This is a genomic window from Shewanella sp. SG41-4, assembly GCF_014164505.1.
Taxonomy (GTDB): domain Bacteria; phylum Pseudomonadota; class Gammaproteobacteria; order Enterobacterales; family Shewanellaceae; genus Shewanella.
The window spans coordinates 1-41317 of the sequence record NZ_JACJFI010000008.1; the positions used below are offsets into that span (position 1 = coordinate 1).

32 protein-coding genes and 1 pseudogene are annotated in these 41317 nt (G+C 42.5%); 13 read left to right on the top strand and 20 right to left on the bottom strand.

The window, feature by feature from the left end:
- Nucleotides 1-410 precede the first annotated feature (410 nt).
- Nucleotides 411-1067 (top strand): thiol:disulfide interchange protein DsbA/DsbL, encoded by a 657-nt coding sequence (locus tag H5202_RS01815; RefSeq protein WP_182770420.1) that lies wholly within the window; start codon nt 411-413, stop codon nt 1065-1067.
- A gap of 60 nt (nt 1068-1127) precedes the next feature.
- Here H5202_RS01815 and H5202_RS01820 read toward each other — a convergent pair whose 3' ends face one another.
- Together H5202_RS01820 and H5202_RS01825 are read right to left on the bottom strand one after the other, a co-directional pair.
- Nucleotides 1128-2927, bottom strand: a complete 1800-nt coding sequence (locus tag H5202_RS01820) for an alpha-amylase family glycosyl hydrolase (protein ID WP_182770422.1) — start codon at nt 2925-2927, stop codon at nt 1128-1130.
- Nucleotides 2928-3000: 73 nt separating this feature from the next.
- Nucleotides 3001-3972, bottom strand: a complete 972-nt coding sequence (locus tag H5202_RS01825; protein ID WP_182770424.1) for an aldo/keto reductase — start codon at nt 3970-3972, stop codon at nt 3001-3003.
- Between the two features lie 144 nt (nt 3973-4116).
- On the opposite strand from H5202_RS01825, the gene H5202_RS01830 reads away from it, so the two are divergent.
- Complete coding sequence (locus H5202_RS01830) at nt 4117-5004, top strand: LysR family transcriptional regulator (RefSeq protein WP_182770425.1); 888 nt, start codon at nt 4117-4119, stop codon at nt 5002-5004.
- A 77-nt stretch (nt 5005-5081) separates the two neighbouring features.
- Here the strand turns inward: H5202_RS01830 and H5202_RS01835 are convergent, their stop codons facing one another.
- The 5 genes from H5202_RS01835 to H5202_RS01855 form a co-directional block, all read right to left on the bottom strand.
- Nucleotides 5082-5597 carry a cytochrome b/b6 domain-containing protein gene (locus H5202_RS01835; protein ID WP_182770427.1) on the bottom strand — a complete coding sequence of 172 codons (516 nt, stop codon included), beginning with the start codon at nt 5595-5597 and terminating at the stop codon, nt 5082-5084.
- A gap of 3 nt (nt 5598-5600) precedes the next feature.
- Nucleotides 5601-6122: a menaquinone-dependent protoporphyrinogen IX dehydrogenase gene (hemG, locus tag H5202_RS01840; RefSeq protein ID WP_182770430.1), complete on the bottom strand. Its 522-nt coding sequence runs from the start codon at nt 6120-6122 to the stop codon at nt 5601-5603.
- Between the two features lie 192 nt (nt 6123-6314).
- A complete protein-coding gene (locus H5202_RS01845) occupies nt 6315-7943 on the bottom strand; it encodes a di-heme oxidoredictase family protein (protein WP_182770432.1) in 1629 nt (542 codons plus the stop codon).
- Nucleotides 7944-8086: 143 nt separating this feature from the next.
- Nucleotides 8087-9250 (bottom strand): imelysin family protein, encoded by a 1164-nt coding sequence (locus tag H5202_RS01850; protein ID WP_182770434.1) that lies wholly within the window; start codon nt 9248-9250, stop codon nt 8087-8089.
- Nucleotides 9251-9305: 55 nt separating this feature from the next.
- Complete coding sequence (locus H5202_RS01855) at nt 9306-10709, bottom strand: hypothetical protein (protein ID WP_182770436.1); 1404 nt, start codon at nt 10707-10709, stop codon at nt 9306-9308.
- 281 nt (nt 10710-10990) lie between these two features.
- Between H5202_RS01855 and H5202_RS01860 the strand changes: the two genes are divergently transcribed.
- Complete coding sequence (locus H5202_RS01860) at nt 10991-12130, top strand: MFS transporter (RefSeq protein ID WP_443019299.1); 1140 nt, start codon at nt 10991-10993, stop codon at nt 12128-12130.
- A gap of 66 nt (nt 12131-12196) precedes the next feature.
- Nucleotides 12197-13030, top strand: coding sequence for a TIGR03899 family protein (locus H5202_RS01865; RefSeq protein ID WP_182770486.1), 834 nt, complete (start codon nt 12197-12199; stop codon nt 13028-13030).
- Here H5202_RS01865 and H5202_RS01870 read toward each other — a convergent pair.
- The 4 genes from H5202_RS01870 to H5202_RS01885 all read right to left on the bottom strand — a co-directional run bounded on the left by H5202_RS01870 (nt 13020) and on the right by H5202_RS01885 (nt 16334).
- Nucleotides 13020-13619: a hypothetical protein gene (locus H5202_RS01870; protein ID WP_182770440.1), complete on the bottom strand. Its 600-nt coding sequence runs from the start codon at nt 13617-13619 to the stop codon at nt 13020-13022. The two genes, H5202_RS01865 and H5202_RS01870, sit on opposite strands and share 11 nt — an antisense overlap.
- A 220-nt stretch (nt 13620-13839) precedes the next feature.
- Nucleotides 13840-14460: a glutathione S-transferase family protein gene (locus H5202_RS01875; RefSeq protein WP_182770442.1), complete on the bottom strand. Its 621-nt coding sequence runs from the start codon at nt 14458-14460 to the stop codon at nt 13840-13842.
- Between the two features lie 124 nt (nt 14461-14584).
- Nucleotides 14585-15262: a type 1 glutamine amidotransferase domain-containing protein gene (locus H5202_RS01880; protein ID WP_182770443.1), complete on the bottom strand. Its 678-nt coding sequence runs from the start codon at nt 15260-15262 to the stop codon at nt 14585-14587.
- A gap of 43 nt (nt 15263-15305) precedes the next feature.
- Nucleotides 15306-16334 carry an NADP-dependent oxidoreductase gene (locus tag H5202_RS01885; RefSeq protein ID WP_182770446.1) on the bottom strand — a complete coding sequence of 343 codons (1029 nt, stop codon included), beginning with the start codon at nt 16332-16334 and terminating at the stop codon, nt 15306-15308.
- A 205-nt stretch (nt 16335-16539) separates the two neighbouring features.
- On the opposite strand from H5202_RS01885, the gene H5202_RS01890 reads away from it, so the two are divergent.
- Nucleotides 16540-16986 (top strand): MarR family winged helix-turn-helix transcriptional regulator, encoded by a 447-nt coding sequence (locus H5202_RS01890; RefSeq protein ID WP_182770447.1) that lies wholly within the window; start codon nt 16540-16542, stop codon nt 16984-16986.
- Between the two features lie 224 nt (nt 16987-17210).
- On the opposite strand, the gene H5202_RS01895 is transcribed toward H5202_RS01890, so the two are convergent.
- Entirely contained in the window at nt 17211-18176 is a 966-nt protein-coding gene (locus tag H5202_RS01895; protein WP_182770449.1) for a sensor domain-containing diguanylate cyclase, read from the bottom strand.
- A gap of 387 nt (nt 18177-18563) precedes the next feature.
- A complete protein-coding gene (locus tag H5202_RS01900) occupies nt 18564-19877 on the bottom strand; it encodes a metal-dependent hydrolase family protein (RefSeq protein ID WP_182770451.1) in 1314 nt (437 codons plus the stop codon).
- 140 nt (nt 19878-20017) lie between these two features.
- On the opposite strand from H5202_RS01900, the gene H5202_RS01905 reads away from it, so the two are divergent.
- From H5202_RS01905 to H5202_RS01920, 4 genes are all read left to right on the top strand, one after another.
- A complete protein-coding gene (locus H5202_RS01905) occupies nt 20018-20983 on the top strand; it encodes a 2-dehydropantoate 2-reductase (protein WP_182770453.1) in 966 nt (321 codons plus the stop codon).
- Between the two features lie 204 nt (nt 20984-21187).
- Nucleotides 21188-24496: an nSTAND1 domain-containing NTPase gene (locus tag H5202_RS01910; RefSeq protein WP_182770455.1), complete on the top strand. Its 3309-nt coding sequence runs from the start codon at nt 21188-21190 to the stop codon at nt 24494-24496.
- Nucleotides 24497-24517: 21 nt separating this feature from the next.
- The gene (locus H5202_RS01915) at nt 24518-24889 is read left to right on the top strand and encodes a DP-EP family protein (protein ID WP_182770457.1); all 372 of its coding nucleotides are present in this window, start codon (nt 24518-24520) and stop codon (nt 24887-24889) included.
- Between the two features lie 533 nt (nt 24890-25422).
- The gene (locus tag H5202_RS01920) at nt 25423-26568 is read left to right on the top strand and encodes a sensor domain-containing diguanylate cyclase (RefSeq protein WP_182770467.1); all 1146 of its coding nucleotides are present in this window, start codon (nt 25423-25425) and stop codon (nt 26566-26568) included.
- A 36-nt stretch (nt 26569-26604) separates the two neighbouring features.
- Here H5202_RS01920 and H5202_RS01925 read toward each other — a convergent pair whose 3' ends face one another.
- Nucleotides 26605-27762: an alkane 1-monooxygenase gene (locus tag H5202_RS01925; RefSeq protein WP_182770469.1), complete on the bottom strand. Its 1158-nt coding sequence runs from the start codon at nt 27760-27762 to the stop codon at nt 26605-26607.
- Between the two features lie 10 nt (nt 27763-27772).
- Entirely contained in the window at nt 27773-28102 is a 330-nt protein-coding gene (locus tag H5202_RS01930) for a 2Fe-2S iron-sulfur cluster-binding protein (RefSeq protein WP_182770471.1), read from the bottom strand.
- Between the two features lie 141 nt (nt 28103-28243).
- Here H5202_RS01930 and H5202_RS01935 point away from each other — a divergent pair, with 141 nt between their 5' ends.
- Nucleotides 28244-29248 (top strand): AraC family transcriptional regulator, encoded by a 1005-nt coding sequence (locus tag H5202_RS01935; RefSeq protein WP_182770473.1) that lies wholly within the window; start codon nt 28244-28246, stop codon nt 29246-29248.
- Between the two features lie 181 nt (nt 29249-29429).
- Here the strand turns inward: H5202_RS01935 and H5202_RS01940 are convergent, their stop codons facing one another.
- Together H5202_RS01940 and H5202_RS01945 are read right to left on the bottom strand one after the other, a co-directional pair.
- Entirely contained in the window at nt 29430-30308 is an 879-nt protein-coding gene (locus H5202_RS01940) for a bile acid:sodium symporter family protein (protein ID WP_182770475.1), read from the bottom strand.
- Between the two features lie 136 nt (nt 30309-30444).
- The gene (locus H5202_RS01945; RefSeq protein ID WP_443019300.1) at nt 30445-31251 is read right to left on the bottom strand and encodes a class II aldolase/adducin family protein; all 807 of its coding nucleotides are present in this window, start codon (nt 31249-31251) and stop codon (nt 30445-30447) included.
- 100 nt (nt 31252-31351) lie between these two features.
- Here H5202_RS01945 and H5202_RS01950 point away from each other — a divergent pair, with 100 nt between their 5' ends.
- The 3 genes from H5202_RS01950 to fdhF all read left to right on the top strand — a co-directional run bounded on the left by H5202_RS01950 (nt 31352) and on the right by fdhF (nt 37774).
- Complete coding sequence (locus tag H5202_RS01950; RefSeq protein WP_182770479.1) at nt 31352-32257, top strand: LysR family transcriptional regulator; 906 nt, start codon at nt 31352-31354, stop codon at nt 32255-32257.
- Nucleotides 32258-32421: 164 nt separating this feature from the next.
- Nucleotides 32422-33138 (top strand): oxidative stress defense protein, encoded by a 717-nt coding sequence (locus tag H5202_RS01955; protein WP_182770481.1) that lies wholly within the window; start codon nt 32422-32424, stop codon nt 33136-33138.
- A 406-nt stretch (nt 33139-33544) separates the two neighbouring features.
- Nucleotides 33545-37774 carry a formate dehydrogenase subunit alpha gene (fdhF, locus tag H5202_RS01960; protein WP_182770483.1) on the top strand — a complete coding sequence of 1410 codons (4230 nt, stop codon included), beginning with the start codon at nt 33545-33547 and terminating at the stop codon, nt 37772-37774.
- A gap of 241 nt (nt 37775-38015) precedes the next feature.
- Here fdhF and H5202_RS01965 read toward each other — a convergent pair whose 3' ends face one another.
- The 3 genes and pseudogenes from H5202_RS01965 to H5202_RS01975 all read right to left on the bottom strand — a co-directional run.
- Nucleotides 38016-38873 (bottom strand): universal stress protein, encoded by an 858-nt coding sequence (locus H5202_RS01965; protein ID WP_259397158.1) that lies wholly within the window; start codon nt 38871-38873, stop codon nt 38016-38018.
- 29 nt (nt 38874-38902) lie between these two features.
- Nucleotides 38903-40393, bottom strand: a complete 1491-nt coding sequence (locus tag H5202_RS01970; protein ID WP_182770484.1) for a SulP family inorganic anion transporter — start codon at nt 40391-40393, stop codon at nt 38903-38905.
- Between the two features lie 684 nt (nt 40394-41077).
- A pseudogene (locus tag H5202_RS01975) lies at nt 41078-41317 on the bottom strand (primosomal protein N'); the annotation flags it as partial.

The following is a 41317-nucleotide window of genomic DNA, read 5'->3' on the forward strand; positions in this document are numbered from 1 at the left end:
AACATTAACTATCAGCATTAACTATCAGCATTAGTCATCGGGGGTTAGCCGTCATCATTAAGCAGCACTCCCCTATCTTCATTAATCCCTCGACATTAATCCCGCAAAATCAACCCCTACTTATTAGCCACCAGCAATGAACAACCCATTGTCACTTAATGGTGACATTGGAAGAGATCATTAAACTCACATCAATATTTGGCCTTTATTAAGGAGTTATCCTCATAAAGCACGCCTCGGTCACGAAAATAGCACCTTTTTAATTGATGATTTAAGCCATAATTCAGCTAACAAACTTACCCTAATTAGCGCAAGCAGATTAATCGAATCCTAGTGACTATTTACTATCAACTATTAACATCGATTGGCTAATAACATTGACTAGCCATTAACATAGATTTGAGGTTTACATGATTAAATATTTCGCCATTGTACTGACGCTCATCACGGCCTCGTTTAGCACATTTGCTACGCCATTTGTTGAAGGCAAACATTACACCCAAATATCTAACAACATGGTTCCAAGTGAACCTAAAGTCACTGAATTCTTCTCGTTCTATTGCCATAACTGTTTCAATATGGAAAGCCAGTACTTACCTGAAATCAAGGCGGGTTTAGACAAAAAAATCACCTTCGACAGTAAACATGTCGACTTTATGAATAGCGACTTAGGTACAGAAGTCATGCGCGCATTAGCGGTTATTCATGAACTCGATAATAAAGAAGCGTTAAAAATAGCCATGTTTGGCGCAATCCAGGGCAAAGATAATACTGGCGGGCACGACCACGCTGCAGCAGGACATGAGCACAAATCACAGATTAATAACCGTGATGATATTAAAAATGTTTTTGCTCAGTTTGGTGTCGATGCAAAGCAATATGACACGGTAGCAGACAGTGCAGACACCAATAAAAAGTTAACCATGTGGCGTCAACAGCAAGTGACGTATGCAGTGCAAAGTGTACCGGCATTTATTGTTAACGATAAATACGCTATCAATTTAAATGAAATGCGCAGTTTGGACGACATCATTGGGGTCATTAACTACTTAGCATTAAAACAGTAGTGTTGCCAACCGATACAAAAATGGCTATCCACTGGATAGCCATTTTTGTATCTCTATTGCTTAACTTGCAGTGGTATAAATTGCATAACTTAATCGCGGTAAAGTCACCGTTAATTCTGCTAATGCGGCCTGTGTGGCATCTTCAATTGATGGCACGACAACATCTGGCCATGTGGTCATTAAGCGATAACGCTTACCCTCTTGAGTGACATTAATCGTCTGCGCTTGCTCACCGCTATTAAACACCATCAAAAATTCTGCCCCTGTTTCAGGGTCTACCCTAGCGAATGCAAACATGTCTTTGTCTGCTTGGTAAAAGCGGTCTTGATATTGGCCGCGACGCAAAATAGGATATTGCTTACGCAGTTCACTCAGTTGCGCTATCGCTTGATACAAAGGGTGTTTAGGGTCAAAGTTATCATCAGCCGTTGTCGCGTTCGTGCCCAATAAAATATTGTCATTGTAGCTAGCAACGTGAGATGCAAACATATCTTCTCGCGCAGCAATGTCATTACCATCACCTGTGAACCCTTGCTCATCACCATAATAAATCACTGGAATACCACGAGATAAAAACATAAACGCATGAGACAAAATACTGCGTTGCAGTTTATCGGCTGAGCTCACATCAGGATTGGCTTGATTGATGAAATAACCAGTGCGGCCCATGTCATGATTACCTAAAAAAGTCATCAATAAATCAGCCTGACTGTCGTCATCTTTATATAACGAATCTTGGGCAAATAATTGCTGGGCTAATACAGGACTCTTACCGCGATAAAAAATATCTGCCGCCGTTTGTTGAAACGCAAAGTCCAATACCGAAGGTAACTTGCCTTGGGTGGTAAAAACACTGAGGTTGTTAGGGTTGGTATCGTACACTTCACCAAACACATGAAACTGAGGAATGCCTTGCGCCTTGGCAAAGTTAACGATTTCAGGGCTAAACGTTTGCCAAAATGACAAGTCCACATGTTTAACCGTGTCGATCCTAAATCCATCTGGCTTAAATTCTTTAATCAGATTTTGGTAAATATCAACCATGCCAGATACCACTTGAGGATCTGCGGTATTAAGATCATCTAAGCCACTAAAGTCGCCATTTAATGAGCTCTCACCTTTAAATGTGCTATCACCTTGGTTGTGATAAAAACGTGGGTCATTTAACCAATCAGGCACTTTTACACTCGCTTGATCTTGCGGCAAAAACGGCGTGTAACTGTCGCCATTTTCAACTTGAGATAACGACTTGTATTCACAATGGGTTTGCGGCGCAATAAACTCACCCGACGCTTGATGACACTCTTGGTACTTGATGACATCGGCCGTGTGGTTAGTAATAATATCAAAAAAGACTTTTATACCGCGTTGATGTGCAGAGTCTATAAGCTGCTTTAAGTCTGCGTTAGAGCCAAAATGCGGGTCTATTTCGGTAAAGTCGACAATCCAATAACCATGATGCGCAATGCCATCTGATTGAATGGCTTTATTTCGCAATAATGGCGTCATCCAAATCGCGGTAATACCAAGGTTTTGTAGATAATCTAACTTTTGTTCAATACCTAAAATATCACCACCATGAAAACCTCGACTGCTGCTAGTATCAAAACCACCAGCTGAAATGGGCTTGGTTGCTGAGCCGTTGTCATTACTGCTATCGCCGTTATAAAAACGGTCTGGCAATACAAAATAGAAAATATCGTCCCGAACATCACGATGTAAGTAATCTTGGTATATATCAGCTTGTACGCTTGGTTGTGGCAAAGGCTGAACCGCCGACGCGACCACTTCTGTTTCTGCCTGCTGACATCCACTTAACACCAATGCTGCACTCAATAGTGCCCATGTTGTCTTGTTCATATTGTCTTAGAATCCTGTAATTGAATGGCATCGATAAATGCTCGGGTATTGATCAAACATGTTGTCGTAATGTTTAAGGTAACTCATGCCCTTTAGCGCTAACATACAATGCATACCACTGCTCACGGCTTAACGAAACGCTAGTGGCTTTTGCACAAGCCTTAATACGCTCTAGGTTGGTGGTGCCAATAACAGGTTGAATTTGGCTAGGATGCTGCATTAACCAACTTAATAAAATGGCTTCTGGGCTAGTGTGATATTCAGCGGCTAACGTAGCAACAAGCTGGCTAGTTTGCTGCACGGCTGTAGACTGTCCAGCTGTTGCGATGCCACTGTAAACCCCTTGGCATAAGCTGCCCCACGCCTGAATTTGCATATTATGTTGATTGCAGTACTCGAGCGTACCAGGGGTAAAGTTAATGTCTTTGCCGTCTTGATTACCCGCATAAACGGTTTCGTCTACCCAAGCATGTTTTTGCAGACTCATTTCAATTTGATTAACCACTAATGGCTCACCAAGCATACGCTGCAGCGCGCTAATCTGATGTTGCTGCATATTCGAAACACCCAGAAAACGTACCTTACCAGCAGCTTTGAGCTGTTGAAATGTTTCGGCAATTTCTGCTGGTTGCATTAACGGATCGGGGCGATGAAGCACTAATACATCAAGGTATTCGGCATTGAGTTGCTTGAGACTGTTATCAACAGAATACTTAATCCACTCTGCTGATAAGTCGTAACGTTTGGGACCTTTGCTGTCTTCAAATCGAATACCGCACTTGGTTTGCAGGTACATGTTTTCACGCAACTCAGGGCGCTGAGCCAATACTTTGCCAAAAACTGATTCAGCTTTACCAAAAGTATAAATATCTGCGTGATCAAAATAGTTTATTTGGTTATCCAGCGCAGTATCAATAACTTCATGGGCTTGCTGAATATCCGCTCGAGTAATGGCATTGTTATTCCAACCGCCACCCAGCCCCATACAGCCATACACGATAGGGCTAACATTTGGTAAAAATTCTGTTAAGGGTAAAGCTGTCATATTGATACTCTTTTTATAATTATGATGAATATGAGTGTATGGGATTCCGCGTAAAAATGAACCGCAAAAACCAAAATCATTATTTGGTATATCTACCAATAACAGATTACAGTTCTCTATAAAATATTATAGAAGGTCATAATCATGAGCCGCGAACATAAAAAATTTGAGCGATTATTCTTATTCAGTGAAGTCGCCAAACAACTTAGTTTTACCGAAGCGGCTGCCTCGTTAGGGATATCAAGAGGCTATTTATCTGAGCAGATTAGACAACTTGAAAAAGAAGTAGGCCGGCCATTGCTTATTCGCACAACACGCAGTGTAAGGCTAACCCCTCAAGGTGAGATGATTTTATCGAGCATGGGACAAGTGAAAGCCGACTTACTCATGCTAGACAAAAGAATTCGTCACGACAACAAAGACATTTCAGGACGGATCCGCATTACAGCGCCTAGCCAACTAACGCAACGGCATTTACTTAATATTTGCCATGAGTTTACGCAATTGCATCCGCAGGTACATTTTAGTATTGATTGCAGCTATACCCTGTACGACTTAACCCGTAACGATTTTGATCTCGCATTTAGGGCAACTGCAACACCACCGCAAAACATGGTCGCTAAAAAACTATTTGATTATCAGCAAATCTGTTGTGCGGCCCCTGCATATCTTCAACAACACGGCACACCCAATTCGATTGAGGATTTGCAACATCACCAATGCCTAACGGCAACAGAACAAACTCACTGGACCTTCAATGCTCAGCCGATATTAATCAATAGCTGCTTGAGTGTTAACGATAATCATATGCTTAAACAGTTGGCATTATTGGGTCGAGGGATTATTGTCGGGCCAGAGTATTTAGTCGATAACGAAATACAAGCAGGCACATTACAAGCAATCTTAACCACAGAAACCATGAACGCATCGACCGCCTATTTAATTCACCCACAGTTGGTACAACAATCCGCAAGGCTAAGCAGTTTTATTCAGTTTACGTTAAATTGGTTTCAGCAATTGAATACCCAATAATGAGTCAATTTGAACTAAACCATTCTGCCGGTGATTATGCTGATGAAAATGCCGGTTTGCCAGCGACTCAGGCACAGTTAATTAAAAAAATCGCGAAGATGTAAAAGAGCCAATAAACAATGAAGCACAATAAAGCCAATAAAACCCTGAGCAAACACAATATGATAACCGCGCCATGCTAAAGCATTACTAGGATCTGCTATGTACCAACCAGCTCCGCTACACACCACCAGCAGTAACAAAATAACCCCAATGCCTTCAATCACACTGATTAAACCTTTACCCCCAGAATGTGGCAATTGACCGTGCACCAACCCTCGCACATCTGCAAGCAATGGCGTTAACTCAAAGGTAAGCCAAGGAAAAAACTGCCGCCACTGCCCGGCCGCACACACTTTATAAGCAAACATCAATGCTAACAGTGCGGTAAACAAGCCACCGTAAACATGAAATACATCCCAAACACTGGCGCGAGGACTTAATTGACGTCCAATGAATATCCATGGGCTGGTGCAAATTAATAACAACGACATCAATATCATCAATGGATGCAATACTGCCTCAATACGCTGCCATAACAGCTTTAATGCCATTAATTAAGCCTCTATTATTTGCTGAGCAAACTCATCAACTTTCTGCCAATCGGTAAACTCTACTTTGGTATTAGGGTCTGTTGGCCCTTTGGTTAGCCACATAATAAACCGAATAATATTCCGGTCCATAGCACCATAACCTTGGTAATCTAAATTACCGCCAAACACCTGTAATAACTTGGGCTGCCAAGGGCTTTGACTTAAAAACTGTTGCATATAGCTGTTAGTTTGCGGCGTATTCTTATTGGGTTTGCGCGCCACTAAACTCACCGAGAAAAAACCACTGGGTTTATTGTCCAATTCCGCACGATGATCTTCAATAAATTGATACAGGGCTGGGCGATGTTTGCCATGACGAATGCTGGCGCCAATGTACACTTTATCAAATAGAGCCAAATCTGGGGCTTCCGCTAAGGATGCTACCGTGACCAGTTCGCCTTGCTCAATTAGTTGACGCTGTAAATATTCACATATTTTTTGAGTGTAACCATGGACACTTGAATGGATCAGTAAAATTTGGCTCATGCTGACCTCGAATGAAATCATTTAAAAGTAATACAGTATCTTAGACCACTGGCGCGAAAATTTACATGAAACAGATCACGTCATCATCATCCATAATTACCGCAATATGAACTACCGTAATGCAATGTGAACTACCGCGCAAAAAAATACCCTAGCCATAAATAGCTAGGGTCTATTGAGCTCTACAGCAATTTATAACGACTGTAAAAAGGCGATAACTTGATCACGCTCTGCTTGCGTTAAGGCCATAAAGTCTTGCTTAGACGTTTTAGATTCTCCGTCATGCCACAAAATGGCTTCTTCCAAGGTTGCTGCGCGGCCGTCATGTAAAAATCCGGCTTGTGGATTAACCGTTTGGGTTAAGCCTATGCCCCACAATGGTCGAGTACGCCATTCGTTACCGTCGGCTAAAAAGTCTGGACGACCATCTGCCAGTCCTTCACCCATATCGTGCAACAACAGGTCACTAAATGGATAAATAGTTTGGCCTTTTAAGCTGTCGCTCATCGGTAATCCGCCAATATCACCTGAGGTTTTGGTCACAAACGACGGCGTATGACAACTGCTGCAATTAAGTTGCTCAAATAACCGAGCGCCTTCACGCACTGCAGTTTTATCAACGTTACGTCTGGCTGGCACCGCTAAAGTTTCGGCATAAAATACCACTGAGTCACTGAATTCTGCGCTCGCCTCAGGCGCGCCATTAACATCTTCACCAGTATCAACAAACCCAGTTCGTGTTAAATATGAATCATGTAAACTGGTACCAACAATACTTTCATCAGGAAATAACGAGTTAGTAATACCAATATCACCACGTAATGCACCTAACGATTGTACCCGCACACTTGGAGTGTTGGCTTTCCAACCAAAGCGACCTAAAGACAAGGGTGTACTGTCACCATTTTGTGCTTTTATGGCATCAAATACCCAATTAGCCCGTCCAGAAATATCATCCTTATTGCTGTCATCAGCATCAACATTGGCGAGAATACTTGCCTCAGGTATTGCTTCTAGCAACCCTAAACCAAACACAGGCATGCCGTTACGCCAACCCATTAACACATCATCTTGTAATAGATTTGAAGTTACATTGGTACTTTGTTTGGTTTCGCCTGGTGCATCATATGGATTTTCGACCGCAAAAATAGGCTTCTTCAAACTAATGGTGCGTCCATCGGCATACACTTCATCATGTCGCTCATAAGACAAATACACATCTGCTTGACCAACAAATGCATTGTCTTGCCAATCAGGGCGCGCTTTTAACACTCCGCGATGAAATAGCTGGTCACCAAAATCTGGCACTTTAATCGGCGCACAGTAATTATTATCTGCAGTTCCTACAGTACAAGGTTCAGCAGGAGCTTTGCTGATACGTAAGAAAATACCCGCTGCCGAACCCAGTTTTACCCGAGTTTCATCTGCGGCCAAAAAGGGAGTGGAATTTCGACCATCGCGTTGATGGCAAGAATTACAGTCAGCGTTATTAAATACAGGGCCTAAACCATCAAGCTCAGGGTGTTGATCATTCGGGGCTGTAGTAAACGAGACTTCAAAGTTGGTATCACCTCGTAAATGTAACGCGAGTTCATCTGCCGTTAAATTTAACGATGGCGTTGAAAAGCCATGGCCAGAGTTACTGGCATCGAATGTCGTGGTGTCACCACCTAAAGCAACAATTGAGGTATAGCTAGGATAAGTCACTACCGGATCAATGGGATCTGGCGAGGTTTCATCATCGCCGCTGCCACCACAAGCACTAAGGCTAAGCCCCAGTAATGCTACAAACCAATATGGTTGTCGTAATAATTTGTTCATCTTTGTCTCGCACATTCACACTAAAAATTGAGTTTATTTGGCAGTAATGCGACCTTGTTATGAGTTGAGTCTCTATTTTTTTGGTCACACTTACCCTCTCAATAAGGTCGTTCCATGGCCTTATTGAGACGGTAACAGCTAAATTATGAGTTCCAATCAGATAATAAAGGCAGCACATCTGACTGCAGCGTCGCTTGTAACTTTGTTAATGCATCCACGGCGACTTGGGTTCTAGCACGGCCATCAGCATCGAGAATCGCTTGGCGGAACGGCATGCTAGTGCTACCCGAAATGGCTTGAATTTTTAAAATGGCATCATCAATTTCGCTGGCGACTCGCGTAGCTAAAGTCGCATCAGCTGCTGTTACAAAATCAATTAAGCCTTGCTTATCGGCACCACCCGTAAACTCGCCTTGATAAACGTTACGCACACCAATGATGTTATTTGAAAAGTCGGTTAGTGAGTTCCACGAATACTGCGACTCCACCTTAGAGGTGTCTGCCGTGGTTAATGACTCTCCGAATGGATCGGCAATTTTACCGTTACCCACTTCATCGACAATACCAATCATGCCGTTGATCAATTCTTCAATAACCGCCAGCTGTGAAGAGTAGATAGTGTTAGTGGCATCGCCAGGAGTTTTAAGCAGCTCGGCATAAGGTTTGGCGTTAGCATCTTGTGGGTTATGGCTCACTTGCCAAGCATTGTCTAATTGCGCGGTGTAATCGCGGAACACTTCCGCTAAGGCGATTAAATACTCACGCTCTTTGGTGCTAAGATCTGCAATCAACTTTGTGTTGCTGTTAACACCATCGCCAAACAACAGATATTCCATGGTATGAAAACCTTGAACGTCATCATTCCAACCTTTAATGGTGTCGGCATCAAAACCATTACTGTTGGCTAACTGGGTTTGTAAGTCAGTGGTGTTTAACGGCCAGCTGTCTAAATGCGGGTCGATACTCAATGAGTCTACTGGGCCAAAGATATGCGACTCCCCTTGCTCCCAAGGTTGACGAGCAGACTTCCACGCATTTTGTGCAGCCACTAAATCGGCTTGTACCGTTGAAGTAAGTAAAGTTTGGGTTGCCAATAATAAGGCATCACCTTTTGCCGCTAAATCAGCATAACCAGCCACAATCACATCATCGGTTAAGTTAGTGATCATTTCTGTCGCGACAAAACTAAAACCGGTTGTAGGTGTTGTTGGGGTTGTCGGGGTGCTAGTGTCATCCGAGCCCGAACCGCCACACGCGGATAATGTTGCCACTAGTGCTAGTGAGATTGCAGTGTAGTTAAAACGCATAATAAAACTCCATGTAAAAAATAAGTCAAAAAACAGGTCAAAAAATTAAATTTGCTTATAGCGAGAACTGATATCCCACACCTAAAGCAAAGAAATTGGTGTCAGGAATACTGGCAACAGCCACTTGATGAAGACCACCTTCGGCTTTAATCACAATCTCAGGTATCGGGAAATAGTTAATACCCACGCTGCTCCAAGTATTTTCATAACGCTTGGTTGCGGTGCCTGTTTCAACGGCCATAAGTGGATTGGAATAATCGATATTGGCAAACACGGTCATCGGAATATCAAACCATTCATCAAGTTTGACGCCCGCCTCAACAAAGAACGACTGCGACTCTGAACCCAGTTGAGCAAAATTACCTGGACGTAAACCTGGAGTGGTTTTGTTGGCTTGGGTAATGGCATCGGCATTGTCTAACGAGCCATATAAATATTGACCGCGGAGGATCCATGGGCCTTCAACAAAGGCTCCGGCAACAGACACAATACTAAGAGCACCATCAACATCGAGTTTGTTACTCTTATGGCGATTACCACTGGTATTACCGTAGTAATAAGCCACGCCGACAGCACTACCGGTTTTGAAATTGCCATAATCAATACGGCCAGCAAATGCTAGGTCGTCAGCATTCACTTCTTCAAAGCGTTTTTGATGGCCTGATGCCACCCAATCATAAGTGCGGAAATACTCAGAGTTTAACCCACTGACAACTTGTGCCTGATAATGAAAATCGGCAATCTCTCCGTAAACACCAATACCGTTTTCGTTCCAAACGGTCGGCATCATCGCAGCTTCACTCTTGTGACGTTGCACTGTTAGATATTGATTAGGTTTGTGTAACATGCTCGACAAGCCAATAGGCAAGTGAATATTACCGAATTTCACCCCAAAGGCTTTTGATGGACGGTAACGAATTTCTGCTTTTTCAACCACCACTTCGCCACCCGCTTCAACTTCGGATTCAAACTCACCAAATTCATCAAAGCCGTCATATTCTAGTGAGGTGCCAGTGCCACCGTGCTCATACTCAATTTCAACTTCCATACTCCAATCATCAGTGAACTGATAACCAAACTCGGTCACAATCCGCTCTAAATCAGTACGACTACGTCGCTCTGCGGATGTATCTTGTACGTTATCGAAATATTCATCACTGGTGTAAACAGCGCTGCCATATGAGTTAAAGCTAAAACGGCTCAAACGGTCTTGCGCTTTAGTGGTTTGTTGCAACACAGTGTCAACTTGAGTCGCCACTTGTTTGTTTTGCTGCTGTTGTTGTTTTTGTTCGGCTGCTAATGTAGCAAGCTGCTGTTTTAATATCGTAATTTCAGCTTCCTGCTTGGCAATGGCTTTGGCTAATGTTTCAGTATTCGTTGCAGCTTGAGCATTCGGTATTACGCTCAAACCCAATACACTTGCCACAGATACTGCCAACAAGGTTAACTTTTTATTCATCTGTTTCTCCGACACGTCACGTTAATGCTCCCTCTAATAAACGCAACAACCATAAATCAAATAATAACGATTCGCATTATAATTTACATTAAGATTGGCTATTTTATTTACACTAAATTACATTTCACTTAACAAACCGTTTCATGTCACTATGGAAAATAACAACTTAAAAACCTCCTATAAACTGAGTATTTTCAATGCCAGACATCAGTAACTCGGCCTTATTTAATGGTAAATCTGCCTTTATTGAACGCACTAACCCGCAACATTTACTGCTATGGATGACCTTTATAATGTCCATGGTGTTTGCAGTTTGGCAGGCACTGTTAAATAATTTTGTGATTGAACGCGCCGCGTTTACTGGCGCTGAAATTGGATTACTGCAGAGTCTAAGAGAGGTACCAGGATTTTTAGCTTTTACCGCGGTGTTTGTATTGCTGCTGATCAAAGAGCAAACTTTTGCCTTAACATCGTTGGCACTATTGTGTATCGGAGTGGGAATTACCGGCTGGTTTCCCGATGTCATCGGGCTGTATTTAACAACCATACTCATGTCGATTGGGTTTCATTATTTTGAAACAATCAATCAGTCGCTTACATTACAGTGGGTAGATAAAGCCGATGCACCTGGCTTTATGGGCAAAGCGTTAGCGTGGCGCTCGGCTGCGGCACTTGTTGGTTATGGCTCAATTTGGTTAATTATGAGTTGGCTGAGTCTGGACTACATCTGGATGTATAGCATTATTGGCGGATGTGGATTACTCATGGTATTCATCATGGCAGTGTATTTTCCTCGGTTTGCGATTGGATCCATTCAGCACAAACACTTAATACTTCGAAAACGCTACTGGCTTTATTACTTGCTAACCTTTTTCTCTGGGGCGCGCAGGCAAATTTTCATGGTGTTTGCTGGCTTCATGATGGTTGAAAAGTTTGGCTATTCGGTGTCTGAAATCACCGCTTTATTCTTAATCAACTATGTCGTTAACTTACTCTTTGCCCCAACCATTGGTCGCTTTATTGGAAAAATGGGTGAACGTAACGCGTTAATTATCGAATACGTTGGCTTAGTGATTATTTTTAGTAGTTACGCTTATGTCAACGACGCCAATATTGCGGCTGGACTGTATGTGATTGATCACCTGCTTTTTGCTATGGCGATTGCGATGAAAACCTATTTTCAAAAAATTGCTGATAAACAAGATATTGCATCAACCATGTCGGTCAGCTTTACTATTAATCATATTGCCGCGGTTATTATCCCGGCTTTGTTAGGCATTTTATGGCTGAGTTCGCCAAAAGCGGTATTCTTCATAGGCACTGGATTTGCTTTGTGTTCACTTGCTTTAGCATTCAATGTGCCGCGTCATCCGGAGCCTGGTAAAGAAGCCTTATGGTCACCGTTAACGACAAAACACTAAACGATTTAGCACAGATGTCATACCATATAAACATGGCGAAAGTGTAATGCATAAAGGGGGTTAATGATGGCTGATATTGATGTGACGGCAACGCTAGATGACAATACTCAAGTGTCCGCTCGCAAAAAAACCTTATTACTTGGGCGTATTATCGGTTTAGCCAGCGAGGACGATTATCGTCCTTCAACGGCATCAGTTGCCGAGCGTGCAGAACACCGTCAACGCAAGCAACTCAGCCAGCATCAGACCAATCTTGAAAGTATTTTTGCATTAGCACTCAATTACACCCCATCCGATGTGACAGGAGTTGAATTAGATCCTGATTGGCGCTACCAATTCTTTCAAATGGCAGAACAAATCCATAACCGTAAGATGCAGGATTTATGGGCCAGAATTTTAGCCAGTGAAGTCGTCAACCCAGGTAACTTTAGCCTTCGAACCTTAGCAATATTACTGCAACTGACGTTTCGAGATGCACAGATATTTGAAAAAGCCTTAGGCATGTCGGTTAAAATCAACACCGAGCCCAGATTTAAACTGCTCAGTAGTTATCGTATTAACGGCGGAATGAAACAATATTTTAGGAAGCATACTCAAACCAATTTCGGCTTGTCGCAATTCGGCTTACCTTATTCAAGTATTTTAACGTTAGTCGATGCGGGGATTTTACATAAAAGTGAATTTGAAACAGGGCTATTGAGCACTAATGAACATATTAAGCTAACCATGTGTAATGCCAACTTGTCGTTAAAACCTAAACATCAGCACCTATTATTTACTTATTATCGATTTACCACTGTTGGTGATGAGTTATGCCAACTAATACAGGCAAAAAGTGATGATGAATTTATCAGTGCATTCAAAACCATGTTAGCCAAGGATTTTACAGTTAGCGGTTAATATTTTTGTAAAGATGCGAATACTTAGCTTTATGTTCGCTAAATAAAAATTGGCGCAATATTTCACGGGACTCACCTTCTGCACTAATTTTTGCTGCAATGATCCCGTTTTCAGTTCTTACCGGTTCAAACACCATATCGAGGTGTTCACCATTAGGTAAAATAAGCTGAGTTAAACGCGGCACTTTGGCGTTAAGCTCTTGCGGTACTTTAATCGTCATACCTGAACTCGATAAAGATAATACTTCAACAAATTTAGCCGTATCGTTATCAATGACTTTTATATTTTTGACATCATTGAGGCGCCAGCTACGTTCACCGCCGCGCATGTCTATCACTTCAGGAATGCCTAACTCTGGCAAAAATTGCCCAAGCTCATCCTGCTTTAAGGTTAACGGAAACCATAAACGGTAATAACTAATTTCTGCCAATAAGGTTAATTTGGCATTCCCCAAAATATGAGCAAGCACTTGCGGTATTTCAGTCGCAACACTTAATGAATGTCTCGATAAAGAATTATCGGCACTGTCATCTTCTGGCGAGAAAACACCGCTAAAATAAGCAATCTCTTCATCAGATAAAGTAGACATAATCTAGCCTTTTTACACACTAACACGACCCCTATACTAACACCTTAGTATGATGGCGAACAAACTTTAACCAAAGCGAATCAGCAATTATAATGTATAAGCATTACTTAATGACGTAAAATACATTACAAAAGATAGGCCGATGTTAACTGTCAGTGCTTACGCCAAAATAAAAAAGACGAACTCAGTTCGTCCTTTTAGTACTAATACAATCTAATTGTTAACGATCGTGTTCAGCTTCTATTTGCATCGATTTTTTAAATGATGCATGACTCATTAACTGTTGATAGTACTTAGCAATATTAGGGTACTTGTCAAACTCACCGTTTTGGCCAACAAGTTCTGCAATAAACGACATCATAATATCTGCACCGCTAAGACTGTTACCAACTAGGTATGACTTACCCTCTAAACGGTCGTTAACATAGCTGATCACTTTTGCTGTTTCTGCATCGGCATAGCCACCAATAAACCGTGTTTCAGCGCCATCCATTTTGACAAAAATCTTCAATAATAATGGCAAAGCTGCAGAGCTTTCAGCAAAATGCATCCATTGTAAATAATCAATATAATCAGCCGTGTCTGGTGCTGGCATCAGTTTATCAGCGCCATAAGTTTGAATTAAATACTCGGTAATCGCCCCAGACTCAGCAATGGTATAACCGCTCGCTTCTAATACTGGCGACTTACCTAATGGATGAACCGCTTTTAACGATTCTGGTGCTAGAAATGTGGTTGCATCGCGCTGATACGCAACCAACTCATAATCGACACCCAATTCTTCTAACAACCAAATAATGCGTTTTGAACGTGATTTATTTAAGTGATGTAGTTTAATCATTAAGCCATCCTTGTACTGTTAGTGATTAAAAGCAAACCCAATGAATAACTCACGGGGTTTGCTTTTATCAATCTATTTACGTTGTAACTTCGAGTTACGACTAACTAGAACTATCAATATATAATTAGCTTAGTAAAGCTAACATTTTCTCTGCCACTAGTTCAGACGATGCAGGGTTTTGACCCGTCACTAATTTACCGTCAACTACTGCATATGGATGCCAATCGTCGCCCTTAGAATAGGTCGCACCATTTTGCTGTAGCATATCTTCAACTAAAAACGGCACAACGTCAGTTAACTGTACGGCTTCTTCTTCACCATTAGTAAAACCAGTCACATTTTTACCGGCAACAAGTGGAGTTCCGTCTGGCTTTTTAGGGTACTTAAGTGCCGCAGGTGCATGACATACTAAACCTAAAAGTTTCTCTGTTTTGTAGCACTGCTCAATTAAGGCAATAGAGTCTTTATCATTGGTTAAATCCCATAATGGGCCATGACCGCCAGGGTAAAATACTGCGTCATAATCGGCTACATCAATTGACGCCAATGTGAGCGTATTGGCGAGTAAAGCCTGTGCTTTAGCATCTGCAGTAAAACGACGAGTAGAGTCAGTTTGAAAATCAGCAAGATCACTTGTTGGATCCAATGGCGGTAAACCACCTTTAGGTGAGGTCAAAACAACCTCAACACCTTTATCGATAAATGCGTAGTATGGTGCAGCCAATTCTTCTAACCAAAAACCAGTTTTTTTACCTGTATCGCCTAATTGATCGTGTGACGTTAATACCATTAATATTTTCATTATGATTCCTTATATACTTTATGTTTAGCTGCAATCGTTTAGATTACAGAGGATTATTTACTTTAATGACAACCTTGCCGAAGTTTTCGCCTTTTAACAGCCCGATAAAGGCTTTAGTCATGTTTTCAAGACCATCGACAATCTGTTCACGATATTGAATTTTGCCCTGCGCCAACCATTGCCCCATATCATTAGCAAACTCTGGATAGCGGTCGCCATAATCGTCAAAAATAATAAAGCCTTGCATCTTAATGCGCTTAACCAGCAATGTGCCCATCAGTAATGACAAACGATCAGGTCCCTCGGGTAATGAAGTTGCGTTGTACTGAGAAATTAAGCCACACACTGGCACTCGAGCGCCGGTATTTAATAACGGTAAAACCGCATCAAACACCTTACCGCCAACGTTTTCAAAATACACATCAATGCCATCGCTGCAATGGGTTGCCAATTGCTGCGCAAAATCAGCCGCTTTATGGTCAATACATTCATCAAAGCCTAATACTTCTTTCGCGTAGCGACATTTTTCTTCACCACCGGCGATACCAACAACTCGACAGCCTTTCAGCTTAGCAATTTGGCCAACCGTTGCGCCAACAGGCCCAGTAGCTGCTGCAACCACAATGGTTTCGCCCGCTTTAGGTGCGCCAATGTCTAATAGCCCCATATACGCAGTAAAGCCTGGCATGCCCATAATACCCAACGCATAAGAAGGATGGCTTGGGTTATCGCCCAGTTTCATAAGCCCTTCACCATTAGATACCAAATAATCTTGCCAACCACCAAACGCTAATACCCACTCACCTACTTTATAATCAGGATGATTTGACACTTCCACTTGTGATACCGCAGCGCCCACCATCACATCGTCAATCGCAACAGGATCTGCATATGATTTGGCGTCATTCATACGGCCACGCATGTAAGGATCAAGCGATAAATACACCGCGCGCAATAACACCTCACCTTCTGTTGGTACAGGCTTACTGACGGTTTCTAAGCGAAAATTATTAGCAACAGGCTCACCTTGTGGACGGCTGGCGAGAACTATACGACGATTTTGAGCGTTCATCTTGTGTCCTTTAAATAGCATAGGCACCATAAAATGGTACTTGAGAAGACAATATGACCTCGGTTATTGAAAGCAATTTACAGCTGTAATACTGATATCAGCCAAACACTGTTACCATAAACGACCAAGGCCAAACAATACGTTCCTTTTACTTAAGTTGATCAATTAAAATATGATCAACAACTTTGCGAGCTAAGCGATTGATATGAATAAAAACAAACATCTATTACTCGAAAATCAGTTGTGTTTTGCTGTTTATTCAACGTCATTGGCGATTACCCAACTGTACAAGCCTTTATTAGACTCTATCGGGCTAACCTACACTCAATATTTGGTGATGTTAGTCCTCTGGGAGCAAGATGGGTTAAGTTTAAAAACCTTAGCCAGCAAACTCGGGCAACAATCTGGAGCATTAACACCGGTCATAAAACGACTCGAAACTGATGGCCTGCTAAAGCGCATCCGCGAACCCTTAGATGAACGGACCTTGTGCATGCAATTAACCGAAAAAGGTCATCTACTGCAGCCCCAAGCAGAACAGATTCACCTATGTATTCTTGATAAATGCGGTATCGAAATGTCTGAAATCACCGATCTAAAACGACAACTGGATCAATTTAGGCTAAAACTGCCTAGTCATATTGAGTTCTAATTCACAAAATGACTCAAAATTTTGAGTTTAATTTGTTTTACTTAGTCATATGATAATCACGATAACTAATTGCGCGCAACTTAAATTAACAATTTTTTAAGGTCTAGAACCGATTTTTGTAGACCTATAGCCGATTGTTTAATGCCACTACATTGTTTTATCGAAATAAAATGCTATAAAACCCATTTTACTATCCTAAAGAAATGATCATCAATCACGTGCCATTACGCGACATTGACACTATTGCGACCAACATGTTTAGATGAATACAACGCTTTATCTGCCCGCTTAAATATCTCTAAAAATGATTTATCCTGAGAACGTAAGGTTGCAACACCAATACTAATGGTTATCGAAGGGGTTTGTGGTTCGTCATACTGTTGTTGAGCTTCTCTTAACCGCTCGGCCAACACATAAGCAGAATCAATATCAGTATCGGGCAATAAAACAGCAAATTCTTCACCGCCAATTCGAGCCAATACATCAGCCTCCCTGACATGTTCATTGCATATATTGGCAACGCGCTTAATCACCTCATCGCCCACTAGATGGCCATAGGTGTCATTCACATTTTTGAATAAATCGATATCAATGATCATTAACGAGAATGGTTGAAAATAGCGAGTAGCTCGAAAAAACTCATGTTCACAAAAAGACGTAAATGAACGACGGTTAAACAACCCCGTTAATGAATCGGTATTAGCGAGTCGCTCTAGTTTTGAACGTAAATGATAGGCTGCGGTAATATCGGTAGAAATACCAATAAGGCCAATTAATCTGCCTTTATGGTTGTATAAGGGTTGCTTAACTTCGTGATACACAATGAGCGAGGCAGGGGTATCTACAATAATATCGTCTGATATTTTACTTTGTGAATTAAGCACTTTAGTGTCATTTACATGCAATATATCGACAACGTTTTCGGGAAAGTAATCGCTATCGGATGTACCCTTTAGGTTTTCAAGCGTCACACCGAAGTAGTCAAGCGTCAGTTGGTTCGCATAGATGTATTTACATTGAGTGTCTTTTAAATAAATGTAGGCATCAACTTGATCAAGAATAAGTTCATAGGTATCTAACATCATCTTTTTAGCTTGCTGCTGGCGATATCGGTTTAAGTTAAAAAAAAGCAACAAAGCGATAACTAACAATAAGATGAAAATCATTAATCCAACAACTTCAAGCGACATGAGCATTCCTTAGCTACCATCTATATATCCATATACGTCATTAATGATGTTAATGACGCTAATCAAACAACATACTCTTACCACATACAGTTGACCATACTGTATCGTCAGCGCGGTCAAGTATGAGAAGATCTATCGTGAAAATCAAATAATCAATGTCTGGATTCAAATCCGCAGTGCGACACTCTGGATATTATTGAAATACCACAAAATAGACACTGATTATCGTGCTGGAATCGACAATGTTTGAGCTCAAGTCAATTTACCCTAAGCTCCGAACAATAAACGATACTCAAACTATTATCTGTTTTACTAATTAACCTCAACTCAAATTGAGCGTTGAGGTTAATTATTATCGACACCACTAACCTGTAACAATAAATAACATTAACGCTTATAAATAACTCCGCTCTTCATCACAAATGACACATCTAATAACGCTTCAATTTGCTCAAGAGGACTTTTAGGCGTCGCGATGATGTCGGCATACTTGCCAACCTCCAAAGTGCCAAGTTTATCTGACATATCAATCAGTTTTGCCGAATTTATCGTCGCACTGATTAAAATATCCTCATTACTCATACCGGCCTTGCTCATCAATACAGCTTCTTTGGCATTATCACCATGATGTGACACCCCACTGTCGGTGCCATAAGCAATATTAACTCCTGCTTTATAAGCCGCACTGAAGTTTTGCATCATGTCGCCACCAACACGTATCGCTTTGGCTTTAATGGCAGGCGACATAAAGTCAGCCCCTGCGGTATTAGCCATTTTCACTACCGTGTCGCCCGCCAACAATGTAGGCACTAAAAACGCGCCACTTTTTTTCATTAATTTAATACTTTCTTTATCGGCGTAACTGCCATGTTCAATACTGTCGACGCCGGCGCGCAACGCTGCATTAATGCCTTGGGCAGCATGGGCATGGCTGGCCACTTTACGGCCTAAAGCATGCGCAGTATCAATAATTTCCTTAAGTTCGTCATCATCCATTTGCTGGCCAGTACCCGTATTAGTGTCCGATAACACTCCTCCGGTAGAGGTGATTTTAATCACATCAGCGCCAAACTTTATCGCCCTACGAGTCGCACGGCGGCAATCATAAGGCCCATCACAAATGGTTTTAGAGGTGAACTTATCAAGTAAATCAGGGCTCATACCATCAACATCACCATGGCCTCCCGTTACCGACACGCCACCAGATGCAATAATTCTCGGGCCATCAACCCAACCTTTATTAATGCCGTCGCGTAATGCGTAAATCTGTTCCGGTTTAGCGCCCAAGTCTCGTACCGTTGTGAAACCTGCTAACAAGGTTTTCTTGGCAAAATAAACACTGTGCATCGCCACATCAGCATCCGACATTCGCAAAGCCTCGCTATCATTATTCGGTCCTAACTCGCCTTGTAAATGAACATGCATATCCATCATTCCGGGCATAACAAAGCTGTTTTTTAAATCAATCATCTCAACATTGTCATTCTCGTTCGCCATCGGTGCAGACTGATAGCCTGAAGTGATAGAAGTGATTACCCCATCTTTTATCACCACAGTTTGCTGAGTTAAAGGTGACTCGCCTGGCGTAGTTAATAATGTTCCAGCATAAATAACGTTAATATCGGCAGCCTCTACCACCGTAGATGCCATCGTCAATCCGAATACCGCCAAGGCCATTGTGGTAATAGTATTATTATTCATGAACGCTCACTGTTGATAACGAGAAATAGGTTAAGTTTCTACACTGCCAAAAATGCTGTTATGTTACAAGAGAGTAAAATATCGTGTTACATAACGATTAAAGAATCGTTTCGTCATTAACAAACAGTGAATTAACATAAATGAATATTGCAATTTTTGGCGCGGGTTCAACAGGCTGTTATTTAGCGGGTCAGTTATGTATTTCGGGGTTACAAGTCAGCTTAATTTGTCGCCCAGCAATTAAGCAAAAAATCATCGCCAATAACGGCATTACCTTGACCGATTATAACGGTTTAAAACAAACGATTATGCCGCAAGCGTTGATCACCGATATCGACCAAGAATCATCAATCAATGGCAAATTTGATGTAGTATTTGTCACCTTAAAATGTCATCAAGTTAGCAGTATTGCCAATCAATTAATGGCGATTACTCACGACAACAGCAGCATTATATTTATGCAAAATGGCTTAGGCAGTTTTGACAGTATTAAAGACTCACTCGATCATTACCGATTACTCCAAGGGATCACGCCATTTAATGTGCTGCAACTGCCCAATGGCGTATTTCATAAAGGCACAGAGGGTGTGTTTACCTTACAAGAAAACCCTCATACCATCGCAATTCAATCCGCACTGGTTAACCATGGATTTGGTTGCGACATTGAAGCAGACTTTACCCCAATGATTTACGGTAAATTATTATTAAATCTCAATAATGCGTTAAATGCGGTCACCGACCTAACGATTAAACAGCAATTAAGTGACTACAAAAATCGCCGAGTTTTAGCCAAAGCAATGAAAGAATGGCTAGCAGTATGCGAAGCGGCAAACATTACATTGCATCAATACACCAAGGTCAAACCCACCTGGTTACCCACCATTTTATCGCTACCAAATGGGTTGTTTAATCTGGTCGCTAAACAAATGATCGACATCGATCCCAAAGCACGCTCATCAATGTGGGAAGACATTCAAGCAAAACGAAAAACGGAAGTAGATTACATCAATGGCGCGGTGGTCAGTATTGGCAAAAAGTACGGTATAAAAACACCGGTGAATCAATCGATAGTAGAACAAATAAAGCAGCTAGAACAACGACATTAACCAAATGCCGTACGCGATATCGTTGTCGAGAAAAAAGTAAATTTATTGTAAAATATTGCAAAAAAATACAATTAACGTAGTCGCACGATACAATCAAACAAGCAGAAGTAGTACGCCTAAAGATGACTCTCAATAAGAGTCATCGTGACGTAATCTTTATTGCTTATAACTTAACGCGATTAACCAATCGGAAATTAATTACAGATGAATGACAGCACTTTCTTTTTTGGCGATTGGCAAATTAATCCACACAGCAATAGCATTCAGTCTGGCGATGTTATTCGCAGTCTTGAACCCAAAGCCATGGATGTATTGCGTTTACTATGCCAACACCAAGGGGAAGTGCTAGCAGCAGACGATATTATTAACCACTGCTGGAACAGCATCGCCATTGGTGATAATCCGCTGCATAAAGTGATTACCCAACTGCGTAAAGCATTAGGCGATCAAGCATCTAATCCGCAGTACATAGAAACCATTCGCAAACGCGGTTATCGCACCATCGCCAGTGTTGAGTTCCCTATTGGTCACCATGCCAAAGTCACTACTCAACAATGGCAAGGCGCCTCACCGTTTCCAGGTTTACGCGCATTTGACACCAACGACTCCAACGTATTTTTTGGCCGAAGCGAGCAAGTTGACACCTTATTAAATCGCATCACTAAACAAGTTGAATTTGGCCGAGCCTTCTGTTTAATCCTCGGCCCCAGCGGTACAGGTAAATCATCGCTCATTAATGCCGGTATCATGCCGAATTTAATGTCAAAAAATGGCTTTAACGGGGTTGGCGTAATCGATAATGCCAATCTAGATTTAGCCGATGTCACTAAAGGACGCTTAATTATCGATATCGCCAGTGCGATGCTCGACTGGGAAATCAAAGACCAAGCGGTGTTTACCGACTGTAGTGCCGATATGTTGGCAAACAAGCTGCAAAACGACATCAACGCCGTTATTGAATATTGTCAGCTAGCTTTAGCCAAATACTCATCAATCAATGATGACAATACCCCAAAATACAGTCGGCCCCATTTTTCATTGTTTATCGACCGTTTAGAAATCTTATTAGCGTCGCCATTATTTACCGAATCCGAACGCAACAATGTATTAGATATCCTCGAAACCCTTGCGGTTTCAGGGGTAGTATTAATGATTAGTGCTTGCCGCAATGACTTTTACCCCCAAGTCGTTAGCCACCCGAGCCTAATGGCAGGCAAAGCCAATGGCTCACATTTCGATTTATCCGCGCCAACCCGAGCAGAGCTGATGCAAATGATCCGCTTACCGGCCAATGCAGCTAACCTCACATGGACACTCGATCCCGATACGGCAATGCCGCTGGACGAAATACTCTGCAGTGAAGCGGCCTCAAATCCCGATGCACTGCCCATGTTGCAATACACCTTGCAATCACTGTATTTAAACAAAGATGACAACAATCAATTATTGGTGTCGGTATACCATTCGCTTGGGGGGATTGAAGGCGCCATCGGTAAAAATGCCGAAGAAGTGCTCAATCAATTAAACAACAGCGAACGCGCCGCACTGCCTAAAATACTGTCGATGTTAGTCACCCTAACCGAAGATGAAAAATCGATCACCAGCAGCACCGCCCGCTGGAGCGATCTCAGTAGTGATGCCGAAATAAACCTCGTCAAAGCCATGGTTGATAACCGTTTGTTTGTTTCGCATCTGCAACAAGATCAACCCTGCTTTAGTATTGCCCACGAAGCGCTATTAAGGCGCTGGCCCCGTGCCACAAAATGGATAACCGAGCACAGCGACAGTTTAGCGATTAAAAGCCGTTTACAGCATCAATCCAACCGCTGGCTGGCGGAGTCAAAAAGTAACGCTTATTTACTGGCAGAAGGCAAACCATTAGCAGAAGCAAGCACATTGCTCAATAACCAATTGTTTAACCTAGAGCCTCAAGAGCTAGCCCTCATTCAAGCGTCTAGCAAACAAGCCAACATCGGGCGCTGGCGCCGCCGCGCAGTCATGCTAGCCCTTGTGGCACTGACATTAATTTCTGTCGCCATGAGTGTTCGCAGCATTGAGGCCGAAAACCAAGCACAACAAAAACGCCTGGCGGCAGAAAACTTACTCGGTTTTATGGTGGGAGAATTCGCCGACAAAATGCGCGGTATTGGCCGCATGGACTTGCTCGATGGGATCAGTAATAAAGCATTAGAATATTTCAGTGACGTTTCCGCCGACGATGCCAGCTATTTAAGCTTTGAAGCCCGTTTCCAACACAGCCAAACCTTAGAGGCCATGGGCGAAGTGGCCTATTCTCGCGGCAATACCGACGAAGCCCGCAGCGCCTTAATCGCCGCCCGCGAGCGCATGTTGCCGTTACTCGAAATACAACCGCAAAACCTTAGTTTACTTAAAACTTTAGGGGCTAATGCTTTTTGGCTCGGCCAGCTTGAGTACGATAAAAGTGATTGGACTGCAACACAGACTTGGTTGGAGCGTTATCTTGAATACAGCCAAGCCATGTACCAATACGCGCCAAACGATAACGATGCCCTTATGGAGTTGTCCTATGCCCACAACTCCCTAGGCTCGATATACATGAAGAAGCAAAACTTTACCGCTGCCCGTGAGGCATTTGAGCAATCATTACAGTTAAAACAAAAAGCACTAGTTCAAGACCCAAGTAATAGCAAAATGATTGCTGATGTGGCCAATGCACAATCATGGATTGCTAGCGCGGCCACCGCTCAAGGCGACATTACCGCGGCGATACAAATACACCAACAAATTCAACAGCAGCTGTCCAATCAAGCATTAGAAAAACAGCCTTATTTACTTGACAGGTTATCGAGCAGCTATCAAATACTGGCTAATTTACTAAATTACCAAGGCCACCAACAACAAGCTTTTGAAAAAGCACAGCTTAGTTTAGTCGCAATTACCGATGCCCTAAAACAAGATCCTGATAATGATATTTGGAAGCTCCAACAATATTATGTTCACTTCGATATGTTAGCGTTTAGTACTTTACCTATTAAAAAAACCATGGAATTTAGTAGTGAATCATTAGCACAAAAAATTAGTATGGATACCGTATTAACAAACTCAAGTAAAAAAAATCATCTACACGCTAAATATCAGCTGGCAACCGCACATTATTTAGCATCACAGAAAAAACTACCAGAAAGTCTAATTTATGCTCGCCAAGCTAGTATCTCTTTTAGTCAATTAATCACTGAGTTTAGTCAAAACACTGCCTATGCTGCAGAATTAGCCCAAAGTAATATGCTATCAGCTACATTACTAATATCGTTACGAAAACCTCAGCAAGCTAGCAAACTGTGTGAACTATCAAAAGCTCTACTACTCCCCATTGTAGTCAGTAACAATAACCCCAAATTTACAGTCCCTTACGCTCATGCCCTCGACTGCCTCGGTGAGCTTACGCAACACCCCAATTTAGTTCAACTGTTAGAAAGTTCGGCCATAACCGATTTTAGGTTTAATCCTAAAACTAAAAACCCTAACCCCTAACCCAACAAAATGGAAAATATAATGTCAAATACTCAAAACACGACAACATTTTTTAACCTCACCGTCACCCTAGAAAACGGCGAGCCGTTTTTCAGTTATACCAATCACGATGGTACCCCTAAAAGCGGTGATGTTATCATTACCAAAAACTGTACCATCACCTACCAACTTATTGACCACACGGGCAAAGGGCTTAAGTTTTTTGGCGCAGCGTTTATGACCCCATTTGACGGTATTATCGATGCAGTCAGTACTGATGGCAGCTTAATACACTTAACCGACTTAGATGAAATATCGGGCAACACCCAATTTCAATTTGTGTTGTCGAACACCAGCAATACCTTATTGGTACTCAGCCCAGACCCTGAAATTATCAACCGCGAAAATGATTAAATAAGTAGAAAAATGATAAAAGCTCAGACTTGCCCTGAGCTTTTATCTTGTTCAGCATAATTAAAACAACCAATAATTAAACCTTGATAAAACTGCTGGTGTTATCCATTAACATCACCTGAGGTTGGAGTTATCTTTTACCCGTTAACCGAGCTCAAAAACCAATCATTTCTCAATAGCCCAACGAGTAAACGCCTGCCAAATAACTGTATCGCTACCTCCCAATAACGGCTCAACATCTGTCAACGATGCAACCAAATACAGCTGCACAACAAGCTATTTAAGCTAAGAACACTATCGATTTTAGTGAGACAAATCCTAAAAACCAGCAACAAAATCAGCTTACCTCCAAGGTACATGCAATAGACACAACTCAATCGCAACACATTTTCACAATAAATAGCAACTTTAAACAATTTAAAATCAACAAGTTAAAAGCAGAAGGTTACCGAAAGGTAAATAAGCCTTATTCCTAATAGAGTATTTGACATCAACAAGGGGTTACCAATACCAAACGCTTAAGGGAATGCACCATGTTTACCAATGATAAATTAACTGAACTCAATGACACTATTTCTCGTGTGACTAAATTAACAAACTCATTCGCTAAATTTCCCAGCGCGATAAAAATACCATTGCGAGTTGAGGTTGAACCACAATCCAACTCATCAGCAACAGATGTCATTTTTGATACCACTTTTAATGCAACTTTTGATGCCACCTCAGCAAGCCATAATGGCAAAATGGCAGTAGCAGATAACCTACAAATTAGCACCTTGCTCAATGTGATCACCGCGATTTCAGAAGCGATTTTTGTGATTAATTCTGCTGGCGTCATTGAGATGATCAATCCGTTAGGCGCTAAATTATTCGGTGCCCCAGCCGAAATGTTAATCGGTCAAACCTGGACCGATTATCTACAAAGCCCTTTTAAAGATGAGTATCTATCTTTATTTACCTTGTGGAACAGCGCCAGCGGTCAGGCCAATAAAGTGACTCAGTTTAATCATGGCCCTAAAGAAATTATCATTAATCGCGCCGACAGCACGTTACTCGAAGCAGACTTATCATTGTCATGTTTACCGTCGATGCAGATAGGTTCTGAGCCGTTATTTATTGGCATCATGCATAATCTCACAACCCATAAAGCTGAGTACAACAAACTGCGCCACTTAGCACATACCGACAAATTAACCGGCCTTGCCAATCGTCACGCTTTTGATGATGCCTTGCAAACCAACTGGAACGACAGCATTAACCACGACCAACCGCTGTGTTTAATCATTATCGATGTCGATTATTTTAAAATGTTTAATGACCAGTATGGTCATGTTAACGGTGATAAATGTTTGCAAAAAATTGCTCAAGTACTGGCAGAGGTGCTCCCGTCTAACAATGCGATGGCTGCCCGTTATGGTGGTGAAGAGTTTGTCGTCATTTTACCCAACAGCAATCCGTTAACTGCAGAATACATTGCCAAAAATATTCAACGTCGTATTAACCAGTTAACCTTTACCGACATAGGGTTACCTGCACAAACCAAAATCAGTGTCAGCCAAGGCATAGCCTGTGAACGCAGTGGCCAATACCGCACGCCAACCGCACTGGTTTGCGCAGCAGACACAGCACTTTACCGCGCAAAATCAACAGGCCGTAACCGCATTAATATGAGTAGCTAATATCTATTAGCTTCTAAACAATCATCAAACAAAGGGTTAACAACACGCTTGGTAAGCGGCTATACCACTTTGTTGATTAGCCTGCTGGGCCATATTATATTCAGCTGGCGTGGCAAAATGTGCATCCCAATGTTGTAATTTGGGCAGCATAAGTCGATGCCATAAAGGCGGAATGAGGGTCAATACAAAGGTACTAAGGTAACCGCCAATCATTTGCGGTGCATCGGGATAAGGCGATAACTGATGGTAAGGTAACTGTCCTTGAGCGTGATGATGTGAATGTCGGGTTAAGTTAAACATTGCCCACGAGCTTACCCGCTTATTGGTATTCCAAGAATGATGAGGTTTTACTGGCGAGTTAAGTTCGCGAACCAAACCATAATGCTCCATGTAATTGACTATCTCTAAAGTCGCTTTAGCCCATAACGCCATTAATACAAAAAAGCTTAACCCCTGCCAACCCGCAAGCCAAAATACCCACACCATAATAGCGACACTCATAGCGTAACCTCGTAACGCTTTATTGTGCCAACTCCATACCGCTAACTGTTTACGCACCAGCCTTTGTTGCTCAATGTGCCACGCACTAATATTGCCCTTAATGGTCGAAATAATAATATGTGCATAAACACCACGACCACGAGGAGCGGTAGCAGGATCGTTCAAGGTACTAACGTATTTATGGTGGCCATATACATGTTCAATGGCAAAGTTAGCATCAAAGCTAAATGCCAATAACCAGCGTCCAATCAATAATGACACCGGCTGCCAAGTACGATGGGTTAGCTCATGGCCTGTAATCGTCGCCATTACGCCAACCACTAAGCCCAAATAAATCACCATCACCCCATATTGAATCATGCTGGTGTTTTGCCTTGCTAACACAGTGTCATACCCCGTAAAACGAGTGACCCATGCGCCATATTGGCCAATATCTTGGCTGGCAAATTGCCAGCAACACACAAACACTAATATCACAGTCAATGGCAGCGCCAACCACAATTGCCACGTAAGCAATGCCGGATAGCGATATTGTGGCGTCGCGGTATCATCACCAAACACGATGTCACCACCCAAATACACCGCAACCCAAATAGCAAAGCCAATGCTGATATAGGTTCCACCCAAAGTGATGCTGATAATAGCGATCACAGCCATAAGATGAAACGACATAAATTTAAGGTATTTAAACATGGCCATGTCCTTATGCTTGCGGTTCGTCAGCTAAAGGACGCTGGCGTAAATTAACGTGAATGTTCACATCAGTTTTAGGCAGACTCTGACAGGCCAAAATCATTCCTTGAGCGATGGCTTCAGCCGATAAAACATATGCGCTGTCGGTTAATTGTTTCACTTCGCCAGCAACCAACTTGCATCGACAAGCACCGCAACTGCCTACTCGGCAATGATGCGGAAAGGCTATATTGGCGGCCAACGCGGCGGTTAAAAGAGAGTGTTTAACGCTAGTTTGCGCTATCACTATTTCATCATTAATGGTTAGGCTAACCGTTTTGGCAGTAAACATAGACAACATACGCATTCCTTGGTGATTAAAGGTTTACTGTACGCCAACCAGAAATATAACAAAGAGGGAAGAATGGACATTAAGGGGTCATTAATAGACAAGCACAGCAAAATCCGTTACAACTAACTCAAAGCCATTAATAAGATTGCTATGCAGCTGCTTCCTGTATTTTACTTAAACCAAGTGTATCAACAGCTGCGCCTGTGGGAATGCAATGTCGATATATGGCTAGCCCATAACGGCCTTATGCTTGAACAACTACAAGACCCACACTTTCAAGTGAGTTTTGATGATTATCAACGGTTAATAACCTCTGCAATTCATCTATCGGCACGACCTGACTTAGGTTTACATGTCGGCAGCCGAATAGGCATTAACACCCATGGTATGATGGGATTTGCCATCCTTAATAGCAGTACCCTTAAACAAGCTGTTGATATATTGAAGCAATTTATCAATACACGCACACCATTGGTTAATGTTAATACCCATGAAACCGCCAGCAGTATGGTTATCACACTGCAAGCGATACAACCATTGGGCGTGATTCAACAACCGTTTATGGATGCTTTGCTCGTCACCATTGCCAACTTGTTACAACAAACCACCCCGTTGTCACCTGCAATAAGCCAGGTTAATTTGGGGTTCGCAGCACCAGCCTATTGGCAGCAATACTCCGCATTACTCAAAGTACCAGTGCATTTTAATCAAGCCAGCACCCAGCTAATATTAACTCAAGCATCATTAAATCAACGCTTAGATATGGCCGATCCCAGCTCGTTTATTCAAGCCAAACAATGGTGTATTAACGAACTTAAAAAACTTGATTTACAGCAAAGCCTTAGCGATAAGTTGTATCAGTATTTACTACAAAGTCCGATGCCACTACCAAGCTTAAGCGATACAGCCACGCATTTTAATATGACCCCACGGACTCTTCATCGCCATTTAACTCAACAACAAACAAGCTATAAGAACATTGTCGCGTCGGTGAATCACCATATTGCGAAGCAATACTTATCGCAATCTAGTGGCAGTATTAAGCTGTTGGCATATCAATTAGGTTATGTTGATGTGGCTAACTTTCGACGGGCATTTAAACGCTGGCAAGGCACCACACCCAGTGAATACCGCCAGCAAAAAAGAGTAAAATGACATTCGATTTAGGAACATAAGTGACTAAGCACTAACTAAACACTAAGTGATTAACTAAACACTATGTAACTAAACACTAAGTGATTAACTAAACACGAAGTGATTAACTAAGCCCTAAGTAAGTAACTAAGCTATTAACTAACCGACAAAATCCGTTAATTAATAGCACTAATGTAATTAGCTAGATTGAACTGTATTTTTTTTGGTTTCTAGCATAACGGGCATACGCGATTAACAAGCCAGCCCCTAAATACATCGTTAAACTATACACTCCAGCCACCACAGCATAGCTCGGGGCTTGCAGTAAACTAATGCAAATAAGCATTGCCATAGTGGAGTTTTGTAAACCAATTTCAATGGCCAACGTTAGGCTATCTTTATGGCTTAATTTGAATATCTTGGCAGTAATTACGCCCACCATCATGGCAATCAAATTTAACAACATGCATGCAATAAACACCTCGTTAAAAGCGTCGCTGATAATGTCACGTTCTTGAATCACTACCCCAGTAATCATCAACAATAAAAACACTAATGCAAAGCGCCTAAAATACACCTCAACCTTCACAGCCCAATCGCGATAATAACGCCGCACAATCATGCCAAACATAATCGGTAGCAAGGTAATCACCAATAACCCTAATGAAATGCTACTTAACGACACCTCAATATCATGGTTTTCACTAAAATAACTAACCGCAAATTGGATGATAAACGGCGCGGTAAAGACACACATAATGCTACTCAGTGCAGTCAAACTCACTGACAATGCCAAATTCGCTTTGGCTAAGTGGCTAATTACATTTGAGGTAGTCCCACCAGGACAGGCTGCCAAAATCATTAACCCTACCGACATCGCTGGCGATAAATCTATTAGTAAACATAGAGTAAAAGCCAGCAAGGGCAACACGATGATTTGGCCTATAAAGCCGCCAATAATCGGCATGGGAGTTTGCCACAAACGTAAAAAATCAAACTGGGTTAAGCTTAATCCCATGCCAAACATAATAAACGCCAGCGCAAGTGGCAGCAGTATTTCGGTAATAATCGAACCTGTCATTGGGAGTAACATCCTTGCCCGCTAAACAGGTTTAGCGGGTATCATAAGCTTCAGTACAGAATACGTTCTTGCGAAATATGACTGCATGAATACGGTTTTATCAAAATCAAACCGCCCTTTGGCGTCGTTAACAGGCTTAATCTAAAAAGCTATTGTCTTGTGCCAACATGACCTGATACAAAGGTTGAAAATTACCCCAAGTCACTAAATCAGAACCATTAACTTGACGAGTTTTAGTCGCAATTTCATGGCCAATCAATTTAAGTTCACCCGCCGCCTGTGCCAATAACTGGCTATGGCAGCAACTGTCTAACATGACAAAATTAGCCGTTGCCGCATCCACAGACTTACCCACAGTGAGTAAGCCATGGTTTTGTAAGATAACCGCAGCATGGCCTTGTAGCGCCTCTGCAATCATGTCGCCTTCAGATAAATCAGCGACCACGCCGGTAAAGGTGTCAAAAATGCTGTGGTTTTCATAAAACATACAGGCATCTTGAGAGATAGGTTTAAGTAACTCACCTAATGATGAAAATGCACGCCCATAAGTGGTATGGGCATGGGCCACTGCGTTGACATCGGGGCGCGCATGGTGAATACGCGAATGGATAGCAAATGCGGCATTATTGATTGGGTGCTTGCCCTCCAAAATATTGCCTTTATGATCAACACGCACTAAATCTGATGCTTTAATTTTAGAAAAATGCACCGCTAATGGATTAACCCAAAATGACTCAGGATCAATACAATCACGCAAGGTAATGTGCCCCGCTAAACCCTCATCAAATCGGTAATGGGCAAATACCCTAAATGCCGCGGCTAAGCGCTGTTTTTCATATTGTTGTTGCTGTTGTTTGTTATCAAATTTTGGCGGTAGCGGCATTGGATACTTATCAGTACCAATAGTCATTTTTTGAATTTGCTGTGCTTGAGTGTCATTTATAGCGGTCATGTTGAGTCTACTTTTATTAGTTTAGTTTGACTTTAATTTAACCAAGCCTAAAATAAATTCAAATGATACTAAATCATAGATAACTATTAATATGCTGCATAGTAAGATTGATTTAAACTTATTCCTCATTATGAGTACGGTATATCAGCACGGCAGCATTACTGCTGCGGCCAGTAAACTGCACCTTACACAACCCGCTGTAAGCCATGCTATTGCTCGGTTACGCGACAAATTTAACGACCCATTGTTTGTCCGCCATGGCCGTAAAATGGTACCAACAGCCTTATGCCAAAAAATCATTCCCGACGTGCAACAAGCGCTGCTGTTACTCAATAATACCGTTAGCCAACCCGCGACATTTGACATACAACAGCACAAACGCGAGATAAAACTAGGCTTAAGAGACATATTAGAGTCAATGTTCTTTCCTATTCTTATGCCCGATTTACTCAATAACACCCCCAATATCACCCTAAACAGTCGTCAAATTAAACGCACTGAACTTGAGCCGTCACTGGCGCAGCAAAGTTTAGATATTGTTATCGATGTACTGATGCCAACCCATAAAGATATTTGCAATACTCTAATATGCAGCGAACGATTTTCATTAGTGTGCCGCCGAAACCATCCGATTTTACAGCAGCACACCCTCGCCAATTATGCCGCCGCATCTCATGCATTAGTGAGCTTAAAAGACTTCAGCATCGACACCGTCGACATGGCGCTTGCCCATCAAGGCGTTAGCCGTAATATTGCATTACGTTGCGAGCATTACTTTGCCGCCATCAGTGTGATCTGCCAATCAGATTTGATCATGACCATGCCAAACACCTACGCCATGTTGCTACAACAAACCATGCCCATTGTGGTGTCGCCATTACCCTTTGAAGTGCCAGAATTGGCGGTACACATGTATTGGCATCAACAAGCTCAAGACGATCCGGTAAACCAATGGATCAGAAACAAATTGCTTAATATCTCAGCCCAGTTGTTTTAGCTTCTTTTAAATCGTTAGTAAGTCATAAATAAACCGTAAGAAATAAATCGCAGAAAATAGTCAAAAATAAAAACCCTTTTTCATTTTTGTACCGTTTACACTCATAACAGACCTACTTTTCCTGTGTTAAAACAGTATTTAGCTAACCATTAGCGGAGTTATCAATGAACAAAACATTAATCACTAGCATTATTTCTACCTCATTATTTGCCTTAACCGCCACCAGCAGTTTATCGACAGTGCAAGCGGCTGAACTCAGTTTTGCTCATATTGAAACAGTAGGAACCAGTACCATTGAAGCCGAAGCAGACATGGCTATTATCAATGTTCAAGTATCTATAGAAGCCGATAGCGCTAAAGCCGCTAAAGACAAAGCCGACGAAGCCGTCAGCCAATTTATGCAACGGTTACTCAAGGCTGGAGTCGACAAAAAACACATTCAAAGTGCTAATTTACAACTCAACCCACAATATACGTATGTGCAAAATGAACCTCGAAAACTCACGGGTTATAGCGCAAGTCGTCAAATGACCATTACCGTAATTGATCTAAATCGGTTAAATGAGCTACTCGACAGCGCCTTGGTTGAAGGGATTAATAATGTTAATAATATCGAACTAAAATCCAGCCAAGAAGCCAATATTATTGCCCAGGCTCGCCAAGCAGCCATTACCGATGCTCAGCAAAAAGCACAGTCACTTGCAAAAGGCTTTGGTGAACAAATTGCTGGGGTATGGGAGGTAAGATACTTTCCGCAGCAAGCCAATCAGCCAGAAATGTACCGCGCCAGCATGAAAATGAATGCCGATGTGGCGCAAACTTATCAGCAAGGCCAAGTTAACATTAGCGACAGAGTTGAAGTGGTTTTTAGATTGAAATAGCAATAAACAAGCAGGTTGAACTTGATTCAGCCTGCTTTGTTGTAACAGCAATGAATCCACTCATCGCCACCCACTGTCTACAATCATGAACAATGACAACAAACCATCACTCACCTAGCAATATTTACGACATAAAACCATAAGTAATTAATTGTTTATTATAACATTAACATAAAATACACATTTAATCGCAATAAAAATGATCTAAGTCACATCTGAAAATCACTCCTCAAATTAAACTCGATGCATAGACTGTGGATGCGAGTGCCAGATTATCAACATAATCTGGCGTTGCTGACATTAACACCACCTTAGGTTTAGTTGTTTGCCCTTATGACACCCTACTCGTCCCATCCTCAAAGGCATTAGACTTTGCCAGTGACTCAAAAAATAAAAAGGCTTTGCAATGATTGATATCACTATCGACGGAACAACACTTTCGCTTCCTAAAGCTGACAGCTTGTTAAAGGCAGCAAAAAACGCCGGTATTAACATCCCTAGCTTATGTGACTATTCTCACCGCCAAGAGAGACAACACTGTAATTTGTGCCAAGTACAAATCAAAAACCATGATGGCAGTTTGCGATGTGTTCGTGCCTGTGAGACACCGCTTGAAACCGGCTTAGAGGTCATTACCCAGTCAAGCCACTTGAGTCAACTTCGTCAACAAGCACTCAAAGATATTCTCAGCGACCACTTTGCTGACTGTGAAGCGCCCTGCCAAACTGCCTGCCCTGCCGGCGTTGATGTGCAGTCCTATCTTTATCATATTGGTAGAGGCGATCATAAAGAAGCCGTCAAAGTCATCAAACAGACCTTACCTTTGCCACTGTCGATTGGCCGTGTTTGTCCTGCTTTTTGTGAAACCCAATGTCGCCGCGGGCTCGTTGATGAGCCAGTGGCAATTCGCCAATTAAAACGTCATGCAGCAGACCTAGATTTACATGATGCTGAGCCTTATGTCCCACCAAAAGCACCGGCTACCAATAAGCGTATTGCCATTATCGGCAGTGGCCCAGCAGGACTCACCGCCGGCTATTATTTGTCTAATAATGGTCACGATGTCACCATTATGGAATCTGCCCCAAAAGCAGGAGGTTGGTTACGTTACGGCATCCCTGAGTACCGCTTACCTAAAGATATTCTTGATAAAGAGATTGAACTGCTCACCCGCAACGGACTTAAAATCGAAACGGGAGTTGAACTTGGCCGCAATACCAATTTAACTGAATTAGTGGCCAATTATGATGCTGTTTGCCTTGCGATTGGAGCGCAAAAAGCAGTACCAATGAATTACCCTGGCAGCGATTTAATCGGCTGTTATTTAGGGGTGGATTATTTGCGTGACTATTGCACCGATAAAAAATTGATTACAGGCAAAAAAGTAGCCGTCATTGGTGGCGGTAATACCGCGATTGATTGCGCCCGTACCGCTGTGCGCGATGGCGCTGATGTGACCTTAATTTATCGTCGTAGCCGTGAGGAAATGCCAGCTGAACCCTATGAAATACATGAAGCAGAAGTCGAAGGGGTTAAGTTTCATTTTCTCACTAATCCACTGGAAAACCACAGTGACGACCAGGGCCGGGTCAAATCCATCACCTTTGCTAAAATGGCGCTCGGCGAGCCCGATGAATCTGGGCGCCGTTCTCCTAAAGCGACTGGCAAAACCTTTGAAGAAGCATTCGACACTGTAATTCCTGCGGTATCTCAACAAGTGGATTTAGCCTTTTTAGACCAACCAGAAAATCAAATAGACACAGGGCATATCGCCCTGACCCGCTGGCATACCTTCCTTGGCTGCGAGCAAACCATGTCTGCTGGGGTGGAAAAACTTTTTGTTATCGGTGATTCCCGCACCGGCCCATCTACCGCAGTAGCAGCAGTAGCGGATGGCCGAAAAGCCGCTGAAGCCATTGAAGGATTGTTAACTGAAGGCTTAACTTGCCATTTAGAGCCTGAGCTATTTAACTCACGAAAGGCTAACAAAACAGCCTCGTTATCTGCTGAGCTATATCCCAACGCATACCCTAACTTATACCCTGAGACAGCCAAACGTCGCCGCTTAAAAATGCCTGAACTAAACCAGCTAAATCGAGCGCTTAACTTTGCCGAGGTAGAACTAGGATTCATTCCCGATGAAGCAATGCAAGAAGCGATGCGCTGTTTGGAGTGTGCTTGCCAAGCCAATACCGATTGTAAGTTACGCGATTATGCCACCGAATATAAAGTAGACGGAAAAACACTGGATCAAACCAAAGCGCGTAAATTTAAAGTCGATAACAGTGCGCCTTTTATTACTTTCGACGCTAATCGCTGTATCAGTTGCGCCGCTTGTATTGATGCTTGTCATCAACAAAGTGGTCATAACGTTATCAGCTTTGAAGCCAATAGTTATCAAGCGCTACCCGATGCTGCAACAACAGGCATTAGCCGCAACGCCCCTCGTGTTGGCTTTACTGCGTCGATGAATGACAGCGATTGTGTGCAATGCGGTAACTGTGTTCAAGTTTGCCCTACTGGCGCTTTGGTTGATGCCCGCGATAAAACCCAAGGTAGCGACAGAGCGTTAACCAAAACCTCAACCGTGTGCACATATTGTGGCGTTGGTTGCCGGGTTGAACTGCATGTCGACCAAACCAAAAATCATGTAATGCGAGTATCTGGCGATACTCAATCAGTGGTCAATGAAGGCATGCTATGTGTTAAAGGACGCTCTGGTTTTGATTTTTTAAACAGTCCTAAACGCCTTACAACGCCATTAATTCGCAAAAATGGTCAGCTAGAACCGGCCACTTGGTCTGAAGCCATTAGTTATATAGCACAGCAACTTCAACCGATTAAAGATGCTGCTGGGCCAAGCAAGTTTGCGGCATTGTCTTCAGCTAAATGCACTAATGAAGAAAACTATTTAATGCAAAAGTTCGCCCGTAGCATTATGGGCACTAATAACATCGATCACTGCGCGCGACTATGTCATTCATCATCTGTTGCTGGGTTATCCGATACCATTGGCGGCGGGGCCATGACCAATGATATTCCCAGCATTAAAGACTCAGATGTGATTTTTATCATCGGCTCCGATACCACCAGCGCCCATCCTATTATCGCCTCTCACATTAAAAGAGCGGTCAGCCAACACGGCGCGCGCTTAATTGTCGCGGATCCAAAGAAAACCACTATCGCAGACAGTGCCCATTTATATGTGTCACATAAACCGGGCACAGATGTGATGTTACTCAATGCCATCATGCAGCAAATTATCATCAATAACTGGCAAGACATGCACTACATCAATAGCCGTATTGAAGACTATGAATTGCTCAAGCAAGAAGTGATGAAGCCAGATTACAACTTAGCCAATGCAGCGTTGATTACAGGCGTGAGCGCCGAAGACATTGCCGCTATGGCTAAAATGATTGGCACAGCAAACAAAACTGCCTTGTATTATGCCATGGGGATTACTCAACATACTTCGGGTTATGACAATGTGGTGTCCACCTCCAACTTGCAATTGCTGTGTGGCAACATTGGCGTAACGGGCGGCGGACTAAACCCACTTCGTGGCCAAAGTAATGTTCAAGGCGCTTGTGATATGGGCGCGTTACCCAATTATTATCCCGGTTATCAGCAAGTCGATAACCCACTCAATAACGTTAAGTTTGCCAAAGCTTGGGGCAATACTTCGCTGTCGTCAGAACCTGGATTAGCAGCAACTGAAATCATGCAGGCGATTGTGAAAGGTAAACTCGATGCTCTGTATGTTTTGGGAGAAAACCCAGTGCTAAGCGATCCGGACCAAGCTCACGTAATCGCTGCACTATCCAAAATTAAATTTATGGTAGTGCAAGATATCTTTTTAACCGAAACCGCGCAGATGGCCCATGTGGTACTACCCGCAACTGCCTTTGCCGAAAAAGATGGCCATTTCACTAATACAGAACGTCGGGTACAACAATTACGTGTCGCGTTAACCCCTCCTGGGGATGCGATTGTAGACTGGAAAATTATCCAAATGATTGCCAACAGCCTTGATGCTAATTGGAATTACCACAGCACCAAAGATATCTGGCAAGAAATTAACCACGTCACCCCGCAATATCAAGGCCTTACCTGGCAACGACTTGAACATAAGGTAGATGGTTTACAGTGGCCATGCTTTGATGAAAACCATCCTGGCACACCGATTTTGCATACCGAAACATTTTTACGCGGTAAAGGCAGGATGATGCCAGTGAGCTATCGACTACCTGCCGAAATGCCCGATAGCGAATATCCATTAACCCTTTCAACAGGCCGTTTACTGGAACAATTCCATACTGGCACTATGACCCGTAAAACCCCGGAACTGGATATTAAAGGCTCGCCCAGAGTAATGATTTCGGTTTTTGATGCTGAGCAATTGGGAGTCAATAACGGTGATATGTTGAAACTGAGTACTCGCCGCGGAGAAATAGACATAGCCGCCTTTGTGACTAAGCGGGCTCAGGTAGGAGTATTATTTTTACCGTTCCACTTTGCCGAAGCAGCAGCCAATAAACTGACCATTAATGCATTGGATCCCATTGCAAAAATTCCAGAATATAAGGTGTGTGCCGTTAAAGCAGAAAAGTCACTGCTGCCAAGTGTTGGATGACAAGCGGTAACGAGCGATATCAAGCGATGACAAACGCCTAGGTGCTAGATCCTTCTATCCGTAAGCGCACCGTTCGCTTGTCACCGCTTGTTATCATTTTTTAAGCTATCCCTATCCCAGAAATAATGAGCGGTATCAAGCGATAACAAGCCAAGCGCCTAGGTGCGAGATCCTTCTATCCGTAAGCGCAGCGTTCGCTTATCACCGCTTGTTATCATTTTTTAAGCTATCCCTAGTAGGTTTAGCGCAACAATAACAATGGGATGTGGCTTTTACTGATCATCCGTGTCGTGTTGCTACCAACAAAAAACTCACGAATACGTGAATGACCATAAGCACCCATCACCATTAAATCAATTTGGTGTGCTAGCTGGTAAGCTTCAAGAGCCGCCTGCACCTCGCCCTGACAAACCGCAGTTGTCACCTCAAAACCAGCTTCGGTAAGAGAGCCTGCAACTGAAGTCAATTCGGTTTGCGCTTGAGACTGATTGTCAGACACCATCACTAAATGACATTCGAGCCCTTTAAGTAGTGGGCTGCTTTTCACGCGTTCAAGCACTGTTTTCGAGGTGGCACTGCCGTCATAAGCAATCATAAAACGGCTTGGCATTGTAAAATCAGCCATCACCACTAAAATCGGCTGTTTAAGGGTGCGAATAACACTTTCTAAATGACTGCCAATCGCTTGCGCCTGATCCTGATGTTGCTCACCTTGGCGACCAATAACCACTAGTCTGGCATCGACTTCTTGCTCAAGCAGCGTTTCCACTAAATCCCCATGGCGCTGCAGCGTTTGCACCGCAACTGAAGGCTGTGCCGCCAAGATGCACGCTTGAGCATCTTGTAGCATATATTTACCTTGTTCGAGCGCGAGTTTACTCATGCGCCCTTCAAGTTCAACCATCTCAGCAAGTAAATGCTCTCGGCTACCAAGGCCAATATTTCCCGACAGATTTAACTCTGTAGGATAGGCAGACTTATCCAATACATGTAATAACGTCACAGGGGCGCTCAACTGCATAGCCGCCCACCCACTAGCATCAGATACCGCGCGTGTTGCTTTTGAACCATCGATACAGGCAATCACATTTGTCATCATTATTATCCTTTTATGGTGTTGCTATGGGCTTAGTGACCTGACATCATTTTTTCAACGTCTTCGGGTTTATCATGCACACCAAATTTATCCACAATGGTAGCGCTGGCTTCATTAAGGCCAATTAACTCAACTTCAGTGCCCTCGCGGCGGAATTTAATCACCACTTTATCGAGTGCCGATACCGCAGTAATATCCCAAAAATGCGCCAAAGATAAATCAATAGTGACTTTTTCAACCACTTCTCTGAAATCAAATGAGTTGCTGAACTTATCTGCTGAGGCAAAAAAGACTTGGCCAATAATTTGATAATGACGACCGGCTTCTGCTGTAGTGTCGGTGCTTTTAACCACCATAAAACGACCCACTTTATTAGCAAAAAATAACGAGGCAAGTAACACACCTACAAATACCCCAATCGCTAAATTATGGGTAGCGACAACCACAACAACTGTGGCAACCATCACAAGATTGGTCGATAAAGGATGATGTTTAAGATTACGGATAGAATCCCAAGAGAAGGTTCCAATAGACACCATGATCATCACGGCAACAAGTGCAGCCATAGGGATCATTTTCAACCAATCACCTAAAAACACAATCAAGATAAGCAAAAACAAACCGGCAGAGAAAGTCGACAAACGTCCACGCCCGCCTGATTTAACGTTGATAATAGATTGACCAATCATGGCACAACCTGCCATGCCGCCCATTAAACCTGCACCAATATTCGCAATACCTTGGCCTTTACATTCGCGATTTTTATCACTTGGCGTATCAGTTAAATCATCAACAATGGTCGCTGTCATCATTGATTCTAATAAACCCACAACAGCAAGACCCGCTGAATAAGGAAAGATGATGATTAACGTTTCAAGGGTTAATGGCACTTCTGGCCACAAGAAGATTGGTAACGTATCAGGAAGTTGTCCCATGTCGCCTACGGTACGGATGTCTAATCCCATGTAAACCGCAAAAATGGTTAAGCCGACGATACATATTAAAGGTGACGGCAACGATTTACCAATAACAGGGATTAATGGGAATAAATAAATAATCCCCAGTCCTGCTGCGGTCATGGCATACACATGCCACGTCACATTTGTGAGCTCTGGTAACTGTGCCATAAAAATCAAAATGGCGAGTGCGTTCACAAAGCCAGTCACCACTGAACGCGAGACAAAACGCATCAAACTGCCAAGCTTTAAATAACCTGCTGCAATTTGAAATATGCCGGTCAATAACGTTGCCGCTAATAAATACTCAAGACCATGTTCTTTAACTAAGGTCACCATCAATAGCGCCATAGCACCCGTGGCCGCAGAAATCATTCCAGGACGTCCACCCGTAAACGCGATAACCACAGCGATACAGAATGAAGCATACAGACCCACTTTAGGATCAACCCCAGCAATAATAGAAAAGGCTATCGCCTCAGGAATTAACGCAAGTGCGACGACTATACCTGCTAACAGATCTCCACGGATGTTGGAAAACCATTCTTTTTTCATGTTTTGTATCATGTATTTTACTCTGTTTTAATGTTAGCCAATATGCCAATAACATGTGTTAACACCAGATAAATCTGCGTGCGTCAGCAGTGAAATTAACTCATTAATACAACAAAATGATATTGGGTAATGATATACAACAAAAACTACCCACAAGGCAGCAATTACGGACGGATCTTAGCGATCCAAATAGGGGAGGAAAAACTAATGCGGTTTAATATTCATTATGAAAAAACAACCTCGTTAATATGGGTAAATTAGGCTTAAAAATTTATTAAACGCGCACTGCATAAAAATGCAGCGGCAAGTATAAAGGGTTGCATAAGTAAAATCAAAGCGTTTAAACAGTAATGCCTGTGACACGCTTACTGAATTTGAGCCTCGTTAGCGCTGTAAAGTGGACGCAAAACTCAGCTATCACCTTTTAATGATCAACTGAACAAAGCCCAATGTTATGATGAAGGGATAACCGCAATTTTTTCTGAGGTAAATTTGTTGTACGCAACGATTAAGCCGTAAGCCATTAATACTGAAACACACTCTGAAATAGAACCCAATAACCGGAATGCTTCATAAGTAGAGCTAGGAATTAACGCTGCATAAGTGGACCCGAAATTTATTATCACTAGGAGAAAAAATGGTAACTGCATCAAAACAGCAGCCTTAACATTAAAGGGAGACCGAGGAACAACCTTTCTAAATAACATGTGGATCTCTATCGATACTCCAGCGGCAACGCTTACTTTCAGGTATTAGTTCAATTTGGGCTAATACGCGTTCAAATTCGGTTTGTAAACGCTGACGACTTTTGGCTTGCAGTATTAATTGGCGTCGGTATTTTCCTGCTTTACGATCCAGTGGAGCCGGGATAGGGCCAATAATTTCAAAGTCTTTATCTTGTGGTAATAGCTCGCTGGTGCGGGCAAGAAAAGCATC

Coding starts and splice junctions, on each gene's coding strand:
- H5202_RS01940 (WP_182770475.1), bottom strand. CDS start 30,308: ATGACAGGTTCGATTATTACCGAAATACTGCTGCCACTTGCGCTGGCG.
- H5202_RS01830 (WP_182770425.1), top strand. CDS start 4,117: ATGAGCCGCGAACATAAAAAATTTGAGCGATTATTCTTATTCAGTGAA.
- H5202_RS01825 (WP_182770424.1), bottom strand. CDS start 3,972: ATGACAGCTTTACCCTTAACAGAATTTTTACCAAATGTTAGCCCTATC.
- H5202_RS01925 (WP_182770469.1), bottom strand. CDS start 27,762: ATGTTTAAATACCTTAAATTTATGTCGTTTCATCTTATGGCTGTGATC.
- H5202_RS01835 (WP_182770427.1), bottom strand. CDS start 5,597: ATGGCATTAAAGCTGTTATGGCAGCGTATTGAGGCAGTATTGCATCCA.
- H5202_RS01915 (WP_182770457.1), top strand. CDS start 24,518: ATGTCAAATACTCAAAACACGACAACATTTTTTAACCTCACCGTCACC.
- H5202_RS01855 (WP_182770436.1), bottom strand. CDS start 10,709: ATGAATAAAAAGTTAACCTTGTTGGCAGTATCTGTGGCAAGTGTATTG.
- H5202_RS01950 (WP_182770479.1), top strand. CDS start 31,352: ATGCTGCATAGTAAGATTGATTTAAACTTATTCCTCATTATGAGTACG.
- H5202_RS01845 (WP_182770432.1), bottom strand. CDS start 7,943: ATGAACAAATTATTACGACAACCATATTGGTTTGTAGCATTACTGGGG.
- H5202_RS01885 (WP_182770446.1), bottom strand. CDS start 16,334: ATGAACGCTCAAAATCGTCGTATAGTTCTCGCCAGCCGTCCACAAGGT.
- H5202_RS01895 (WP_182770449.1), bottom strand. CDS start 18,176: ATGTCGCTTGAAGTTGTTGGATTAATGATTTTCATCTTATTGTTAGTT.
- H5202_RS01900 (WP_182770451.1), bottom strand. CDS start 19,877: ATGAATAATAATACTATTACCACAATGGCCTTGGCGGTATTCGGATTG.
- H5202_RS01880 (WP_182770443.1), bottom strand. CDS start 15,262: ATGAAAATATTAATGGTATTAACGTCACACGATCAATTAGGCGATACA.
- H5202_RS01935 (WP_182770473.1), top strand. CDS start 28,244: ATGCAGCTGCTTCCTGTATTTTACTTAAACCAAGTGTATCAACAGCTG.
- H5202_RS01875 (WP_182770442.1), bottom strand. CDS start 14,460: ATGATTAAACTACATCACTTAAATAAATCACGTTCAAAACGCATTATT.
- H5202_RS01955 (WP_182770481.1), top strand. CDS start 32,422: ATGAACAAAACATTAATCACTAGCATTATTTCTACCTCATTATTTGCC.
- H5202_RS01910 (WP_182770455.1), top strand. CDS start 21,188: ATGAATGACAGCACTTTCTTTTTTGGCGATTGGCAAATTAATCCACAC.
- H5202_RS01860 (WP_443019299.1), top strand. CDS start 10,991: ATGACCTTTATAATGTCCATGGTGTTTGCAGTTTGGCAGGCACTGTTA.
- H5202_RS01870 (WP_182770440.1), bottom strand. CDS start 13,619: ATGTCTACTTTATCTGATGAAGAGATTGCTTATTTTAGCGGTGTTTTC.
- hemG (WP_182770430.1), bottom strand. CDS start 6,122: ATGAGCCAAATTTTACTGATCCATTCAAGTGTCCATGGTTACACTCAA.
- H5202_RS01905 (WP_182770453.1), top strand. CDS start 20,018: ATGAATATTGCAATTTTTGGCGCGGGTTCAACAGGCTGTTATTTAGCG.
- H5202_RS01820 (WP_182770422.1), bottom strand. CDS start 2,927: ATGAACAAGACAACATGGGCACTATTGAGTGCAGCATTGGTGTTAAGT.
- H5202_RS01930 (WP_182770471.1), bottom strand. CDS start 28,102: ATGTTGTCTATGTTTACTGCCAAAACGGTTAGCCTAACCATTAATGAT.
- H5202_RS01850 (WP_182770434.1), bottom strand. CDS start 9,250: ATGCGTTTTAACTACACTGCAATCTCACTAGCACTAGTGGCAACATTA.
- H5202_RS01815 (WP_182770420.1), top strand. CDS start 411: ATGATTAAATATTTCGCCATTGTACTGACGCTCATCACGGCCTCGTTT.
- H5202_RS01920 (WP_182770467.1), top strand. CDS start 25,423: ATGTTTACCAATGATAAATTAACTGAACTCAATGACACTATTTCTCGT.
- H5202_RS01865 (WP_182770486.1), top strand. CDS start 12,197: ATGGCTGATATTGATGTGACGGCAACGCTAGATGACAATACTCAAGTG.
- H5202_RS01890 (WP_182770447.1), top strand. CDS start 16,540: ATGAATAAAAACAAACATCTATTACTCGAAAATCAGTTGTGTTTTGCT.
- H5202_RS01970 (WP_182770484.1), bottom strand. CDS start 40,393: ATGATACAAAACATGAAAAAAGAATGGTTTTCCAACATCCGTGGAGAT.
- fdhF (WP_182770483.1), top strand. CDS start 33,545: ATGATTGATATCACTATCGACGGAACAACACTTTCGCTTCCTAAAGCT.
- H5202_RS01965 (WP_259397158.1), bottom strand. CDS start 38,873: ATGATGACAAATGTGATTGCCTGTATCGATGGTTCAAAAGCAACACGC.